Origin of the sequence: Streptomyces zagrosensis (assembly GCF_014203645.1) — a bacterium.
In the GTDB taxonomy this organism is placed as follows: domain Bacteria; phylum Actinomycetota; class Actinomycetes; order Streptomycetales; family Streptomycetaceae; genus Streptomyces; species Streptomyces zagrosensis.
On the sequence record NZ_JACHJL010000005.1, the window covers coordinates 1 to 57,671 of the forward strand.

Sequence of the window (57,671 nt, forward strand, 5' to 3'; positions counted from 1 at the left end):
GTGGGAGACGGGGTGTCAACAAATTTGGCGTTGACTTTTGGCACGCTGTTGAGTTCTCAAGGAACGGACGCTTCCTTCGGTCCCGTTTCACCGGGCCCTCCGGGCGCTTCCCTTCGGTGTTTCACACTCTATCAGGCTATTTCCCGCTCTCCGACCGCCGTATTTCGCAGCCACTTGTAGCGCGCGAAATTGCAATTCAGAGAATTGAACAAGATCTGATAGATGCCGCCTCCGAACGACACGCGGTTATCCGCGGTCCGTGTTCGTGGGCAGGGGTACGACAGTACAGCGCACACCCACACGAGGCAAATCGATTCGGATTGGCTCCGGGGGTGGTCGTCGCCGCACGACGACCACCCCCGGTGATCAGCGGGGTTCGTCTTCCGGGTGGGGAAGTGTCAGCCCGGCCCGATAGTCAACGCCGGACTCGGGAGCGAGTGGCTCGCCGGTGTCCGGGTCGGTGCAGTAGGCGTCGAAGACCTCGGCCTCGGTCAAGGGGCGTAGCCAGTGGTCGCGAAGCGCCCAGCCTCGCACGGTGTCGCGTTGGTCCTCCGCCGTCGTACGCAGGACGACGCCACCGGGTCTATTGGTGGCTAGGCCGGCAGCCAGCACAGTGCAGAAGACTTCTCTATCGGCTCTATCGACTTTCGCGGCGGCCGAGGTCTCCGTTGGTGTGCTGCCGGACTCTGCCCGGAAATGCAGCACGGCAATGAGCGAGGCTCCCTCGGCCGGGACGCTGCACACCAGGTGATGGCTGCCCGCACCCGCCGCGCGCAGCAGGGCCTGAACCGCGTGGTCCGCGCGGTCCAGCGCGGCGGAGGCGACGTCCTCGCCGCAGTCTGCGCACTCCCCCAATCCGACAAGCGCATCCGTGGCGCAGAGGTGCGTCGCGTGGTGTTCTTCCGCGTCGATCAACTGCGGGATGAGCTGGCTGAGCGGCTGGCCCTCGTATGGCAGGGCCGGGCCCGTCGCCGCCGCCTCGGCCGCGTAGCGCGCGCGGCTGATGGGCTGGTCGGGGTCGAGTCTGGCCTCGGCGCAGAACGCGCCGTAGACGATGGGTACGAAGAGGACGACGGTGGTGTGCCTGCCCTGCACGGCGCGGGCCCTGAGCAGACCCTCTGCCTGGCGCAGATAGGTGGGGTGGTCGGCGAAGGGGAATGAGGCATACCGCTGCATTGCAGCGAAGTCCGCCTCGTCGGCGAGGACGGCGATCACGCTGGGCGATTCGCGGCGCAGCGCCGCACGGATGGCTCGGCGCCCACCGCGGGCTGTTCTGCGCCGGGTGGTCCCGCCGGTTGCGCGCGGGCCACCTCGCGCGATGTGCTCACTGGGGCCGCGGGTGTCGCCACGCCCGGCCGGCTGCGGTCGCGGTCCCGCCGGCGATCGGCCATCGGGTCTGTGCTGTGCGTCGCCGGTGTGCCGACGGTCGCGCGGTGTGTGTGCCATGGCTCCCCCTGAGCGCTGTCGATCAATGTTCACTCACCGTAACCGGGGGGTCTGACAATGCCGTCGCTCGACCGTCGGCCTGCGGCTTTCAGGCGCCGGTGGGGCGTTCTCGGGCCAGCCGCTCGTAGAAGTGGAGCAGTTCGATGTTGTCCACCGAGCCGGGGTTGACTGCCTTGTCGAGGGCCACGCCCTGGAGAAGCCGTTTGACGGGGACCTCGATGCGCTTGCCGGTCAGGGTGTGGGGGACGGCCGGGATCTCGATGACCTCGTCGGGGACGTGGCGAGGTGAGAGCTGGGCGCGGATGGTCGTCTTGATCTTGTTGCGAAGTGTGTCGTCAAGCGTGGCGCCGGGGGCCAGGTGGACGAAGAGGGGCATCCAGTAGCCCCCGTCTGGTTCTTCTACGCCGATGACCAGCGATTCGCGGATCTCGGGGAGCCGTTCCACCGCCTCGTAGATGTCGGCGGAGCCCATGCGGACGCCCTGCCGGTTGAGGGTGGAGTCGGAGCGGCCGTGGATGACGACGCTGCCGCGCGAGGTGCGCGTGATCCAGTCGCCGTGCCGCCAGGCTCCGGGGAACATGTCGAAATAGCTGTCGTGATAGCGGCTTCCGTCCGGGTCGTTCCAGAAGTGGACGGGCATGGACGGCATGGGGCTGGCGATGACGAGCTCGCCAACCTCGTCGATCAGTGGCTTGCCCTGCGGGTCCCACGCCTGGAGGTCCGTGCCGAGGCCGGGCGCCTGGATCTCCCCGATGTAGACGGGAAGGGTGGCGACGGCGCCGGCGAAGCAGCTGCACACGTCGGTGCCACCGCTGACCGAGGCGATCCACATGTCGTCGGCGACCTCGTCGTGCAGCCAGCGGAAGCCGTCAGGCGGTAGCGGCGAGCCGGTGGTGGCGACGCATTTGACGCGGGAGAGGTCGAAGTCGCGCCCCGGGTGCACCTCGGCCTTGCGGCAGGCCATGACGTAGGCGGCGGAGGTCCCGTAGACAGTGGCGCCGGTCTGTTCGGCGACGCGCCATTGGGCGCCGGTGTCCGGGTAGCCAGGGCTGCCGTCGTAGAGCACGACGGTGACGCCCACGAGGAGGCCGGAGATCAGGAAGTTCCACATCATCCAGCCGGTGGAGGTGTACCAGAAGAAACGGTCCCCCGGGCCCAGGTCGTTGTGCAGGCCGAGCTGCTTGAGGTGCTCTACGAGGATGCCGCCCTGGGACTGGACGATGGCCTTGGGCAGCCCCGTCGTACCCGAGGAGTAGAGCACCCACAGCGGGTGGTCGAAGGGGACCGGCTCGAAGACCGGCTCGGTGGCGGCGGCGACAAGATCGTCCCAGAGCAGCGTGCCCGCCGGGGCGGGGGTGCCCAGTAGGGGGATATGGACGACAGCGCGCAGCGATGGCAGGTCGCGGCGCAGCTCGGCGACGGTCTCCGTGCGGTCGTGTTCCTTTCCTCCGTAGCGGTAGCCGTCGACGGTGAACAGGACGACCGGTTCGACCTGCTGGAAGCGGTCGAGGACGCTGCGGGCGCCGAAGTCGGGGGCGCAGGAGGTCCAGACGGCGCCAACGGCGGCGGTGGCCAGGAGGGCGATGGCCGCGTGCGGAATGTTGGACACATAGCCGCTGACCCGGTCGCCGGGGCGTACGCCGAGGCGGCGCAGTTCGGCGGCGAGCGAGCCCACCTGCTGGCGTAGCTCCGACCAGCTGATGGGGCTCGGTTCGTGGGTCTCATCGACGTACAAGAGTGCGGGCTCGTCGGCTCGGGCCGGGTCCTCTGCCGCGCGTAGTGCGTGCTCCGCATAGTTGAGGGTGGCGCCGGGGAACCAGCGCGCGCCGGGCATGGCGCTGTCGGCGAGCACGGTCTCGTACGGGGTGGTGAAGCGCACCTCGAACCACTCGGCTACCGCCTGCCAGAACTGCGGAAGCCGCTCCACTGACCAGCGGTGCAGGGCGGCGTAACTGGCGGCTGGGTCGTTGGGCGTCGCGGCGGGCGCCCCGTGGTGCTCGGCCGCCCACTTGTGGAAGCGGCTGACGTGCGCCTGCGCGATGCGGTCCTGGCTGGGCCGCCACAGGGGTTCCGGATGGGCTGCTGACGGCGGTGCTGTGGTCATCTCGGCTCCCGGACTCGGCGCGTGGTGTGCGTCCGCTCGCGTACGGGCACGGGCCCCGATGAGTGCCGGGGCGCGCGGGCATGACGCGGCTCAGCAGGACCATGCCATGTGATCGACATCCGCACCAGGGTGACCTCCCGGTTCCGGCATGAGCCGAAGGTCTCATTCCGCTCCCGGGTCGGGTCGGCAGGTGTACCCGGCCCAGCTGCCACTTTCTGGCTGACCGGCCCTGCATGTGGCATCTGCCGCCACGGCAGCCACGTACCGGAAGGGCCCCGTCGGTTTCCGGTACGGCCGGCGGCTCTCAGGGGTCTCGGGAAGGCTGCTCGGGGGTCTCGGGAAGGCTGCTCGGGGGCCGGCCAACGGCTGGCAGCGCCCGGGCCGAAGTCCGGTCGAATCTCGTCGCTGCGCGGCGGGGCTGTTTCGCGGGTGGTGGCTCACGGCCGGCGGACAGTGGCTGGTGGGCGCTGTCGGCGCGGGTGGGGAAGGGCCAGGTGAGGCCGTAGGTCACAGTTGAGGGGTGGGCTGGGGTGACAGTGGGTGAACTACAGCTGAACGGAGCATCTGGCCGGTCCTGTCAATGGCAGGGTGATCAGCATGGATGCGCGTGACCTGGTGCGGTCAGTGAAAGTGATCGGTTCGGCGCGGGGAATTCGGACGATCAGAGCCGCCTGGCGGCGGCATCGCACGGACGCGGCCGGGTTGCCGCGGCCGGGTGCCGAGCGAGCCCGGGTACCAGGTCTGGCCGAGGAGGCTGAGCCGCAGCCGGGTGGCGGCGTGGTGCGGTTTGCGCGCTCGTCACTGCGGGTGCGAGTGGCGGTGGGCGGCGCGGTGTTCTGCGGCTGGGACGGGGCCGGGCCCGAGCCGTCGTACGCGCTGGCCGGGTCGTGCCCCGAGGCCGATCCGCGGGCCACCCTCGAACCCGATACGGAGGGCGGCTGGCGCGTGGTGTCCGAGCGGGTGACGGTGACCGTGTCCCGACAGGGGGCGGTTGCGGTGCGCACGCCGGGCGGCGTGGTCCTGCGCCGTGATCTACCACCGCGTTGGTGGGAGCCGGCCGCGGCGGATGAGGCACAGGTGACACCGCCACGCTGGACACAGCGGTCCGAAGTGGCCGCGGACGCCCGGTACTTCGGCCTGGGCGGCCGGGCCGCTGGCCCTCGGCTACGGGACGGCGCGTACCGACTGTGGAACACCGACCCGGGGGGCGCCTTCGGGCCGGACGACGACCCGCTGTACCTGACCATGCCGGTGCAGCTGGTGGTGGCCGACGCGGGCACTCACCTGATGTTTCACGACAACACGTGGGACGGCGTGGTGACGCTGCGGGAGGGAGTGGAGGGCGCGGGCTCGGGGCACGATCGTCCCGGCGGTTGCCAGGTGCGGATGGCGGGCGGGCCGCTGCGCTACTGGGTGATCGCGGGCACTCCAGCGCGGGTGCTACAGAGTTGGGCACAGTTGACTGGTGCGCCCGCGCTGCCGCCGCGCTGGGCTCTTGGCTACCACCACGCCCGGTGGGGTTTCGGCACCGAAGACGAGGTGCGCCGGGTGGCCGCGGGCTATGTGGAGCGTGGGCTTCCGCTGTCGGCGCTGCACCTGGACATCGACCACTACGACGGCCACCGAGTGTTCACGGTGGACCGTGCGCGCTTCCCCGACCTGCCGAAACTTGCGTCCGACCTCGCTGATGACGGGGTACGGCTGGTGTCGATCATCGACCCTGGGGTGAAGGCCGAGCCGGGTAACCCGGTTTACGACAGCGGGGTCGAGGCGGACGCGTTCGTACGGGACGCGCGCGGGCGCGAGGTACGCGGCGAGGTATGGCCGGGCGAGACGGCCTTCCCCGACTTCACTGACCCGCAGGCGCGCAAGTGGTGGGCCGGGCTGTACGTGGAGCGGCTTGAGCAGGGCTTCGCCGGTGTGTGGCACGACATGAACGAGCCGGTGTCCTTTGCCGCGTTCGGCGACCCCACCTTGCCGCTGTCGGCACGGCATGCGCTGGAGGGGCGGGGCGGTGACCACCGTGAGGCGCACAACGTGTACGGCCTCACCATGGCCCGCGCCGGGTACGAGGGCTTGTGCGAACTGCGGCCCGAGCAGCGCCCGTTCCTGTTCTCACGCTCCGGCTGGGTCGGGATGCAGCGTTACGGGGGGACCTGGTCGGGCGATGTGACGACCGACTGGCCTGGGGTGCGGGCGTCGCTGGCACTGGTCCTTGGGCTAGGGCTGTGCGGGGTGCCGTACTCGGGGCCCGACGTCGGCGGCTTCACCGGCGCGCCGTCTGCGGAGCTATATCTGCGCTGGCTCCAACTCGCCGCGTACCTCCCGTTGTTCCGCACCCACGCGGCGATCACGGCGGGTCGGCGCGAGCCATGGGAGTTCGGGCCCGAGGTGCTGGAGCATGCGACGGCTGCGCTGCGCGAACGACAGCGACTGCTGCCGTACTTCCTCACCCTCGCGCATCTCGCGCAGCGTACCGGCGCCCCGTATGTGCGCCCCATGTGGTGGCGCTGGCCCCAGGACCGGGCGTTGCGGGACTGCGAAGACGCGTTCTTGCTCGGGGACTCCCTCCTTGTGGCGCCGATTTTTGACCCTGGCGTACGGCGGCGCATGGTGCGACTGCCACGCGGACGCTGGTACGACGCGGCGACCGGGCGGGCCCATGACGGGCCGGGGCAGGCCATGTTGGAGGCCCCGCTGTCGCGGGTGCCCGTACTGGTGCGGGCGGGGTCGGTGTTGCCAGTGGCGGATGAGCAGGGCGAGACGGAGCTTGAGGTGTGGGCTCCGATCGCCGGGCGCACCGGGGGCGGGGTGCTGATCACCGACACGGGTGATGGCTGGGAGGAGCCCACGGTGATGCACTTTACGACGCGGCTGCGGGGTAACCGGGTGGTCGTGGAGCGCGAGGGGCCAGAAGACATCAAGTACGTCATGCGGGTCCGTGGGGACGCGGTTGGCCTGGCGACCCCCTGAGCGCGGCATGGCGACCAGCGCATCGTGCTCCATCAGGCACGGCCAAGTAAGCGCCCGTTGATGTGTCACCGGGGTGTGATGTGTCACCGGGGTGCGGTGAGCGACCTTCTCGACACCGGGAAGTCGAAGTAGGTGTCAGGGAATGGCTCCGGCTTGTACGTGTAGTGCCACCACTCTTCGGGGAGGTTGGCGAACCCCGCCTGCTCCAGGGTGTTCTTCAGCAGGAGCCGGTGGTCGCGCTGCTCGCCCACTATGCGGGGGTCCAGCGTGTGCGACAGGGTGTCGAAGCAGTCGAACCCCGTTCCGGTGTCCACCGAGTTGTCCGGGAAACGCTCGCCCTTGGGGGCGTAACAGGGCACCAGTGGCTCACCGGGAACGTAGGGGCGGGTGGGCTTGGCGGGCAGCTTGACGATGGTCACATCGACCGTCGAGCCGCGGCTGTGGCCGGACTTCTCGGCGATGTACCCGTCCTCGAACAGCCGCGACTTGGCGACGCGCGGATAGAACTCCGCCTGCATGCGCTGGTTGTTGAGGTCCTTGGCCCAGCGTACGAAGTGATCGACCGCGCGCTGCGGCCGGTAGCAGTCGTACACCTTGAGCGAATAGCCTCTCCGCAGCAGCGTGCGCTGTGCCCGGTGCAGGGCCTTCGCCGCTGGTGCGGTGAGGATGCACACGGGCTGCCGGTAGCCGTCGATGGATTGGCCTACGAAGTTATGCGGCGTGAAGTACCGCATTTCCTGGATGATCGTGGGGGCGACATCCCGCAGCGCCACGAACCCCTTGGGCGCCTGCGGTGCGGGCGACGCCTGGACCGGCCGGGGCGCGGCGGCAAGGGCGGACAGGGCGGCGGTACACGCGGCGAGCGTGCGCAAAGCAGCACTGAAGCGAAACATGCTCCCTGGGTCTACCAGCTCTGCCGCCGCCGAGGGTAGGGCCTCGCGCACTTCCGACAGCCCCACTGCCATCCGTCACACCCGCCCACCGCATCGCGACCGAACCGCAGTTGCAGGCGCCGGCGCATCGCGGCTGGAACGCGGCTGACCGGCCGGACGGAGCCACCCCCGTGGACTCCGTCCAGCCGGTCTCGTTGGTGTGGACGCGGAGGGCCCATCGTTGGTTGCGTCCTCTACGGTGCGGGGACGGATGACCAGACGTTCGCTTCGCATGACGAATTCTGGCCTTACCAGGTCGCGTTGCATTGGTGCACCACAACACGGTGGGGGCACCTGACGGGGACGCACACCGACCTGGCCATTGGGGTGCGTAAGGGCGCACGGGTGGGCGGCAGGGAGCGTGACCATCGGCCGGGCGCGCGGGACGGGCGAGCGCCGCACGCTGACCGCCGGAAGGTGCCTGATGTGCAGGTGGTGCGCGGCGAGCGGGTTGGCGACACCGGTGCGGTCCACAACCTTGACGCTCCATCAGGGCAGGTGAACACTTCCGGTTGTCAGCCGGCGTCGCTCTACGCGGGTAGCTCCGGCCGCACGTCGGTGGGGCTCTCGCATGCCGTCGGTGGCCCGGTGCGCACCGGGTCGTCGCTTCTCGCGGGCGGGTGCCGACGCCGGGGCACGCTCGTCACGGACCCGGGCAATCGCCGGGCGCGCCTCTTCGGCACCGTGACCATGAGCGGTTAACCCTGCACGGAGGGCCGGGGCCGATGCCCCGGTGGAGGGCTGAGGAGCCGCAATGAACTATTCCCATGGCGATATCTTCGTCGGCGAGGTCATTGGTACCGCAATCCTGATTCTGTTCGGCGCCGGAGTGTGCGCCGCCGTCACGCTCAAACGCTCCAAAGCCATGTCCGCCGGATGGTTGGCCATCGCCTTCGGTTGGGGATTCGGCGTCATGGCCGGTGCGTACACCGCAGGTCCGCTCTCCGGCGGGCATCTCAATCCGGCGGTGACGGTCGGGATCGCGGTGGATACCGGCGAGTGGGGGGAGGTGTCGCTGTACATCGGTGGCCAACTCGTCGGCGCTCTGATCGGCGCGGGCCTGACCTATCTGGCGTACTACGCACAGTTCGCCGCCAACTCCGACAAGAAGAGTGCCCAGCCGACGCTGGGGATCTTTGCCACCATTCCGGAGGTCAGGCATCCGGTCGCCAATCTGCTCACCGAGATCATCGCGACGATCGGCCTGGTGCTGCCGCTGCTCGCCTTCGGGCTCGACGAGGGGATCGGCACCTCGGGGACCAAGACGCTGCTCGTCTCCTTCCTCGTGGTCGGCATCGGCCTCTCGCTCGGCGGACCCACCGGGTACGCCATCAACCCGGCCCGCGACCTCGCGCCTCGGGTGGCGCACGCGTTGCTGCCCATCCCGAACAAGGGCACGTCAGACTGGAGCTACGCATGGGTCCCGGTGGCGGGCCCGCTGATCGGCGCGGTGCTCTCCGGCCTCATCTTCAACGCAGCCTTTTGAATCAGGAGACGTCATGACGAACGGGACGACCCGTACGGAGCGCCATGTCGCCGCGATCGACCAAGGCACGACGTCGAGCCGCTGCATCATCTTTGACCACGGCGGTGCGATCGTCGCCGCCGACCAGCGAGAGCACCAGCAGATCTTCCCCAAGCCGGGCTGGGTGGAGCACGACGCCATGGAGTTGTGGACCACCACCCAGGCGGTGGTGGCGGGAGCGCTGGCCAAGGCGGGGCTGCGGGCCGATCAGCTCAGCGCGCTGGGCATCACCAACCAACGCGAGACGACGGTGCTGTGGGACCGCGCCACCGGGAAGCCGGTGCACCACGCGATCGTCTGGCAGGACACCCGTACCGCCGCGCTGTGTGCCGACCTCGGCGGCGCCGACGGCCAGGACCGCTTCCGCGAGATCACTGGGCTGCCGCTGGCCAGCTACTTCTCCGGGCCGAAGGCCGCCTGGTTGCTGGAGCACGTGCCGGGGCTGCGGCGCCGCGCCGAGCGGGGCGAGATCGCGTTCGGCACCATCGACTCCTGGCTGATCTGGAATCTGACCGGCGGCATCGACGGTGGCGTACACGTCACCGACGTCACCAACGCCGGACGGACCCTGCTGATGAACCTCGACACGCTCCAGTGGGACCCGTCGATCCTGTCCGCGATGGGCATCCCCGAGGCCATGCTCCCGGAGATTCGGCCATCCGCCGAGGTGTACGGGACGGCCGTGGGCCAGCTTGCCGGGGTGCCGGTCGCCTCGGCGCTCGGCGACCAGCAGGCAGCCGTGTTCGGGCAGACCTGCTACGGCGTGGGCGAGGCCAAGAACACCTATGGCACCGGCAGCTTCCTGCTGTTGAACACCGGCGAGCGGCCGGTCCCGTCCAAGAACGGGCTGCTGACCACCATGGGCTACCAACTCGGCGGCGAACGCCCGGTGTACTGCCTGGAGGGTTCGATCGCGATCACCGGCGCACTGGTCCAGTGGTTCCGCGATCAGCTCGGCATCATCCGCGACGCCGCCGAGATCGAGCCGCTGGCCGCGAGCGTGGACGACAACGGCGGGGCGTACATCGTCCCGGCCTTCTCCGGCCTGTACGCCCCGTACTGGCGCGCCGACGCGCGGGGCGTGATCACCGGGCTCACCCGCTACGTCACCAAGGCCCACCTGGCGCGCGCCGTTCTTGAGGCGACGAGTTGGCAGACCCGCGAGGTCGTCGATGCGATGTACGAGGACTCCGGGGTGCGGATCACCTCGCTGAAGGTGGACGGCGGCATGACCGCCAACGGGCTGCTGATGCAGCACCAGGCGGACGTTCTGGGTGTGCCCGTGATCCGTCCGGTGGTCGCCGAGACCACCTGTTTGGGCGCCGCGTACGCTGCGGGGCTCGCCACCGGCGTCTGGCAGGACCTGGACGAGCTGCGCGCGCATTGGAAGCGGGACAGCGAGTGGACCCCGCGGATGCCGGTGGAGGAGCGGGAGCGGGAGTACGCCAACTGGCATAAGGCGGTGGAACGCAGCTTGGGCTGGACGGATGACCGTGTGGCCACGGGCGGGTAGGGATGGCGTACGGCGCGGGCCGGCGCACGCCGTGCCGGCGCCGCCACAGGCGGCGGCCCGTACCCCAGACGGTGGGGTACGGGCCGCGCTGTGCTGCTGCGGTCCGGTCAGCCGCCGGCCGCCTGCCGCTGCTCGGCGGCGATCTTCATGGCGTGCTCGACAACCGAGATCAGCACTGTCTTGGTTGACTCGCGTTGGCGCACGTCACACAGCATGACGGGCACATCGGGGTCGAGATCGAGTGCGTCGCGCACGGTCTCCTCGGGGAACCTGGTCGCCCCGTCGAAGCAGTTCACCGCCACGGTGAAGGCGATGCCACGCCGCTCGAAGTAGTCCACTGCGGCGAAGCAGTCCTCAAGTCGCCGGGTGTCGGCGAGCACGACGGCGCCGAGCGCACCCGTTGCCAGCTCGTCCCACAGGAACCAAAATCGGTCCTGTCCTGGCGTGCCGAACAGATAGAGCACCAGGTCCTCGCGGAGCGTGATGCGCCCGAAGTCCATGGCTACGGTGGTGGTTGTCTTGGCCTCCACTCCCCCTATGTCATCTACTGGACGGCCAACTTCGCTGAGCAGTTCCTCGGTGCGCAGCGGTTTGATTTCGCTCACCGCGCCCACCAGGGTCGTCTTGCCGGCGCCAAAACCGCCCGCCACCAAGATCTTCAGCGTGACCGGGTCAACAACACTGGAACGGCCGCGGTCAGAGTGCCCGAAGACCATTGATCACCTCGCGCAGAATCCACTCATCCGGCAGTTCTGCCGGAGGTACGGGCCGGGACACGCGGACGAGCGCCGCGTGCAGCAGGTCGCCGATGAGTACACGGACCACCCCGACCGGTAGGTCGAGTTCGGCCGCTAACTCAGCGACGGACTGCGGGGTCTCCCGGCTCAGCTCGACGATGTCGAGATGCTCCGGAGAGAGGGTCTGATCGGCTACCGACCGACTTTTCAAGGTGTCGGCGATAACGACCGCTATCAGGTCGAGCTTTTCTTCGGTCAGGCTGCGGGTTCGACCTCGGGTCATGGCGTAGGGCCGGACCACCGGTCCCGCCGCGTCGTCGAACCAGCGGGCTGTGTCTTCCCCGTCTCCGCTCATGTCACCCCATCACCCACTGGACCGCGGAGCGGTGCCGAGGTGGGTGCCGACCCGCTTGACCAGCAGTGTCATTTCGTACGCCACCTGGCCGACATCGGAGTCGGCATCGGCGAGCACGGCCAGACAGCTACCGTCACCGGCTGCGGTCACGAACAGGAACGCGTCATCCAGCTCCACGATGGTCTGCCGGACCCGGCCGACCTCGAAGTGCCGGCCAACGCCCTTGGCGAGGCTGTGGAATCCGGAGGCGACAGCCGCCAGATGCTCGCCGTCCTCCCGCGTCAAGTCCCGTGACGCACCGGTCGGCAATCCATCGCCGGACAGCACGAGTGCCTTACGGATGCTTCCCACCCGCTCGACCAACTCATCGAGCAGCCAGCTCAGCTCGCTCGATGGCCTCGGCGCGGCGTTGAATGGTGCGGTCATCGACCGTCCCCCTCCCATGTCGTTCCTGGTGCTGTGCCCGCCGGGCCATTGGAGTCGGCGGAGGTGGTGTGCTGCTGCCGGCCGCGCTGCCAGCCGCGCTGGAGCGAGGCCATCTTGGCCCGCGCCATCTCGGCATCGCGCTGGGTATCCGACTCGTCCGGCTGCGGTTCCGGCTCCGCCTGGGGGGCGGGTTCTTTTTTGAGCTGCGGGGCGAGGCTGGCTTGCCTCACCCGGCGTGGAAGACCGCCGGCAGCGGTCGGCGGGGCAATCCTGGGCGCCGGCTGCACGGGGCGCTGCACCGTGAGCGTCGGGTCCGGGTCGGGCACCGGCTCGACGGATCGAGTCGGCTGACCTGTGCCTTGCCGCGCGTCGCGGCCCGATCGCGGGTTCTCCACCGGGCGTCCATGGTCCGACACCAGGACGGGGTGCCTGCGGCGGGGCAACACCAACGGCTCCTCCGAGTGCGGCTGGCCGTCAGCGGCCTGCTGGTGCTCGGATGCGGGCGTGCCGTCCTGCGTGGGGTGCGGCGCGCCGCGGCCGCGGAACCAACCGCCTTCCACGTCGTCGGGCTCTTCGTCGTCGAACGGGGTGATCGCTGCCTCCAGTTCGACCGGTCCGTCCAGCGGGTCGTTCTCCAAGGCGCGGGCGTGCTTGCCCTTGCGCCCGCCTGCTCCCTGACCGATGGCGGCCAGGCCGGTCTCGGAGGGGCGCAGCTTACGGGTGTCCTCGCCGGACGGCTCGTTGCCCTGCTCGCCCTCGCCCTCGGAGAGCAGCGTGGCGGGGATGAGTACGACCGCGGTGGTGCCGCCGTACGGGGAGGGCTGTAGTGAGACCCGCACGCCCTGCCGCTGGGCGAGGCGGCTGACGACGAACAGGCCCAGCCGGTCGGTGTCGGACAGTTCGAAGTCGCGGGTTTCCGCGAGCCGGAGGTTCGCCTCAAGCAGCGCGTCGGGTGCCATGCCCAGGCCCCGGTCGTGGATCTCCAGGGTGAAGCCGTTGGAGACTCGTTCGCCATGCACCTGTACGGCGGTGTGCGGCGGTGAGAAGACGGCCGCGTTCTCCAGGAGTTCCGCGATGAGGTGCGTGAGGTCGGCGACTGCTGGGCCGTTCACCGCGAGGCGCGGGAGTCGGCGTACCTCTATTCGCTCGTAGTCCTCGACCTCGGCGACCGCCGCGCGCACCACGTCCATCAACTGGATCGGCTTGCGCCACTGCCGGGAGGGTGCCGCGCCGGAGAGGATGACCAGGCCTTCGGCGTGCCGCCGCATGCGGGTGGTCATGTGGTCCAGGCGGAAGAGGTCGGCGAGCTCGTCGGTGTCCTCGGTGCGCCGCTCCATGGCGTCGAGCAAGGTGAGCTGGCGGTGCAGCAGAACCTGGTGGCGGCGGGCGAGGTTGACGAACACCTCGGAGACGCCGCGCCGCATGTCGGCCTGCTTGACCGCGGCTTCGACGGCCGCGCGCTGGAGGGTGTTGAGGGCCTGGCCCACCTGCCCCATCTCGTCGCCGCCGTATTCCAGACGTGGCGACTCGGCTTCCACGTCCACCTGCTCACCGGCGGCCAGCCTGCGCATGACGCTGGGCAGGCGCACGCCGGATACCTCGTGGGCGTCCTTACGGAGCCGCTGGAGGTCGCGGATGAGGGTGCGGCCGATGCGGATGGAGACGAACAGCGAGGCGAGCAGGGCGAGGAAGCCGAGCACACCGGCGCCGCCGGCGCGGAGCATGACCCGCATCGCCTCGGGGCGCACGGCGTCGTCCTCGTAGCGGTCGGTGTACTCCTTGCCGAGGCGGTTGTAGTCATCTAGCGAGGGGTTGACCGCCGCTTCCCAACGCTTGCGGTCCACGACCTCAAGGGTGCGGGCGGGGCCCGCGTTCTGGATGGCGTTCTCGGCGTTGTACAGCGCCTCGGGGGCGGCTGACGTACGCCGATAGTCCTGGATGATCTTTTGTTCCTTGACCGGCAGCACCGGGAGGTTCGTGGCGTAGATCAGGTCGCGCTCGGCGCGTAGGTCCGCCATCTTGCGCAGGTCGCGCCAGTTGATCTTCTTCGCCGTGACGCCAGCGGCGTACAGGGCGTCTTCACGAGCCAGCGCCTCACGTGCACGGATCATCGCGACAATGGCGCGGCCGTGCTTGTCGATGTCGGCGTTGGGCACGGTGTGTAGGGCGTAACGGAAGTTGTATACGCCGTCCACCAGGAAGTTGTACTTCTCGAACGCGCTGTCCCGGGTGATGGAGTTGTTCTCCACCTTGCCGCGTAGCTCGCCTAGGCCCTTGGTGCTGTCGAGGAACGTGGCCAGTTGATTCTCCGAGTCGGAGTTCATGCTGTCCCGCGTGTCCTCGCTGCTCGCATTGTCGCGCAGCTTGTCCAGGACCGTGTCCGTGTCGTGCTGCCGCTCGCGCAACTGGGCGAGGGCGCTGGAATTGCGATCTGCGAGATAGACGAGCGTCTGCCGACGCTCCTTCTGGATAGCCTGCACCGCGTCTTCTGCCGGCGCACCGACCTTGTCGATGACATCGGCCGCGTCCATCAGCTGGATGGCCTCACGACTGGTGATCACTGTAGCGAAGGCCCAGATTGCCGTCAGTGAGACGAGCGGCACCAGCAACAGCGCCACGATCTTCCGGCGGATCGACTTACCGCGAAAGCGCATGGCCTCCCTAACGTCAACCCCGCGGAGGCGGGGGATGTTCCGACAACAAGCGGCGCGAGCCTACTACTGCCGCGTGACCAACTCGAAGACGAGTCCAGCCGCTGACGAGACATCAGGTGCGCCCTTGATCACGGGTTGTCCGCTGTTGCCCCGACTTTTCAGCTAGCACCGTGGCGACCGCGCTCCCACGAATGACAGAACTCTGCCAGTCTTCCGTGGCTGGAAACGCACTCGCTCTAGGGAACCTTCGTTCATCGTCATACGTGATCCAAGGGGGGCCTGGGCGGAATACGGGCCGTTGTCCCTCTTTTCGGAGCACGTGATCCGGGCAGCCATGGGGAGGGGGGAGAGGTTGATGGAAAAGAATCGCGACATACCGCAAGAACGGCCTCAGTCCTTGTGGGCGGAGGAGCTCGCGCGCCGCCCTCGGTTGCCCGACCCGGTGCGTACGGCGGCCGTTCGCGCCGTCATCATCATCGCGTTCACGCTGGTCCAGGCGATGATGGCGGTCCTGTGCACCTTCGCTGAATCATGGTTCGCCTTCCCCATGGTGCTCAGCTCCATAGCGAGTACCGTGGTGGCTACTTGGGGAGTGCTCGACGTCTGGGTGACCCGTCAGGTGTGGAAGCAGCGCAATGGTGTGATCTCAGTGCCGAGCAGTTCCGCGCGCGAGTTGCGCCGGCTGCGGCGGTCCGAGCGACTGTCGGGCGTGTGAGCCCTTTCCTTCTCGCACTGTTCATTCTTCCGTTCCGCTTCGTCGGGCGCTGTGGCGAGCCACTGGGGAACGTCCGGCCTGGTCAGGTCCGCGTTATACGGGGGCGTGGCACGTGGCGGTGCGGCAGACCCAGTGCGGGCGAGCAGGCACGCGAAGGTCTGCGAGTTCGCCGCAGAGCGCAGGACCCGCCTCATGAGCGCCAGGCCGCTCGGGCCCGGGCACGGGCCTGGGCGGGGGCCGGACCCGCGCGAGCGCCACGGCCCGCGGGGCGGGCGATACGGCGGCCGAGGCACACGGGGGCGCGCTCGGACCGCCTCGATTCTTACGTGCCCCTACTTCACGACCGTCCCGCCCTTCAAACGGCCTTTTATCAGCCACATGACGCGGTTCCCGGGAGGCGGGTTCCCGTTGCATCGTTTTCCGACGAACTGCCCGTGATCGCCGTATAGCGGCGGGGGGTTCACAGCGGCCTTTGCGGGGCGGCGGGTGCGGCGTTGGCCGCACCGCCTGACGTAGCCGGAGCCGGCTTCTGCGGACCGGCTGGGAGGGGTTCGGGGGCCTCTGGTTCGGGACGGCGGAACATGCGGGTTGCGGTGATCTCGCCGTGTACCTGCTCCGCGCCGGCGTCCACTGCGGGCAGACCGGGGCGCAGATGTTCCTCGACGCTGATGTACTTCAGCCCGGCCCGCAGGTCGGCGTCGTTGCGCAACCGAATGACCAACGGGAACTCGGCGAGGGCCGTGGTGTCGAACAGACCTGTCGTGTAGAGGAGCTGCACACCGAGCGCGTCGGCGACTGCCCGCTGAAGTTCGAGGAGGTAGGTGGCGTTGGCGCGGCCGATGGGGTTGTCGAGGAACAGCGTGCCCGCGTGCCGGTGCTTGTCGCGGCCCCGGTCATTGCTGCGTAGCGCCGCCATCGTGCAGTACAGCGCGATGGCGGCGGTGAGCAACTGGCCGCCGGAGAACACATCGCCCATCTGCCCGACCGGCACCCGCTCGGCCCGCAAGACCGCGTCGGGCTTGAGGATCTCCACGGCCACGCCGCGCGGCTGGAGCGCCGCGTGCACGCCCCGCAGCAGCAGCGACATGCCGTCTCTGCGCAGGTCGGAGTTTTTGCGTACGGCCGCGCGCGTGGCCTCGTCGATGACCTCGCCGAGCTGCTCACTGAGCGCAGCCTGATCGGGGTCGTCGAAGCGGATGCGCAGGAATTCCTGCCCCGACCACTCCCCCAGGCCCTCCGGCAGCCGGGACAGCCGCTGAGCGGAACGCAGCGTCGCCAGGCAGGAGTCCACCAGCCCACGCAGCCGGTCGATGATGCTGTCCCGGTTGCGCTCAAGCTGTTCCAGCTCGTCGGTCAGTACCCGCAGCCGGGGCGCGAACGCCTCGGCCCAAGCCGCCGCGTGCTCCGGCAGCGCAGCCGCGGGTAGCTCCCTGATCTGCTGCCGGGCAGGAGTGCGCACCTGTTCGTAGCGGGTGGCGTTGGCATGCCGTACGAGGATGTCACTCGCCTCACGGACCGCCGCGTCGGCCGCCGACAGGTCGCCTGCGCAGCCGCGCAGCGAGCGGCGGGCCTCGGCTGCGGTCTGCCGGGCCTGCTCGAAGGTCCCTGGGAACGGCTCGGGCTCGGCGGTCTCCTCATCGACGCCACCGCGCGAATGCTCGCCGTCCTCGGCCGTGGAGCCTCGGATGAGGTCGCGCAGCAAGGCTCCGGTCTCCTCGAAGCCGCCTGCCGCGTCCTCCGCGGCCCGGTGGGCACGCAGCAACTCGGCGTGTGCCGTGCGGGCGCTTTCCAACGCATCCGTATGGGCGCTCAGTTCGCTCGTGGCGGTGCGCAACAGCTCCTTCGCTTGCTCGGCGTCGGCAGGAACGAGTCCCTCGGGCAGTTCGGTGTGTACGTCCCCGTCAGCCGGCGCGTGTCGCTCGGCCTCGCCGCGCAGCCTGCCGAGGTGTTCGCTGGCCGCCGATGCGCGGGACTCCAACATCTGCACCAGCGCTTCGGCGCGCGCGGCAGCCGCCTGGCGGGAGGGCCCATCGGCGCCGTCGGTGCCTTCAAGGAGCTGGGCGGCGCGGGTGCGGACCTTGTTGGTGAGACGCTCCAGGGCAGCGAGCCCGGCGCTCTCCTCGCTTTCCGCGCGAGCCTGTTCGGCACGCAGGTCAGCGCCCACGCCGACCTTCTCGTAGAGCTGTGACGCGGCCCGGTACGCCTCGCGCAGCGCGGGCAGCGATGCGGTGGGCTCAGCACTGCGCCGCGTACCGTCGGGGTCGTTGCCGGGATCGGACTCGCCCGCGCCCGGGGCCGAGTCGGCGTCCTTGGCCGCGGCGGCGGCGGTGGGGTCGTCGGCCCCAGCGATCTCCGCGCGCTCGGCGCGTAGGGCACGGGCCGTGCGGTGCGCGTCGTCGGCGGCGCGCTGGGCCGCACGCCGGTCCTCGTCGGCTGCGCGCGCCCGGTCCACGCAGGCGGCGGCCCGCTCGTCGGCCTCGGCTGCCTCGGCTGCCTCGGCTGCCAGTTCACGCAGCCTGGACTGCCAGTTCGCGCGTTCACGCAACCGAAAGGCGAGCCCGGCCAGCGCGTCGGCGACACGGCGGGCGCGCTGCGCCGCCTCCTGCCGCTCGTCGCGTACCCGGGCTGCCTCGGTGGCCAGCTCGTCGGCCTCGGCGCGCGCGGCGTGCGCCTGCGCGAGTTCTCGGCGCGCGGTCTCGGCCACCTCTTGCGCCGCGGTCATCGCCGCGGCGAGTTCGGCGAGGCGGCCGGGAGGGCAGCCGGTGCGCCACGAGGAGAGCCGGGCGGCCAAGGCCCGGTCGCCGGACAGTCGGGCGGCCAGCGTTCTGATGTCCTCGTCGCGAGCGATGGCGCGGGCTCGACGTGTCTGCCGTTCGTCGTCGGCTGCCCGTTCGTCGTGCATCGCGGGGTTAGGCGGTACGAGGAAGACGCTGCTGTCCTGCGCGCCCGGCCCGGGAGTGGGCGCGAGCAAGGCGGCGGCCGTGCCCACGGCGACGGCCGAGCGGGGCAGCAGCGAGGCCGATGCGAGCACATCGCGGGCGCGCGCGTGCGTGGCAGGGTCGGTGATGATGACGCCGTCCACCAGTTCGGGGCGCGCGGCGAGTACGGCGGAGTGGTCTGCGGGATCGACTGCCTGCGCGAGGTAACGCCAGCCGGGAAGCGCGGGGACGCCGTGTTCGCCGAGGTACTCGACGGCGGCGAGCACATCGGGGCCGGGTGGCAGCAGGCCGCCGTCGCCCAGGGCGCCCAGGATGCGCGCATCGTCGGCGGCGGCCGTCCGCAGCTCGAAGAGCTGGCGCTCGGCGGTGGCGACGCTGTCGTCGAGGAGTTCGCGCAGCGCGTCGGCGTTGCGGTCGAGTTCCACGGCGCTGAGCGGGGCGCTGTCGCGCGCGTGCGGTGCGCCATGGGCCTGGTCGCCGGTCCGGGCGGACCCGGCGGGCCGCGCGGCTGCGGTGGTGCTCGCGTCGAGGCCGGCACCGGCGTCGGTGGGCGCTCCGTTGGCGACGTCTTGTGCATGGGCCGATTCGGGTGTCCCGGGCGAGGCCGGGGCTGTGTCTGCTGGTGCGTCGGCGGCTGTGGGCGGCGCGGGCTCGGCTGGCTCGGCTGGCTTGGTTGACTTAGCGGGCTCGACGCGGTGGGGCGCTCTCGCGTCGGGGATGCGGGCTGTGGCGGACATGCCGTGCGCCGACGCAGCCGATGCGTCGTGCGTGCCCCGGGCGGTGGCCGCGCGCTGGACGTCCTGCTTGGGCTCGGGAGCCGATGCGGGGGCGGAGGCCGCGTCCGAGCCCGGTGCGGCGGCCGGTGTGCCGGGCTCGCCCGTCCCGGCGTTGTCGGCCGCTGCTGCGGTGGTGCCGCGGCCGGTTCGCGGGGCCGGCACGGTGGTTGTCGTCGTCTGGGGCAGACCGAGCAGTTCCACCAGGCGTTGCTCGGAGCCGAGCGACTCGGCGGCGCGGCGCTCCACGTCGTAGCTCGACTGGGCGGCGCGGGCGGCGTCCGCGGCGCGGGCCGCCGCGAGTTCGGCACGGCTGTGCTCCACGCTCGCCTCGCGCGCGCGGTCGGCGGTCGAAGTGGCGCTCTCGCGGGCGCTCTCCCACTGGGCCGCGACGGCCTTCTCGGCGTCGCTCGCGGTGAGCGCGGCGCGCGCCGGGTCGGCGTCGGGGGCGGAGTCGTCGAGCCAGCCGGCCCGTACCGCTTCGGCTGTCTCCTGCTCGACCTCGACCAGCCGCTGGCGCAGGTGCTCCGCCTCGCTACGGGCCCGCTGGGCCGCGGTCGCGGCCCCGGTGGCGTCCCGGTGCGCTGCTTCGCCCGTCTCCTGGAGCGCGGCCGACCGCTCTTCTTCCTCGGCCGCGACGCGCTCCCCCGTCTGGGCGGCGGCGTGCAGGGCCCGTACGAGGTCGGTGGCGGCCTTGGCGCGGGCGGCGAGCGCCGGCGCCGCGTCCCGTTCTGCCTCGCGGATCGCGGCGGCTACGCGCACCGAGCGGTCGGCGGCGGCGCGGTGCCGCAGGACGGTCTCCGCGGCCTGCCAGGCGGCGTGCAGCGTCCTGGCATCGGCCAGCTCTCGCCGCTGGGCCGCGGCGCCCTTCTCGGCCGCGGCCAGGGCCAACGAGGCGTGCCGGTAGGCGAGTTCCGAGGCGACCAGGGAGCTGCGACCGCGCTGGCGTTCGGCCTCGGTGACCGCGTGTGCGGCGGCGGTGACCTGCTGGGCGAGGTCGGCGGCGCGCTCGCGCTCGCTCGTGCCGCGGGCCATGAGCCGGTGGGCGAGGCCGCGCGTGCGCCGCTCGGCCCCGGCGTGGACGTCGCGGGCCCGCGCGCGGTCTTCGGCCGCCTCGCTGATCCGGGTCAGCAGGTCGAGCGAGCCGGCCGTGAAGTCCCGTTCCGCCGTCAGTTCGGCGCGCCGGCCCAGCTTGTGCGCGAAGCCGTGGACTAGGTCGGCCAGGCCATCGGTGTCTCGGGTGTCGGTGACGGCACGCAGCAGCAGGTCGGTGAAGTCGGAATCGTTCTTCACCGCGAACAGACCGGCGGCCTCGCCCTCGTCGGCGTTCATCTCGCGCTGGTAGCGGAAGAGTTCGGGGTCAAGGCCAAGGTCGCCGAGGTGTTCGTTCCAGCGCTCGTGGATCTCTTCCCAGGTCACTTCGAGATGCGGATAGACCTTGGTTGCTTCGGTGATGGCGTCGCGGAAGCCCTTCATGGTGCGGCGGCGGCCCCTGGCGCCGGAGCCGCCGGCGGTCTCGGGCCTGACGAGGCCCTCCACCAGGGGCCGCATCGCGGTGGACTCGGCGACCGGCAGCGAGTCCAGGCTGAGACCCGGTCCTGGTCGGAAGGAGTACCACGCCTCCGCGAACTTGCGTGGGTCGCCCGACACTTGGCGCCCTCGCCACTCGCTGACCTTGCCGACCACCACCGTTTCGCCGGTGACCGTGTGCTGCCATTCCAAGGCGACATGGCCGCAGTCGTCGGCCAGCAGGAACTTGCGCAGCACTCCGGAGCTGGCGCCGCCCAGGGTGTTGCGGTGTCCTGGCAACATCACGGAGAAGATCAACTTCAGCAGGACGGACTTGCCGCCGCCGTTTTCCAAGAAGAGCACGCCCGCGGGCGCCGGGCGGCGGGGCGGTCCGACCGGGTCCTCCTGGAAGAACTCCGCCTGGGCAGGCGCGGGGCTTGGCACCGGCTCGCCGACTCCGCGCAGGTCGAGCATGGTGTCGGCGTAGCGCGCACCGGCTGGCCCGATGGAGTAGAGGCGGACCCGGGACAGCTCGTACATGGCGGACTCTCGTGGTGTGGTGGGCGGAACAGTGGTGGAATGCGGCGCTGTTGGGGGCGTTGTCGGCGGCAGCGGTACGGCGCACCGGCGCGGGCGGGCCGCGCGTCCGTCAGCGGCGCCCGGATGCGGGCGGCACGGCGGGATGTGCCGTCAGCGGCATCCGTCCAGCGGCACCCGTCAGGGCGGATTGCAGGGGCCGCCGGCCAGGGCCGGTTGCCGAGCTGGCCGGTCAGGACGGGCCGCGTTGATCGGCGTAGAACGGCAGGCCCGCGTCGGCGACCAGGTCGAGGTCATGGTTCTCCAAAGGTGGCAGCAGGGTGGCGTTCCCGTCTCCTACAGGGACAACGCCCAGCTCCAGTAGTTCGGTCATGGCCGCGCTGCCCGCCATGTCGCGGACCTGGAGTTGGTAGCGGGCCGTGGTGCGGTACGCGCCGCCGGCGTCGTCGCCGGTGCGCTGGAGGAACCCGGAGTCAACGAGGAAGGCGACGGCCTTGCCGACGATGCCGGTGGTGGAGCCGGCGAGCCGTCTCGCGTCCTTGGTGGCGCCGGTGGCGCTGCGTCTGGCGTACACCCGCCAGGCCGCCTCCAGGCCGGGGGCGTCGGTGGCCGGATCGGTGTTCTCGCCTGCTTCCGCGGCCCGTTCCTCCAGGCGGCGGCATGCCTGGCGGACAAACCCGTCGATGCCGTTGACGGTGACACGGCCGATGTAGCCGTCGTCGGACAGGTCTTCCGGGCGCGGGAAGGCCATCGCGGCGACGGCGAGGTGGGCGAGCCCGTGCAGAAATCGGTCGGCCGAATCGGGCGCGGCACGCTTGGCGTAGTCGCCCATGCGCACGGCGAACACCGAGTCCTCGGCGGCGGTCACTGCCATGCCCGCGCGAGTGGACACCTCCAGGACGACGAGCCCGAGCCCGGCGGCGATGGCGTCGGTGAGGCGGGCGAAGGCGGGGTCATCGCGGTGGCGGCGCAGCAGTTCGCCGTACTCGATGTCGCGTGCGGGCAGCAGCTTGGGCTGGAGTCCGAAGGAGACCAGCCGTGCGGCGTCGGCCGCGTCGGCGGGTGTGACACCAGCGTTGGCGTGCGCGACGGTTCCGTGCGGCTGGCTGCTGCCGGCTGTGCTTCGGCCGGGGTCATCCGCCTCGGACGCGAGGTCTCGCTCCGGCTGCGCGCCGTCGTCGGTGCGGTACTCGGTCACGGTTGGTGCTCCTCGAAGTGAACGGGGTCCGCCGGTGAGGCGGGGTCAGCGCGGCGCCGCAAGCCCATGGGGTGTGGCCCCTCCGCAGCGTGCCAACACGACGCGCGATGCGCGGGGCGCCCATGGCTCAAGAAACTCAAGGGGTGCGGGGCGGCGCCGTGCCGAATCGGCGGCGTGGATATCCGGCGCAGCGGGTGGCCGCCGTGCGGCGGCGCACGGCGCAGCTCGATGCGCATCACACCCCCTCCGTACGGCCGGCGGCCATGCCCACCGCATCCAGGAGGGCGGTGCCGACGATGAGGTCGGCGCCACCGAACTCCTCGTCGTCGAGCTCCGTGCCGTCGTCCACGGCGAAGAGAAGGCGCTCTTCGCCCTGCCGGTAGGCCGTGCCGACCGGCGGGCTCGCCGCGTGTACGGCGAGCAGGGCGACCAGGTAGGGCAGCGCCGGGTCGCGGCGACGGGCCTCGGCGAGCAGCCCGGATAGCCGCCGCGGCGCGTCGGGCGGCAGTTCGAGGAGGTCCATGGCCGAGGCGAGTTGCTCCTCGCTGAAGCGGTTGTCGTCCGGCGTGGCGATGAGGTCGGGCTCGGGCATCTCGGCGCCCAGGTGCTCCCGTTCGAGCGGCGGCGTCAACAGCAGGTCCACCAGGTCCCCGACCCGCACGGCGGTGGGTGTGCGCAGTCCGGTGCCGCGGGCGAAGAACGCGTCGGTGACGCGGATGGCGCGCTCCACGGGCAGCGGCAGCAGCGGCGCGATGAGTTGGCCGTAGAGGTCGATGCCGGCGTGGGCGGTGGGCGGTGCGAACGCCTGTCGGTCCTGTTCCGCGCGGAACATCGGTCCCGCGTCGAGGAGTCGGGACTGCAACTGTGTGTGGCGCCGGATGCAGTCCTTGACGATGTCCACCAGCTCGGCGGCCTGCCGCTTGTGGTCGGGGCCGCGCTGGTCAACCGCCTCGTCTCGGGCCTTGCGAATGTTCGTCAAGATCGCGTTCTCATGGCGGTACCGGTCGGCGATGTGGTCGAGCGCCTCGGCGATCATGTCGGGGACGGCACGCAGCCAATCAACGGCCCGCACGTTACGCCGGGTGGCCTCCAGGGTCTTACGCAGCGCCTCCGCGTACTGCACGGTGCGGTAGCGGGCTTGTTCGGCGGCGAGTTGCGCGTCCGCGAGCCGGCCGCGGCTGATCAGCACCTCCAGCTTGACCTCGGCGGCGATCTGCGCGCTGGTGACATCCGTATCGAGGGCGCCGACCAGGACGTTCACCGCCTCGTCGGTGGTGCGCAGATAGACCGTGCCGCCCGGCCCGGGGACTTCCTCGATGAGCTTGAAGTCGTAGTCCCTGCGCACATAGGCGCCGTCCTGGCCGAACGTGCCGTACACCGCACGGAAGCCGCGATCCACGCTACCCACGTTGATCAGGTTCTCCAGGACCCAGCGCGCCACCCGCTCGTGCTCGGCAGCGGGCCGCGTGGGGGTCTGGGCTGCGACCCTGGGCAGCAACCTGGCCACTATCTGCTCATGGTCGGCGCCGGTGTCGAAGTCCATGGTCAGCGTGACCAGATCGATGGCGGCGAGCGCCACCTCCGCCATCGCGTATCCGCTGTACTCCCCCGCCAGGTTGGCCTTGCGCACATCGAGGTCGTGCAGCGGCGCGGTGCAGGCGAGCGCGCGCAGCCGCCGGGCCAGGCCCTCATCGGCGGCCGGGCCCGGGGCTGGCCTCGATGGGCCACTGAGCTGGGGCGTAGCAGCCCCCGGGGGTGGAGAAGTCACGTCGCACAGAGTAGGCGGTCGCACTGACAACGGACGAAACGGCACGGAGTGGCCGGTCAGTGGGTGGCGCCGCCCACAGCCCGTAGGTCCGGGGCGCCGACTACCGCCGTGGCCACGATCGCCCGCAGGGCCGCGGCGCCGCTGGCGGCCGGCAGCGCGGGGGCGGCGCGGTCGAGCACCTGCTCGGGCGCGTACGGGACGTGGACGAACCCGCCACGCAGGGTGGGGCGTTCGGTGGCGATGAGGTGCATGAGCCCGTAGAAGACGTGATTGCAGACGAAGGTGCCGGCGGTCTGCGACACGCTGGCCGGCACCCCGGCCTCGCGCGCGGCAGCCACACACGCCTTGACGGGCAGCGCGGCGAAGTAGCCGGCGGGGCCACCGGGGATGACGGGCTCGTCGATCGGCTGGGCGCCCGCGTTGTCTGGAATGCGCGCATCGTCCACGTTGATTGCCAGGCGTTCGACGGTGATATCCGTACGGCCGCCCGCCTGCCCTACGCACAGCACCACATCGGGGTCGGCCGCCTCGACGGCCGCGTGGAGCGCGTCCAGCGCGGCGCCGAAGACACAGGGGAGTTCGGCCGTGTGGAACTCCACGCCGGCCAGCGGCTCCTTAACGGCGAGTTGCACCGCCGTCCAGGAGGGATTGACCGGTTCACCACCGAATGGCTCGAACCCCGTCAGCAGCACCCTCCGTGGCCAGGCCGCGCCCTCTCCTACTGCCGACAGATCAGCGATACCCGTACCCGTACGAGCGATGTCGATGGGCGTCACGGTGCCGTTGCTCGCAGCGGGCGGGACGAGGCCGAGCGGTGCGGGGTGCGGCTCGTTCGCGGAAGGGGTCATGGGGCGTTGCCTCACTCATCAGGGCTCAGCAGGACGGGGGCGCGATGAACGCGCCGTGCTGCGGGTGGGGTGGGGGGCCTGGCAGGGGTGCGGGGGGGGCGCCCTGGTTTGGGGCGCGTACGGCTCTTTGCTATGGGTGGGACGCTGGGGCTGTCCCACCCATCAGAGTGCCGACGCGATCAGGATGCCTGCGCGACGACGGTGCGAACGGTGCGATCAAGGCGACGGGGGCCGGCCGGGCACCGGGGCCACTGGGAAGCGCCGGCTGGTCGTCCGCGGTACGCCCGTGGAGCGCTGGCGGGGCGTCCGCGGAGCGCTGACAGGTCAAAACGCCACCACGGACATGATCGCGATGTTGCATCCGAGCAGTATGACGGCGGTGGGCAGTTGGGCCTTGATCGGTCCGTACTGGTCTTTGAGCTCAAGCAGCGCGGCGGGCACGATGTTGAAGTTGGCGGCCATCGGCGTCACGAGGGTGCCGCAGAAGCCCGCCAGCATGCCGATGGCGAGGACCGCTGCTGCGTTGCCATCGGCCTGTTCGATGAGGACCGGCCAGCCGACCGCCGCGGTCATCACGGGGAACGCGGCGAACGCGTTGCCCATGATCACGGTGAACAGGAACATGCCGATGCAGTACACGGCCACGGCCAGATAGAGGGAGTCCTCCGGCAGCGCCTTGGTGGTGAGTTCGCCGACCTCCTCGCCAACGCCCGAAACGGAGAAGATGGTGCCAAGGGTGGCGAGCATCTGCGGCAGCAGCATCGCCCAGCCCATTGCCTCCAACATCGAGCGCCCGGCGTGCACGGGGGTGGCGATCCGCTTCTCGCGCAGCATCACCATGCCCACGACCAGCGCGGTGATGGCGCCGATACCCAGGCCCAGGATGGTTTCGCTGCCCTTTTGCAGCACGGGCTCGCCGCCGATGGACAGCTTCTTCACCCCGACTGCGCAGGCCATGGCGACCAGCGGGATGGTGAGGGCGGGCACAAAGAGCCGGTTGCCCAGGCGTGCGGCACTCGCCGCGCGCTCCGCGCCGGTGGTGGTGCGTACGGTGCCCCGCCCGGTGAAGCCGAAGCCCGCGAGGGCGGCCATCGCCAGCACGGCGGCGCCCAGCGGCTCGGCCGGGGCACGGTGGTCCACAACCCAGGAGCTGTAGACGAAGCCCGCGCCGATCAGTCCCCAAAACGCTGCGGTGCCCAACCGCTTGGGGTTGCTGCGGTCGGTGACCATCTGCGCGGCCATCACGAGGAAGATGGCCCCGACCAGCCAGTAGAACCACTCGGCCTTGATCACTTGACGGCCTCCGTGGCGGTCGGCTGGGTGGCGTTGGCGGTGAGCAGTTCGCGTTCCAGTTGGCGATCCAGGCGCAGCAGCCGCCAACCGTGCACGACAAAGGCACAGATCGCGGTCGGGATCGCCCACAGCGCCAGGTGCAGGGGTTCCAAATGGGTGTCGTAGGTCGTGTTCACGAAGCCGGTGATCAACAGGATCGAACCGACCGCGAGGAAGACGTCCTCACCGAAGAACAGGCCCACGTTGTCGGCGCTCGCGGAGAAGGAACGCACCTTCTCGCGGGCCTTGTCGGTCAGCGGTCCGTGGGCGCGTTCGGCGGCGCCCTCGGCCATCGGCGCCACCAGCGGGCGCACCGTCTGCGCGGGTCCGCAGACGCTGACCAGGCCGAGCGCCGCGGTGACCTGTCGCAGCAGGAGGTACAGGGCGAGGAAGCGCCCCGTGGTGAGCTTGGTGAACCGGGCGATCAGGCTGCGAGCCTGTTCCTGGAGGCCGTAGCGCTCCAGGAGGCCGATGACAGGCAGCGTGATGGCGAAGATCGTCACTGCCCGGCTTGAGGCGAAGCCGTCGCCGAAGGCGGCGAGCACCTCGCGCGGCGACAGGCCGCCGAGTAGGCCGGTAACGATGCCGGCCACCCCTACGACCAGCAGGGGGTTGCGTCGAGTGGCGAATCCGATCACCACCACGAGGACGCCAAGGAGAACGAGCATGCGTCCGCCTTCCGCGTGGGACCCCACGGGGCGTGAGGAGAATGAACCGGAGGTTAGGCGATTGTTCAACGATCCGACAAGAGGGCGATACGAGTTTGCTGTCTGTGCTTATGCAGTCGCACTTCAGCCGCACCCCCGCCACGCCCCCGTACGCCCATCGCGCCCAGCCCGCGCAAGGGCTCCCACGCCTCCCGCGCGCCCCTTCGGCCCCACACCTGGCCCCGCCGTGATCCCCTTTGCGCACACCCGCCGCACACCCGCCGTCCGTACGCGCGCCCCGCTCGCCTGCGCAGCCGCACCGTTCGGACGCCCGGGACGATGCGGGCCTGCCGGCACCCTCAGCCGTCTGCCATCTGCTGCGCGTACGCCCCCGAGAGCTGGCTGCGCGAGTCCGCGAGATAGTCGGCGAGCAGGCTCTCCGCCGCTGCGCCGTGCCCGGCCTGCAAGGCCTCCACGATCTGCCTGTTGCGGGTCAGGTAGGGCGCATGGAAGCGGCGCGGGTCGGCCATCACATGAAAGACCAGTCGGAGTTCGGCGAGCACGCCCCGCATCAGGTCGTTCATCCGCGGGCTACCCGCTAGGGCGACAATGCCCTGGTGGAAGCGGATGTTCGCGGTGGCCAGGTTCTGCCAGGCCCGCCCCTGGGCGGCCTCCTCACCTGCGACGACGGCCGCCTCTATGGCCCGGATCGCCTCGTCGGCCTCAGCACCGTAGGGGGGCTCGCCGAGGCTGCGTACGGCCGCGCCCTCCACCAGCTCGCGCACCCGGTAGATGTCGCCGAGGTCCTCGACCGTCACCACGCGTACGAAGACTCCGCGATTGAGCTCATGCACGAGCAGACGTTCGCGGGTCAGCAGCCGGAACGCCTCTCTGAGGGTGTTGCGCGAGATGCCCAGGGCTCCTTTGATGCTGTCCTCGGACAGCCTCGTGCCCGGCGGGAAGAACCCCTCGGCGACCCGGTCGCGCAACACATCAGCCACGCGCTCCGCGGTACTGGTGCGCCCAAGGAGCAGCCGGTCGGTCTCCAGGCTGGACACATCGGCCATCGCCGCGAGCCGTTCGTCTGCCCCGTTCGTACCGTCCGCACCCTTCACAGCGTTCGCCCCGTGCACAGCGTTTGCAGCATCTGTAGCGTCTGCCATGTTGCTCTCCCTCACCCCGTGCGGCCACCCGCGCCCCGGCCGTCTGTGATCTCTTCAGCACGCCGGTGTCGCGTTCGGCGCGACAGAAGTCAAGCCGAGAAGCGAAGGTGAAACAACATTCTCTTGTCGGATCGTTCAACAATCGTCTACGTTGAGCTATGGCCGGTCGGCCCGACTGCACATCAGCGGAGAGTTCTACGGATACGGGTCGGGCGGTCCTGCGATTGTGCGACACCTCGCGCGCCGTACCGGGCCGCCGATGCGCCGACCACCGGCCGCTGGGCCCGCCGCGTAGCCCCGGCACTTCGGCAATGCGCACGCTCGACACCATTGACACGCCCAACACAACACCGCACGCCTGACCGGCCCGCATGCCTGAACGGACGGACATGACCGACGACGTGGACAACCTGCCGATCGACCTCAACGCCGATCTCGGGGAAGGCTTCGGCCGCTGGCACCTGACGGACGATGACGCGCTCCTGTCCGTCGTCACCAGCGCCAACGTGGCCTGCGGCTTTCATGCCGGTGATCCATCGACCATGCGGCGGGTATGCGAGCTCGCCGCCGAGCGCGGCGTGGTGATCGGCGCCCAGGTCTCCTACCGCGACCTGGCCGGCTTCGGGCGGCGCGCCATGGACGTACCGTCGCGTGAGTTGGCCGATGAGATCGCGTACCAGATCGGCGCTTTGGACGTGTTCGCCCGCGCCGCCGGCGTCCGGGTCGCCTACGTCAAGCCGCACGGCGCGCTGTACAACCGTTGCGTGCACGACGCGGAGCAGGCGGGCGCCGTGGTCGCGGGCGTGCGTTCGGCGAGTGACACTCCCTTGCCTGTGCTGGGCCTTCCCGACTCGCTTTTGCACGAGGCGGCCACGGCTGCCGGGTTGCCCACCGTCGCCGAGGCGTTCGCCGACCGTGCGTACACGGCGCATGGCACGCTGGTGCCGCGCGGAACCCCCGGTGCGGTCATCGACGATTCGGACACCGTGGTCAAGCGATCGCTGGCCATCGCCCGCGACCACGCCGTCACCTCCATCGATGGTGAGCGCGTCGAGGTCCGTGCACGCTCGCTGTGCCTGCACGGTGACACTCCGAGCGCCGCCGCACTCGCCCGGCGGGTGCGGTCGGAACTGACGGGTGCCGGGGTCCGCTTCCAGGCGTTCGCATGACGGACCAGGCCATCACGACGCATGACCCGCGCCAACCAACAAGGCCAACAAACACAGCAGATACGGATGGTATGGAGGGGGCCGAAGGGGTGAACGAGGCCAACGAGGTCGCTCAAAGCGGCTCGTTCACCGTGCGCGGGCTACCGGTTGGCGATCACGCGCTGCTGCTTGAGGTCGGCTCCGACGAGGCGGTGGAGGCCCTACACGCCGAACTCCTGCGCCGGGTCGGCACTCCCGCCCTGCCCGCCGTACGCGAGATCGTGCCCGCGGCCCGCACCGTGCTACTCGACGGCCTCACCGACCCCGCACGCACCGCGGCCCGGCTCACCGAGTGGCACATCCCGGCGCTGACGCGCGATCAGGGTGCGGCCGTGGAGATCCCGGTCCGCTACGACGGCCCGGACCTGCGTGACGTCGCCAAGCTGTGGGGCGTCACGCCTGATGAGGTGGTACGCATCCACTCCGGCACCGAGTTCCGTGTGGCCTTTTGTGGGTTCGCGCCGGGCTTCGGCTATCTGACCGGGTTGCCCGACCGCTACCACGTACCGCGCCGCGCCACTCCCAGGACGAGGGTCCCGGTCGGCTCGCTGGCCCTCGCAGGGCCCTACACCGGCGTGTACCCGCGGTCATCGCCCGGCGGCTGGCAGCTCATCGGCACCTCAAATGCGGTGCTGTGGGACGCCGCCCGCGAGCCGGCAGCCCTCTTCGCACCGGGCACCCGCGTCCGCTTCGTCCCACAGGAGGAACCCCTCACACCCGGGCAGGGCGGCGCGGCTGCCCACGCGGAAGGCACCCCGGTCACCGAGGGCCTCCCCCGGCAAAGCGCGCGCAGCGCTGCGAACGAGGTGGCCCGATGACGGACAGCGCGCTCGTGGTGGTACGCGCCGGCGCACTGACCACCGTGCAAGACCTGGGTCGAGCCGGCCACGCGCACCTGGGCGTGCCGCGCTCCGGCGCGCTCGACGAGCCCGCACACCGGCTCGCCAACCGCCTGGTGGGCAACCCGGAAGACGCCGCGACGCTGGAGACGACGCTCACCGGCTGTGCCGTGCGGGTACGCCGCGCCACCACGGCCGCGGTCACCGGCGCGCCCTGCCCGGTCACCGTCGACGGCCGGCCCGCCCCGTGGGGCGCGCCTATCCGGCTCCCGGCAGGGGCGGTCCTTGAGGCCGGTGCCGCTTCCCATGGGGTGCGCGGCTATCTGGCCTTCGGCGGCGGGATCGACGCCGATCGCGTACTGGGCAGCCGCTCCACCGACGTGCTCTCCGGGCTCGGCCCCGATCCGCTGGCGGGCGGCGCCGTGCTGCGGCTCGGCACGCCCCACGGGCCTGCACCCTGCGTGGATACGGCGCCCGGTGCGGGCCCGGTGCGGGAGTTGGTGCTGCCCTTGGTGCTCGGTCCGCGCGATGACTGGTTCACGGCCCGCGCGCTGCACACGCTCGGCCGCGGCGCGTACACCGTCTCGCCCGCGAGCAACAGGATCGGGCTACGCGTCGAAGGGCCGGCGCTGGAGCGGGCCCGGGAGGGTGAGCTGCCCAGCGAGGGCATGGTGCTGGGCGCGCTACAAGTCCCGCCCGATGGGCGCCCCGTACTCTTTTTGCACGACCACCCCACGACCGGCGGCTACCCCGTCATCGGCGTCGTGCCCGAACATCGTCTGGCCGCGGCGGCGCAGGCGGCGCCGGGCACGCCGCTGCGCTTCGTCCCACGGCCGGCACGCTCGCGCGCCGGCCGCTGAGGCAGCACCGGTCTCACCCCGAGCGGGCCGCACGGAAGGTCCGGTGGAAGGCGCGTCAGGTGGCCGACGCAGGTCGGGCCAAGGGGCGATGCTCCGGGCAGAGCCGGGGCGCCGGCGGGCTTCGGCAACCAGCCGAGGTCACCGGTTACGGGTGGTACCGGCAGCGATGAGGACACCGGACAGCTCCTGGCGGGCTGCACAGGCGGGCCCGACACGAGCCACGGGCCCCGGCGCGGTCAGCCCTGCGGCAGGCTCGCCGCCAACCCATCGAGCAGGAAGTCCACGCCGCGGGTGACGTGCGCGGTCCAGTCGCCCTGCGTCGGGAAACGGGCGGCGAGCGTAGGGTATCGGCCCTGGTGCTCGCTGAGGTGTCCGCAGACGGTGGAGCGCGCCCCCGCATCGTCGCGTTGCCGCCAAACGGACTGCGAAGACACGGACCCGGACACGTAGAGGGTGACGGTCGAGGCCGCAGCCGTCAGGTCAACGCCGCTGAGCCAGGCCCCCACCAGCGCCGCGTACACGAATGCCGAGCACGCCAAGGCGTGCGGGCCCACCAGCGGTCGGCTGATCGCCAGTGGCGCGGCCCATGGGTGCGCAAGCAGGACCCGACGCGGCCCATGGGCGCGCGAGCAGGACCCGACGAAGCCGTCATGAGAGCGGCGACGTCCGGACGCCAGGATTCGCCGTGTGCGAATGGCAGCTGGAGCTCCGCGAACACCGCCTACACCGCGAGGTCCAACACATCGTCCTTGGTGGCCATGTGCCAGTACGGGCTGGTGGCATGGGCGCCTAGCCGGTCGGCGAGCTCACGCATGCCCAACTGCCCGGCAAGGGCACCACTTTCCGGCGCCGCCTCCGAACCTGGCACCGCCTCCGAACCTTTTTAAACACCTCTAAGGATTTGTCGACAAGGAAACTCCGGGCAATGCTGAGTCGCGGATGGGGGACCGAGTCGCTGAGGCGGCTCGGTCCCCAGGGGGCATCCACAGGGAGGATGGAACACCCCGAGCGAGGGCGTCAGGACCCCACGTGTGGTGCCGGGGCACCCACGGCGGCGGGCAACGACCCCACCACGCACCGGCCTTCGCCGCTCCCAGGCGGCGGGCCGAGGGGGCGAACCATCAACACCGATGGGCTCCGCGCTGAGTCTGCGCGGAGCCCACTCGGCTGCCTGCACCCACCCATCGGGCTCCGTGCCGGACCGCTCCAGCGCGCGGCCCGGCACGGCCGGGGGCGCACCGTTCAGCTCTTCGCCCTCCCAAAGCCCCCGCCACCCGGTGTGTGGACCACCAGCACATCGCCCGGCTGCGCCCGCACCACATCGCAGCCATGCAGCGTCTGCACCGAACCATCGGCGCGCTTCAGGAGGTTGGCACCGAGCGCGCCAGGCTCGCCGCCGGCCATGCCATAGGGGGGCACCCTGCGGTGGCCCGTGAGCAGCGCGATCGTCATCGGTTCGAGGCAGCGAATGCGCCGGGTCACTCCGCAGCCACCGTGCCAACGCCCGCGCCCGCCACTCCCCCGCCGCACCTCAAAGGCGTCCACCCGCACCGGGTATCGCCATTCGAGTACCTCGGGGTCGGTCAGGCGGGAGTTGGTCATATGGGTCTGTACGGCGTCGGCGCCGTCGAAGCCGTCTCCCGCGCCGGAGCCGCTGGCCACCGTCTCGTAAGCCTGCACGCGGTCGTTGCCGAAGGTGACGTTGTTCATCGTCCCTGACCCCTCGGCCTGCACACCAAGCGCCGCGTACAGCGCACCGGTGATCGCCTGTGAGGTTTCCACATTGCCCGCGACGGTGGCCGCCGGATACCCCGGCGCCAACATCGAGCCTGGGGGAATACGCACGTCAAGGGGCGTGAGACAGCCGCTGTTGAGCGGAATGTCCTGGGCGATGAGGGTGCGGAAGACGTAGAGCACCGCCGCCATGACGACCGAACTGGGTGTGTTCGTGTTGTCGGACTGCTGTGGCGAGGTGCCGCGGAAGTCCAGGACGGCGCTGCGCGTGAGGTGGTCCACGCGCAGGGCGACCTGGATGACGGCGCCGCTGTCGGTCTCGTAGCGGTACGAGCCGTCGTTGAGGCCCGCGATGATGCCGCGTACCGACTCCTCGGCGTTGTCCTGGACGTGCTGCATGTAGGCGTGGACGACATCGAGCCCGAACTGGTCGATCATGCGGCGCAGTTCCTGGATGCCCTTCTCGTTGGCGGCGATCTGCGCTCGTAGATCGGCGAGGTTGGTGTCCGGGGCGCGGGACGGGTAGCGGGCCGATGTGAGCAACTGGCGGGTCTCGCGCTCACGCAGCGCGCCCTCGCGCACCAGCAGCCAGTTGTCGAAGAGAACGCCCTTCTCCTCGACGTTGCGGCTGAAGGCGGGCATCGAACCGGGGGTGCTGCCACCGATGTCGGCGTGGTGGCCGCGCGTGGCGACCACGAACAGCAGCCGCTCGCCCGCTGCGTCGAAGGTCCGTGCGCCGAAGGTCCGTGCATCGAAGACCGGTGTGACGACGGTGATATCGGGGAGATGGGTGCCACCGTGGTAAGGGTCGTTGATCGCGTAGACGTCGCCTGGCTGCATCGTGCCGGAGTTACGCCGCAGCACCTCCTTGATGGACTCGCCCATGGACCCCAGGTGCACCGGCATGTGCGGAGCGTTGGCGATCAGGTTGCCGTCGGTGTCGAAGAGGGCGCAGGAGAAGTCGAGCCGTTCCTTGATGTTGACCGAGTGTGCGGTGTTCTCCAGGCGCACCCCCATCTGCTCCGCGATGGCCATGAAAAGGCTGTTGAACACCTCAAGCAACACCGGGTCGGCCTGAGTGCCAACGACGGCGGTGCGGGGCCGTGGGCGCACCCGAGTGAGGAGCAGATGCCCCCGCTCGCCTACGGCGGCTTGCCAGTCGGGCTCGACGACGGTGGTGGCGTCGTCCTCGGCGACGATGGCGGGGCCGGTAACCACATCGCCAAGGCGCAGCGCGTTCCGCTGGTGGAGCGGGGCCGTCCGCCACCGGCCGCCGATGAACATTCGCACGGCATCGCGCGCCCCGGCCCGGTGCCGCGCCGCTATGCCGGCCTCTGCCGGGCCGCCGGGCGCCGGCGTGGTCATGGTGTCTGTGGTGTCTGTGGTGCCCGCGGTCTCTGTGGTGCCCGCGGTGCCCACGGCCTCGACCGACACCGCCTCCGCGATGAGCGGCTTGTCCATGGTGAAGGCGTAGCGCGTGCGGTGCGCCCGGGCGAACTCCTCCGTCATCGCGCGGGCGTCGGCCAGCGGCACGGGGATGGTCGAGTCGGTTCCCGCGTACCGCAGATGCACGTGGGCCACGGTGGCGATGGACTCATCGGGGACCCCCTCAGTGGCGAGTTCCGCGCGGGTTCGCTGGGCCAACTGTTCGCTCGCCGCACGCACGGTGGCCTGGCCTTCCTCGTCTGCGATGGCCACCTCGACGGCCATCTCTCGCATCGCGGTGACGTCGGCGACGCCGATGCCGTACGCGGAGAGCACGCCGGCCAGCGGGGGGACGATGACCGTGCCGATGCCGAGTTCGTCGGCGACGGCGCAGGCGTGTTGGCCGCCCGCGCCACCGAAGCTGGTCAGCGCATACCGGGTGGCGTCGTAGCCCCGCTGTACGGAGATCTTCTTGACTGCGGTCGCCATGTTGAGCACCGCGATGTCGAGGAAGCCGGCCGCGACCTCATCGGGGCCGCGCCGATCGCCGGTCGCTGCGGTGATCTCCTCGGCAAGTGCGGTAAACCCCTCGCGTACGGCCGCGGCGTCCAACGGCTGATCGGCGTGCGGGCCGAACACCGCGGGGAAGTGGGCGGGCTGCACGCGGCCGAGCATCACGTTGGCGTCAGTGACGGTCAAGGGGCCGCCGTGCCGGTAGCAGGCGGGCCCGGGGACGGCGCCGGCGGAGTCGGGCCCCACGCGGTAGCGCTGGCCGTCGAAGCGCAGTACCGATCCACCACCCGCGGCAACGGTGTGGATGTTCATCATCGGGGCGCGCATCCGCACCCCGGCGACCTCGGTGCCGTAGACCCGCTCGAACTCGCCCGCGTAGTGCGACACATCGGTCGATGTGCCGCCCATATCGAAGCCGATGACGCGGTCATGCCCGGCCTCGGCGGCCGACCGTGCCATGCCCACCACGCCCCCGGCGGGCCCGGAGAGCACCGCGTCCTTGCCGCGGAAGTGCGCCGCTTCCCGCAACCCACCGTTGGACTGCATGAACAACAGCCGGACGCCGCGCAGTTCCGCCGCCACCTCATCGACGTAGCGGCGCAGGATCGGCGAGAGATAGGCATCGACCACCGTCGTGTCGCCGCGCGGCACCAGCTTCATCAGCGGGCTGACCTCGTGCGAACAGCTCACCTGGGTGAAGCCCACGCCCCGGGCGGCAGTGCCCACGGCCCGTTCATGCCGGGTGTGCCGGTAGCCATGGGTAAGGACGACGGCTGCGGAGCGCAGCCCGGCACGGTGTGCGGCGCGCAGTTCCTCGCGCACGGCATCCAGATCCAATGGACGCACCACATCACCCCGGGCGCCCAGCCGCTCGGGGACCTCGATGACGCGTGCGTAGAGCGCCTCGGGCAGCACGATCCGGCGGTCGAAGATACGCGGCCGGTTTTGGTACGCGATGCGCAGCGCGTCCCTGAATCCCGCGGTGACGACGAGGACCGTGGGTTCGCCCGAGCGTTCAAGGAGGGCGTTGGTGGCGACGGTGGTGCCCATTTTGACGACGGCGATCCGCTCGGTAGGAATCGGATCGCCGGGGGCGAGGCCGAGCAGGAGCCGGATACCGGCGACGGCGGCGTCCTGCCGCCGGTCGGGGTGGTGCGACAGCAGCTTGCGGGTCACCACTCGGCCGTCCGGTCGAACGCCGACGACATCCGTGAAGGTGCCGCCCCGGTCGATCCAGAACTCCCAGCGTCCCGTCGTCGTCACCCTCCCATTGTCGCAGCGGGCCGCCGCTGGCGCTGGTGGCTGGTGCCGCTGCGGGCCATGCGGGGGATGGGGCAGAGCGGTGGGGCAGCAGCCCCCTGGCCGGTACGGGGCCGGGCGAGGCCAGGCGGCATGGCCCGTTCCCCGCCCGGCGGCAGCGCAACCGGCCGGTCCCCGCTCAGCCGGCCTGCGCCCAGCCCGCCCCCGCGCTGGCGTCGGGCGACGGCTCCGCCACACGGGGCCGGCTCAGCTCCTCGGCCAGCGGGGCCCCGTCACCCGGCGGCACCGGCTCCGCCGTGCGTAGGACCATGTCGTGCGGTGGCTTCGCTGCCTCGCCCTGGGCAGCCGCTATGGAGTGCGCCGGCTGGCTTGAGGCGGCATCGGCGTCGGCCGCCACGCGAGCCACCGGTGCCGCGTCGTGCGCGGCCAAGAACGCGGCGACCGCGCTGGGCCAGCCGAAACCTTCGGCACGCGCACGGGCCGCGGCACGGCGGGCCGGTTCGGGGCGGGCCAGCACCCGTTCGACGGCGTCCGCGAACGCCGGGCCATCGTCCTGGGCGGTCTCGCCCGCCGGGCCCACGATGGCGGGCAGCGCCGATGACGCACTGACCACCACGGGCGTGCCGCAGGCCAGCGCCTCAAGCGCGGCCAGACCAAACGTCTCAGCAGGTCCAGGGGCCAGCACCACATCAGCGCTGGCCTGCCACGCGGCCAACTCCGTGCGGCTGGCGACATGGCCAAGGAAGGTCACCGGCAGCCCCTCGGCGCGGGCACGTGCAGTGAGCCGGGGCCGCAGCGGTCCGTCCCCTGCGATCACGAGCTGGGCACCGATACCGCGCCGACGCAGTTCGGCGACCGTATCCAGGGCGCGCCCCGGCCGCTTCTCGGGCGACAGCCGTGAGCACATCACCACCAAGGTGGTCGCCCCGCTGACCTGTCCGGCCCGCAATGCGGCGCTGTACCAGGCGGGGTGACACCGTTCGAGGTCCACGCCAAGTGGGGCGCGTACGAGATTGGTCACGCCGAGCCGTAGAAACTCGCGCGCCGCCCACTCGGTGGTGCATACCACCCGCGAATAGGCCAGCGCGGTGCGGCTGTTCAGCCGATCGGCGGCATAGCGAGCGGCGGCCGGCGGCACACCCCAGGTACGCAGCACGGCGTCGGCACTCTCGTGGGAGACCATGACCGCGGGGACGCGGGCTTGTCTGGCCCACTCCCCCGTCCATCGCAGCGTGGTGCGGTCGGAGACCTCAAGCCGGTCCGGAGCGAGGCGTTCCAGCAGGCGGGCCACCGTACGACGGCCGGTCAGTACGCGATAGCCACCGGTGCCGGGGAGTTCGTGACCGGGGACGGTGATCACGCGCCCCTGTGCGGTGACGTCGTCGGACGACCGCTCGCCGGGGACGATCAGAACGGGTTCATGACCGGCGGCCCGGTACCCGGTCCCCAACTCGCGCAGCGCCGTGCGCAGCCCTCCCGAGGTCGGGGTGATGAAGTTGGCGAGCCGGACGATGCGCAGCGATCCACTCATGCCGCCCTGCCCTCCGTGACGCGTCCGGCCCGCTCGGCCAGTACCTCCGCGTAGTGGTCGAGCAGCAGATCGCCCACCACCTGCCAGGTGCGACCTTCCACGGCGGCACGGCCTGCCCGGCCCAGGTCCGCGCGCAGCCGCGGCGATTCGGCAAGCAGCGCGACCGCGTCGAGTACGGCGGTCGAGTCGCCGGGCGACACGAGCAGCCCGGTGCGTCCGTGCGCGATGAGGTCGAGGGGCCCTCCGACCGCGGGAGCGATCACCGGCACGCCGCTGGCCTGCGCCTCCTGCACGGTCTGGCAGAACGTCTCCTGCGGCCCGGTATGCGCGAACACATCCAGCGAGGCGAAGATGCGAGCCAGCTCCTCCCCAGTACGACGGCCGAGGAACTGCGCCCCGGGGAGCGCCGAGCGCAGCCCGGAGGCGCTGGGCCCGTCACCGACGACGACCAGCTTGACGTCTGGCCGGGCGTTGACCGGGGCGAGCAGCTCCACGCACTTCTCGGGGGCGAGCCTGCCGACGTAGCCGACGATGAGTTCCCCGCCGGGTGCGAGGGTGCGGCGCAGCTCAAGGTCACGGGCCGCGGGGCGGAAGCGTTCGGTGTCCACGCCCCGTGGCCACAGCGCGACCCGGGGCACCCCGTGCTCGGTGAGGTCCCGGGCGGCGGCGGTGGAGGGGGCAAGGGTCCGGTCGGCGGCGGCGTGCACGGCGCGGATGCGCCGCCAGGCGGTGCCCTCGCCGGTGCCCAGATAGGTGCGGGCGTAGCCGCCGATGTCGGTCTGGTAGACGGCGACGGCGGGGATGTGCAGCCGGGCGGCGGCGGCCATGCCTCGCACGCCGAGGATGAAGGGGCTGGCCAGGTGGACGACGTCGGTGCGGTGTGCGGTGAGTGTGGCGGCGACTCGGCGGCTGGGCAGGGCGACGCGTACCTGCGGATAGCCGGGCAGGGGCAGGGAGGGTACGCGGACGACGGGATAGGGGTGGGTCCCGTCGCTGTCGGCCGGACAGTCCTGCGCTCCGGCGGGGGCGAGGACGAGGGGATCGTGACCGCGTCGGGCGAGATGCTGGGCGGTCTGTAGGGCGCAGTGGGAGACGCCGTTGATGTCTGGCGGAAAGGATTCGGTGACGATGGCGACACGCATACCGGTGTTGTCGGCGCACGGAACGTGACGCGGGCCACGTGGATCTTTCCGGCCAGGGAACGTCCCATGAGCGTTCGCCGCTGGTGAGGGCATGTTCTGCCCTGCCGGGCGGGTCTGTCCGGAAAACGCCCCGCCACAAGGCGGCCTCTTTGCGGGCCGCGGTCATGTGGCTGCCTGGCCCTCTGGCCGCCTGGCTGTCTGACTATCTGGCTATCTGCCCATCCCGGCGGCCACCCGTACCCCGCGCCTTCGCGCATGCGCCGCAGCCTTCGCACCACGTAAGCCCCTTCGGGCTGGGCTGGGCTGGGCTGGGCTAAGGGATCGAGCCCTCGCCCTGCGCGCGCCCGCTCACAAGGACGCCGTGTCCGGATCGATCCGGCTGCGTACGGCGGTTTGGACCTCGGCCTCCTCGGCCGGATCGGCGGCGAGGCTACGCAGCCGATCCACGACGCGGGAGTCGGCCGTGGCGGCGTGCCGGGCGGCGAGTTCGCGGGTGGATTCCTCGCAGTCCCACAAGCACTCCACCGCGAACCCGGCCGGGAACGACGGATCGGTCGCGGCCAGCGCGCGCGCTGACCTGCCGCGTAGCTGGGAGGACGACGTCTCGCGGTAGATGTGCCGTAGCACCGGCGCGGCGCAGGCGATGGTCAGCCGACCCGCCCCGTCCACGAGGTCCCAGAGCACGGGCGCATCGGGCCCCTCGGTGCGCACCACCCGGCGCAAGGTGCTGAGCACTGGCGTCGCGTCGTGCTGGCCACCCCTGCGGGCGAGCAGCGATGCGGCGGCGGAGCCGAGCCCGTCCTCGCGGTGGGCCCAGCTTCTGGCCCTGGCCAGCGAGGCATTGCTGCGCATGCGCTCGAAGGCGCCGATGGCGGCTTCCGCCACCAGGGCGGAGGGGGCCTCGGCTGCGGCCTCGATGAGCCTGAGCGCCTCGGGGGCGTGCTGTTCGGCGAGGTAGCGCAGGGCCGTGGCGCGCGCCGCATCGGGCCCCTCAGTGGCCGCGGCGATGATCGCGGGACGGTCCTCGGGTCCAGCGACTGCGGTCAGGCAGCGGGTAGCGGGCCCAAACCGATGCTGGGTGGGGTGCTGGTCGAGGCCCTGCTGCGCCCAGTCCAACACCTCTCGTACGCTCCAGCCCGGCCGCGGCCCGGTCGGCCGAAGCTGCCGCTGCCAGCGGTCGAAGCAGCCGTTCTCCAGGGCCGCGCGCACCCGGGCGGCGTTGCCCGGCTCCGAGTCGTCCTCGGCCCACAGCCGCCAGGGGCGTGGCTCGAACGCGTCGCGGGCCGTGGTCGCGAGCTGCGCCTCCCCCTCGGCTGTGTGGGGGAAGCGGGCGAGCACCAGACTGCTGAGGGCGCGCAGCCCGCTGTCGTCGTCTCGCAGCGCCAGTTCGTCGAGCGCCCACTGCCAGTTACCGCCCGTGGCGGCGTACCGACGCAGGAGGTGCAACGCGTCATCGCGACCGTATGAGGCGAGATGACCGAGGACGGCGAGGGTGAGCCCGGTGCGCTCCTCAGCGGTGTCGAGGAGGTCGTCGGGATGGAAGAGGTGTTGTTCGATCTCTTCAAGTCCGCCGTCGAGCTCCATGCAGAGCCGGGCGTAGTAAAGGGAGCGGTTCTCCACCTGCCAGTCACGGCGGGGGTCGCGCAACACGCACTGGTACAGCGCGGCAAGCGCCTCGGCCCGCGGCGCCGCAAGGGCATGCAGGGTCCCGTCGCCACGGCCTCGCTGGAGGAGGCCGAGCAGGGAGCCGCTGGGCGCTATGTCTGGATCGAACATGAGGTCAGCATCCGGGGCGGGGGGTTCGACTGGCAACGGGATTTCCTTCGTCCGGCATTCTTGCCGATGCTTGCCGGCGCTTGCCGGTGTTCGCCGGTGTTCGCAGCCGGTATGCCCGATGAACAGCAGCAGGCCCCGGCAAGGATGCCCATCCCGAGCGCCGCAGCCTACCTGGAAGAAAGGATTCCGCAGAGCTCGCACTCGGTCTCCACATGGAAGGCCGGTGGCATATGTCAGGAGCACCACCGTATCGGGTATTGCCAAACCTCTTACGGACCGTCGCAGCCTGTGCAACAGTCGTAACCGGCCCTTCCGTCTAACTGGTCGCGCCGCGCCTGTATCGGAGTACGTCCCATGCCGTCCCCCCTCTTCGCGGACCGCCCAGCTCCGCAGCCGCCTGAGCGCGGCGCACGCAGCGCTCTCGACGCGCTGATCTCGCAAACCCGGAGACTGCGCGGCGGCGTTGACGCCGTACGGCGCGAGTCCGGCGTCGAGGACGAGCACAGTGAAGATCCGCACGCTCGCTGGCAGCGCGTCCTGTGCGAGTTAGCCGTCCACCACCTCGATGACCTCGGCGAGCATCTGGGCCAACTCCGCGAGGGGCTGCCCGTCGATCCCGAGGAAGCGGCCCCGCCGCGGGAGCGGGTGCCGGCTGCGCCGCCGGAACCGGAGCGGCGCTCGCTGCTGAGCCGGGTCGGCAGCGCCGAGTGGAACCTGCTCACCGACGAGGTGACCTGGTCTGCCGAGTTGTACGAGATCTTCGGCAGGCGCCCGGCCGATGGCGGCCTTTCCTTGGACGAACTGCCTTCCTGGGTGCACTGCGATGACCAGGCGACACTGACCGCGATGGTCACCGACTGCCTGGTGGACGGCAAGCCGATCAACGGCGAGTTTCGCATCGCGGGGCCGGGCGACCGCGAGCGCACGGTGCACATGGTGGGCGAGCCCGTGCTCGAAGCAGACGGCAGCACCGGTTCCATGTGGGCCGTGCTGCGCGATGTCAGCGAGCTGCGCCGCAGCCAGCAGGCGCTGCACGAAACTCGTGACTCCCTACAGCGCCAACGACACATCGCGCAAACCGAGCACCGGCTCGCGGTCGAGTTACAAGAAGCCGTACTGCCACCATGGCGCAGTTCCCTCCAGCTCCCGCACCCTGAGGGCAACACGGCACTTGATCTCGCCGCCCACTACCTCCCCTCCGCCATCAGCGCGTTGATCGGCGGCGACTGGTACGACGCGCTCCATCTGCCCGATGGGCGCACCTTGCTCAGCGTCGGCGACCTGACCGGCCATGGCGTGGCCGCCACCTCCGGCATGGCCACCATGCTCGGCGCACTGCGCGGCATGGCCGTCGCCGGGGTCGAGCCAGGCCCGCTGATGGGGTTCCTCAACCAGATGCTCGACGCCTCGGCCCAACCCGCACTCGGCAGCGCCGTATGCGGCCTCTACGACTCCCGTACGCGCACCCTCACTTGGTCTCAAGCAGGCCACCCCGCCCCGCTGATCTTCCGCGGCGGGACGGGGTGGGCGTTGCGCCCCCCGGAGGGCGTGTTGCTCGGCGCCACCTCGGGCGCGACCTACACCCAGCGAACGGAGGTGCTGGAGCCGGGCGATGTGCTCGTGCTGCATACCGATGGACTCGCGCCGCGCAGCACACAAGCCAGTGTCGAGGCAGGAGCCGAGCGACTGCTGTCACTGGCTCCACGGTTCTCCGTGGCCCGCACCGCGCAGGAGTGCGTACGAACCATTGTCGAGGCGTTCGGCGACGAACAGCGCGAGGACGATGCGTGCGTCCTCATTGCACGGATCGGTTCCCACCCCTCACCGGCCCACCGCTGACCAGCGCAGTACCCACGGCGGTTGCTCGACGTACACCATGCCCGACGTACGCATGCGTAACGTACGGCCAGCACCTCAACGGCCGTGTCTCCCATGCGTGCGCGCTGCCCCGGAGTCCGTTGCTTTGCAACATCAACAGCTTCGCAACACAACCAGCTGTGCCAGGCAACCAGCTGTGCCAGGCAAAAAACGTCGCACAGCAAACAGCGTTGCGACACAAACAACCCCACGACACAAGCGGCGCTGCTGGGCCGGCCGTCAGACCAGGGTGCTGTGGCCCTGTCCGCCGTTGCCGCCGTACTGCGGCATCACTTCCTGGATCTGTTCTCGTAGATCCTTGATGTCGGTACGGCTCGTGTACCGGCCGGTGAGTCGGTACATCTCACGCAACCGGTCCCAGGTGCGGTGCGACGAGGTCTCACCGATGGTGGCCAGGGCAAGTCGTGCGTAGTTGTCGCCCTGTTCCGGCTCGTCATCGATGAAGCAGGCGGAGGCCAACGAGAGGTGGTCGAAGATCTGCGACCGCTCCCGGCCCTCGACCCGCAGCCGCAGCGCCTCCTTCGCATGGCGCTGGGCGGTCACCGCCGCCTTGGGGTCGTGCTCCGCGAGCGTGCGGTACGCCAACGCCTGCATGCCGTGCAGGTCGGCCTCGTCGAACATCTGCATCCAACTCGGCGGCGGCACATCGCCCTTATCCGATGCGAAAAGCTCCTCGGCCTCGCCCAGCGTGCGCCGCATGGCCTGCCCGCGGCCCATCGACGCCTGCGCCCATGCCTCGATGGTGTGCAGCATGGCGCGGGTGCGCGGGAGGGCTTCTTCGCCCGAACCGGACGAGGCGAGCTTCATCAAGTCGAGCGCATCGCCCGGGCGGCCCAGATGCACCATCTGCCGGGCCGCACGGGACATCGCCTCGCCGGCCCGGGGGCGGTCGCCACCCTCGCGTGCGGCGTGCGCGGCGATCACGAAGTATTTCTGGGCGGTGGGTTCCAGGCCCACATCGTGTGACATCCACCCGGCGAGCACCGCCAGGTTCGCCGCCACCCCCCACAACCTGCGCTGGAGATGGGGCGGGTGGCGATAGGCAAGCATGCCCCCCACCTCGTTGAGCTGGCCCACTACCGCTTTACGCTGCAACCCGCCGCCGCGGGACGCGTCCCAGGCCCGGAAGATGTCAACGGAGTTTTCCAGCGCTTCGATCTCGGCTGAGCCCACGGGGGCCGCCTCATAGCGATCGAAGCTGGCGTAGTCGGCGGCGAGTGGAGGGTCGAGACGGGGGGCGGTGGATGCCAGGGCGGGATCGGCGTGCAGCCAGTCGTACATGGCGCTGCTGAGCACGGAACCCGCGGCGAGCGCGGTTCCTGCACCCACCAGGCTGCGTCGGTTGAACATGAGGTCCATTCCCGTGAATTCGGTGAGGACCGCGGCCGTACGCCCGGGCGCCCAGGACAGAACGTCGTGAGCCTGCCCTTTCCCCACGCGTCCGTGGCGGCCGAATCCGAGGTCCTCGATGGTCACGACACGACCGAGTCGCTCGGTGAACAGGGCAGCCAACACCTTTGGCACGGGATCGCGTGGTGTCTCACCGGTCTCGATCCACCGCCGCACTCGCGAGGTGTCGGTCGCCAGTTGCGGATGGCCCAGGGCCCCCGCTTGCCGGTTCACGAGTCTCGCGAGTTCCCCCTTGGACCAGCCGGCAAGGCCGAACAGGTCCGCAAGACGGCTATTGGGTTCCCTCGTCACGTCAAGCCCCCAGGTTCCTCGGCTGAGTTGACAGTAACGGCCGAGGTAGGGGGTAGCGAGCATTCGCCAGGGTTCGCCAGGGTCCGCCACATGGTGTGCCACCCGCGCGCGGGTGTCCGGTAGGAACGCGCCACCCTCCCCTGGCTTTCGAGTTCAGGTTACGCAAAGCATCCGCCAGTTCAGATCACCGTTATCGCACCTGGTGATGGCACGCAGTTCGGGACAACACAGCAGGTGAAGTGACAGCTCCGGAGCTGTCACGGCCTACGGGGTTGTCACCGCAGCAGCCTGTTACCCAGCGCTGTCAGGCAGTGATGGGGCCCACACCCTGGGCCCCACCCGGTACGAGCTTGCGGACCTTGCCCGAAACAGGGGACCCGGCCCGGCAGGCGGATCGCATTCCCCAGGGTGCGGCCACCTTCCGGGCCTGGGCGCACGCACTTGCCGGCACACGAAGGGATCTGTTTCGCCCATGTACACAGCATCGTCCCCCGTGTCCGCCCCTCTTCGGCCGCACCGTCCGCACGGCGGCGGTGCGCCCTATCTCGATCCCAGCCATGGCGGGCGGGCGCGGCGCGCTGAGGGCATCGTGCCCCAGCCGTTGAGCGGAAGGCTCGACTTGTCCGGCCCACAGGGGGCACGGCTGCGTACGGCCATCGCGGCCGTGCACCGGGTGTGTCCCGAGTTCAACCCCGTTCAGGTGCTGCGTCGCGGCGGGCGCTCGGTGCTGCTGGTGGGCACGACGGGGCGCAGCACGGCGGTCGCCAAGTGCCTCCTCGACCATTCGCCGGCGTGGGCGGAACGGTTCCGGCACGAAATAGCGGCATATCGGGCCTTCGTACGACACCGCCCGCCGGTGCGCGTACCTCGGCTCATCGCCGCCGACCCGGACAGCTGCACCCTGGTCATCGAGCGCATGCCGGGACGGGTGGCGACCTTTCACCGGCACTCGGCCGAGCCGCCGCCGCGCGCGGACCTGCGTAGCGCCCTCGCCGCCATCTACCGAGTCAACTCCTGGCGGCCACCGTCCGGCTTGTTCGACGCGCCCATCGACTACCCCGCGCGGCTCTCTCGCTATCACGAGCTGGGTCTGCTCACCGACCGGGACATGGGCGACCTACAAAAGCTCTTGCACGGCATCGCGCAGGCCCAGGGGCGGCAGGGCCAGGGGCAGTTCTGTCATGGCGAGGCGGTGCTCTCGAACATTCTGTTCGCCCCGTCCGGGGCGGCGTTGATCGACTGGGACCACGCGGGGTGGTACCTCCCCGGTTATGACCTGGCAACGCTGTGGGTGGTGGTCGGGTCCGACGCCGCGATGGCCAGGCGGCAGATCGCCCAGTTGGCGCAGAACGCGGGGTGCGATGCGCGGGACGCGTTCTTGGTGAACCTGATGCTCGTACTGACCCGGGAGATCCGGACGTACGAGACGGCCGTGCAGCGCACCATGCACGCCCCCACCCCGGCGGCCCCCGGCGAGCCGGGCGCGGGCGCGGGTGAACAGCAGCGGCTGCTGCTGCGACGGCTGCACGATGACTGCGGGCTGGCCCGGCGGGCTGTACGAGCCGCGGTCGGTACCCGCTGACCGGGTCGCCGGCACGGTCAGCGCACCTGTCACGGGATAGTGGCGGGGGGGGGGGGGGGGGGGGGGGGGGGCCCCCGCCGGGGGGGCCCCGCCCCCCCCCCCCCCCCCCCCCGCCCCGCCCGGCCCGCGGCCCGCCCCCCCCCCCCCCCCCCCCCCCCCCCACCCCCCCGGGCCGACTCCCCCGCCCACCCCGCCCGGCGCTCGCCCCCCCCCCCCCCCGGCCGGGCGGGGGGGGCCCCCCCCCCCGCGCCCCCCCCCCCCCCCACGGCTCGGGCCCCTACCCAGTCACCCGCGACACGACCTATGAGGTGCGAACACCGCAGCGCGCTTGGCAAGTTGGAACTTTCGTGCGGACCTGATTGACGGGACGTCCGACAGCAGTTACCTCTAGGTGGGCTCAGCCCCGCACGCCCGATCGCACACGTGCGCCCCCAGCGCGCGCCTGCTACGGCTCAGCTTGAGGAGGCTGCATTGCGAGGTTTCACCCGAGGACGATCGAGAACGCAAGGCCGCGCCGGCGGTAGGCGAAGGCCGTCACCGCGTACGGCAGGAGCCGTAGCGTCGATCGCCCTGCTGTTCCCACTGTTGTCATCAGCTCCGTCCGCCACCGCCGAGCAGCCGCACAGCAGCAGCCTGCGGCAGGCGTTCACGGACGCGTCGGAGCGCTACCGGGTGCCGCACAGCGTGCTGCTCGGTGTCTCGTACCTAGAATCCCGCTGGGACGGCCACCACGGTGCGCCCAGCGTGAGCGGCGGCTACGGCCCCATGCACCTGACCGACGCGTCCACGGCCCTGGCCCAGGCACCGCATCACTCACACGGCGCGCAAGACCCTCGCGGTGACACCGCGCGAGCCCCCAAGCGGGTCACATCCGCGCCACCGAGGCAGCCGGCGCCCGATGACCTGCCGGCACGCCTGCGCACCCTGGAGCGTGCGCAGCGGCTCACCGGCATCCCGGCGCAGGATCTGCGCAAGAGCGCCACGGCCAATGTGTACGGCGGCGCGGCCCTGCTCGCCGCCGCGCAGAAACGTCTCGGCCTGCCGCTGAGCAAGGACCCGGCCCAGTGGTACGCGGCGGTCGCCGACTATGCGGGTGCCTCCGATGCGGCGACGGCCACGGTGTTCGCGGGCGAGGTGTACGAGGTGATCCGCTCGGGGGTCAGCCGTACCACCGACTCGGGCCAGCGGCTTCGAATCGACCCGCACCCGGGTCTGCGGCCCGCCACCGGGCAGGTGCGGCGGCTCAAGCTGCCCGCCGCTGACCGGGCGCCCGGCGTCGAGTGCCCGCGCGGCGTCGCCTGCGAGTCCATCCCCGCCCCGTACCAGGAACTCGCGGACGGTGACTACGGCAACCATGACAAGGCCGACCGCCCGGCGTCCCAGCAGATCGACTACATCCTGGTGCATGACACCGAGGGGTACTGGGACACCGCGATCAAGCTGGTGCAGGACCCCGAGTACGTGTCGTGGCACTACACCCTGCGGGCCTCGGACGGCCATATCGCGCAGCATGTGCCGACCAAGGACGTCGGGTGGCACGCGGGCAACTGGTACGTCAACGCCAAGTCGGTGGGCCTGGAGCACGAGGGCTTCTTGACGGCGCCCGACGCCTGGTACACGGAGGCGATGTACCGCTCGTCGGCGCGGCTGGTGAGCTACCTGGCACGCAGGTACGACATTCCGCTGGACCGGCAGCACATCCTGGGCCACGACAACATTCCCGGCACCGTCCCCTCAACGATCAAGGGCATGCACACCGACCCCGGGCCGTACTGGGACTGGGCGCACTACTTCCAGCTGCTGGGCGCACCGCTCACCCGCACGGCGGGCCCGGGCGGTGGCCTGGTCACCATCCGGCCCGACTATGACCGGCACCAACCGGTCTACACCGGCTGCGACAAGCCGGATCAGGCGTGCCCACCGCACGGCTCGGGCGCGGTGCGGCTGCATACCGCGCCCCGCGCGGACGCTCCCCTGGTCCAGGACATCGGGTTGCGCCCGGATGGCTCGCCGTCCACAACCGGGGTCAACGACACCGGCGCCCGGGCCTCGACCGGGCAGCAGTACGCGGTGGCGGGACGGGCGAGCGGCTGGACGGCCATCTGGTACCTGGGGCAAAAGGCGTGGTTCCACAACCCTGCACAGCGACCCACTGCCGTGCCCGCCAGGGGCCTGGTGGTGACGCCGAGGCCCGGCGCAAGCGAGGTCCCGGTGTATGGCAGGGCGTATCCGGAGCCGGAGGCGTACCCGCAGGGCGTGCCCGTACAGGCCGTGTCGCCGCTGCCGTACACGCTGAAGCAAGGCCAGCGTTACGCGGTGGGGTTGCGCACCCGCGGGGAGTATCTGTGGGCCGCGACCTTCGATCCAGCCGGCCACAAGGTGGTGCGCGGCAAGGACACGTACTACCAAATCCAGTTCGGGCACCGGGTGGCCTTCGTACGGGCGGCCGATGTGACGGTGCGGCCCACGGGCCGGTAGCGCGACGACATCCCGCACCACGATCAGCGGCCACCACGGCTGGAGGACGACGAAAGGCCCCTGCCGCACCTACCGGGCGTCGGGGGCCTGCTCAGCGCTGGCGCGCCGCGCTGTCGCCGATCAGCGGTGCTGCGGGCGTGTGCCGTCGCGAAGGCGCCTGGCTCAGGTCTGTTGGAAAAGCTCTGCCGGCAGCGGCTTCAGCAGCCGATACAGGTCGTCGGTGATGGGCCGGTCCCAGCTTGCGATGGTGACCAGCACGCCGTCGTTGCGGTCAAATTGCACGCAGGAGACCCGGCTCTCGGAGAGCTTGATGCGCCGCACGATCAGCAGGTTGTCCTCGTGCATCACGGGGCTGTCCTCGGAGCTGACCGTCTCGACGGGTTCGTCGTGGCCGAGTGCGTCAAGGAGCTGCGTCACCTCGAACGGCACACCCTCCCCCACCTCGCGGACGGGCGAGCCCGCCGGCAGGTTCCCGATGATCATCGCGGGCCCGCGCCCACCGAACAGGTCGTACCGCAAGAACACGCCCTGGCAGCTACCGTCCGGCGCGGGCAGCAGCCCGGCACCGAGGTCACCGGGCCAGTCTCCTGGGTCCATGGCGAGGACATCGAAGTCCGGACCTGTAGGCGTAGCGGCGCTGCGGCGGCGGAGAAACGACATGCGCACATGGTACGTGCCCGCGGAGACGTCGCGCGGCGCATGGGGGAGCTGATGGGCTCGACCCGCTGGCCGGGGTTTTCCACCAGGCAGCGAAATCGCCGCCCGGATTTCACCACTCATCATGAGGAAGGGCCGCGATGTGCATAGGGGGGTCGGGCCTGGCAAGGCGAGAGGGGCGGGACGGCGCGGGCGGCCTTGCCGAGATGTTCCGGCTTGGCCGTCCACGGTCCGACCTGAAGGCCGCCGGCAGGAAGGCGGCAGCCTGGTCAGGTGAGGTCGAACTCGCCATCTCTGGCGCCGAGTACGAAGGCGCGCCACTCGGCCGGGGTGAAGATCAGCGCAGGTCCTTCCGGGCTTCGGCCGTCGCGCATCGCGATGTAGCCCTCGACAAAGGCGATTTGCACATCGCCCGTCCCCTGGCTGCTCGACTGCCAATGCGCGGCGCTCAGGTCGAGTTGCGGCTTCTTACCGCCCGCCAGTGTCTGTTCAGTGGTGCTGTCGGCCACGTCCGTGCTCCTCCCGGTTCGTCGTCCGGGGTCAGACTATCCATCGACCCCGGTCCGGAACAGGCCGCTACGGAAGATGCTCGGCCCGTGACCGGGGGAACGCGCGTACGCACGTACGAGATGCGGAAGAGGGGCAGTGAGGCAGCGCTCAAACAGCGAGGCGGACGTGACATCGCCGGCCTGTGGGTGCTGCCCCGAGCCTGCCCCTTGTCTCCCGCGCCGGCGCTCCTTTTCCTGGCCGTGCGCCCCCTCGTGGCCCGTGCGTCCAGGCTGCTCCTGTCAAGGTTCGAGCCGGCGAGCAGGCGGCGTCCCGTGGGCTATCGCCCGGCCGCTACCGGTGGCGCGCACACCGAACGCAGGCTGCGGGCCAGCGCCAGGGTGTGCACCGGGTCCAGCGCCTGTTCTTGGCGGGTGCGTACGCCCGCGGTCAGCAGCACCACATCGCACAGCGGCGCCGTGCGGGCGGGCTCAGAGGTGGCGATGGCGCGGACCAGGCCGCCGTTGACGCGGTTGATCTCTGCGCGGACCGCGGCCAGGTCGGTGGGCTCGGTCGGGGCCTGTGACGGGTCGGCCTGCCACCGGCGGTGCAGGGCACGTTGGACGAGCTTGTTCGCCTCGATCTGGTCCCGGAAGATTCCCACCGTCGCCTTCGGGTCGGCGCCCACCTCGCGCGCCTGCCGCGCGACGGCCTTCAGCACCTGCCGTTCGCGCTCGGGGTCGTCGATCGGGCTTTCGGTACCCCACTTCGCCGCTGCGACCAGGTCCGCCGTCAGCAGTCGGCGCGCGGACAGCTCGGCCAGCGGGCGCAGTTGGGCCCCGTGGCCGTGCACGGGCACCACATGCCGCGCGGTGCCCGCGTCGTGGGCGGAGGCCACCGTGCCCGGCGCGCTCGCCGTTGGCTGCGCCGGGCCTGGCGCGGCCAACGCGCCGCTGGTCGCAGTGGCGAGCGCGATCGTGGCGAAGGCGGTGATCAGCATGCGGCGGCCGGAGTTCGTCAGACGCAAGGCGTCCTTCGGGTGTCCTTTTCGTGGCAGTGATGGTGACGGCGGTAGCGATGGAGACACGGCGGGTCAGTCGTCGCGCGGGGTTTGGGCCCGGTGCAGGGCGGCGGCCTGGCGGTAGACGGCGACCGCCTCCTCGTTGCGGCCGAGCCGCTCCAGGCACTGCGCCTCGTCGTTGCGGCTGGCGAGGGTGTCGGGATGGTCATCGCCAAGGACCCGGGCCCGGGCGGTGGCGACCTGGTGATAGGCCGTCAACGCGTCCGGCCAGCGATCGAGCCATCCCAGGCACACCGCCACCTCGCGGCGGCTGACCAGGGTGTCGGGGTGGTCGTGGCCCAGTACACGTTCCCGGACGGCGCATACGTCCCTGGCCTCGGCCAGCGCCTCTTCCCAGCGCCCGAGGCGGCCGAGGTTGACGCCCAGGCCGTGCCGGGCCCGCAGCGTCTCCGGGTCGGCGCCGCCGTGCACCCGCGTCCGGTCAGCGGCCAACTCCCGGTAGAGCGCCAGCGCCTCCTGGCTGCGACCGAGCCGGCCCAGGCTGATGCCCACCTCGTAACGGGACGCGAGGGTGTCAGGGTGGTCAGCGCCCAGCGCCTGTTCGCGTGCGGTGGCCACCTCGCGGTAGGTGCGCAAGGCCTCGTCCCAGCGGCCGAGTTGGCCGAGTGCGTACGCCACCTCGTACCGCGTGACGAGCGTGTCCGGGTGCAGTGCACCGAGCACCCTGCCGCGGGCGGCGGCCACCTCGTACGCCATCCGGTACGACTCGTCCAAGCGGCCAAGGCGGCTGAGGTTGAAGGCCAGGTTGTGCCGGCAGCGCAGGGTGTCGGGGTGATCAGTGCCTATGACACGCTCCCGGATGGCCAGCACGGTGACGTAGACCTGGTGCGCCTCCAGGTGGCGGCCGAGTTGGCCCAGGACGTACGCGGTCTCTTGACGGGCGGCGAGGGTGTCGGGGTGATCCGGGCCGAGCACCCGTTCTCGGCCGCCGGCCACCTGGGCGTACTCACGCAGCGCGTCGGCCGGGCGGCCGAGCCGCCCCAGCGTGAAGGCGATCTCGTAGCGGGACGCGAGGGTGTCGGGATGGTCGGGGCCGAGCGCCTGCTCCCGCTCGGCGGCCACCGCGCGGTGCACCTCGCCCGCCTCCTCCCAGCGGCCGAGTCGGGCGAAGCTGAGGCCGGCATGGTGGCGAATGGCCAGCCGGTCGAGCAGCCCCGGCGACGGAGTGGGGCGCTTGGCTTCGACGCTGGGTGCCGCCTGTGGCGGGCTGGCCAGGGGGCCCGTCCAGGAGCCGGTGAGCCCGGCGGAGCGGTCCACCGCCTCCAGGGGCAACGCACCGCTGCCCGTCGCCTTGGAGCCGGTGGTCATGTGCCGGGCCCAGCCCGGCAGCCGGGGCTGGCCGCCCGCGAGGGGGGCGCCCACGCCGGGTGACTGGCCTCCGTCGCCGCTCGCGGCCGGCGCGCCGATGCCGATTCCGGTGCCGTCCGGGGCAGCGTTGCGATCGGCTGCCTGGAGCGTGTGGGCTCCCGGCTCCCGTCCCCGCGTGATGCGCGAGGCGAGCGCGGCGGCATCGTCCGGGCGCTCCCCCGGGTCCTTGGCCAAGAGGTCGAGTACGACGTCCGCGAAGGATGGAGGCAGCTCTGGGCGGTGGCTGCGCAGCGGCTCCGGCGGGGTGTCGCGGTGGCCGACCAGTACCGCCCACGCGTCCTCGTGGTCGAAGGGCGGGGCCCCGGTGGCCAGTTCGTAGAGCACGCACCCGAGTGAGTACAGGTCGCTGCGGTGGTCCACGACGCCGCCGGAGATCTGCTCGGGCGACATGTAGTGCGGGGTACCCATGGCGACACCGGTTCCCGTGAGCCGGGATGTGAGGCCGATGTCGTCGCCGAGTCTGGCGATGCCGAAGTCGCAGATCTTCACCGTGCCGTCGGTCAGCCGCATGATGTTGGCGGGCTTGAGGTCGCGGTGCACGACGCCCTGCCGGTGGGTGTAGGCCAACGCCGCGCTGACCTGTGCGGCGATCTCCACGGTGTCCGCCACGGGCAGCGGGTGCGGCTGGCTGTCATCGAGGAGTTGGCTCAGGTTGCGTCCTTCGAGCAGTTCCATCACGAGGTAGAGGATGCCGTCGTACTCGCCGAAGTCGTGCACCACGGTCACTCCGCGGTGCTGGAGCGAGGCGGCGACCTGTGCCTCGCGACGGAAACGTTCGCGCAGGACCCGCAGGTACGAGGCGTCGTGCTGGGGGCCTATCGGCTTGAGGCACTTGACGGCGACGAGACGGCCTAGGGATGCGTCACGGGCGCGCCACACCTCGCCCATGCCCCCTCGCCCGATGATGTCGAGAAGCTGGTACCGGCCCTGGATCAGCCTGGTCTCCGCCATCGAATCCGCCATCGACTGCCGCCGCCCCCGTCGTGTCTCGCTGTGATCTCCCCAGCCCGTCCAGTATGGCCGCCGGGTCGAGCGGCATGAAGGCGAGGAAAGGACGGCGCGCTTCGGCGCTGGGCCCGTGCACGGGCCGGGCTTTCGGCGAGGCAGCGCGTATCGTCAGACCCAAAGCCGTGTCATACGGGCCAACGAGCGAATGGAGAAGCCATGCCAGGCTTGGTGAGTCGCATCAAGGCGTTTGCCCGCAGCCCCCAGGGGCGCAGGTTGGTGGCACAGGGTAGGAGCGCGGCGTCCGACCCCAGGAAGCGGTCACAGGCCATGCAACTCTTGCGCCGGCTACGGGGGCGGCGCTAAGGGCGGAGCGCAGCAGGCGCCAAGGAGGGGGCGGGCGCTGAAGCCGGGGCTCAGGGCGGACCCGGGGCTGGAAGGGTTGCCACCGGGCAGGCGCTGAGGCCGCTGGGACGGCGCGATGGGGTGGTGGAGTACCGCGGAACCTTCGCGTTCTCCACACACCCCTTCCGCATGGAGGGAACTCGCTGAGCCGCATCTCGCACCGGAACCGCTGAGCTGTGTTTTACGGTGCAATTGCCGAGCGGCGCCCGGCACCCGTGTGTGCGGCCTCGACGGCGCGGGGTCGGCCCTCATCTTCAGGCCGTCCTGGTACCGGCGATGGGGCCGGGCAGCGCAAGGGCTTCGACGCTCTCGGGGGCCGCGGCCCCCGCCATCAGCCCGGCCCCCTTCAACGTGTCCTCGACCTCGGACCATCCCCAGACCGCAAGGCCGATCAAGGCGCTGAGCACCAGCACCGCGATCACGCAGCCGTCGATCCACTTCGAGCTCGCTGCGTCGGGGGGCCCGATATCGGTCGCGTCCGTTTCCATGCAGCTCACCATAGCCAACGGCCGCCACCCGTCCATGAGTTGTCGTACTCAAGGTCGCTGAGTATCCGCTCACGGCAGAGCGAGCCTGGCGGGCAGCGTGCCCGCGCTCGGTGTTGTCACCCGATGCGGCCCCAGAGGCCGTACATGCAAGCCTCGCTCGGATCTGCGTCGCGGGAGTGGCCGCCGGGGTGCCATTGGTTGGTGGCCACGATGCCGGGAGGCAGCACGGTGACGCCGGCCTGATCCATGAGCGCGTGCAATTCGTCTCGGCTGCGCATATGGGAGGGGATACCGAATTTCTGGTACACGTCCTGCATCGTTTGGACCTTGGTGTGTGCGAAGTCGTACGTGCCATGCGAGAGGACGACCAGCGAACCGGGCGTCAAAGCCGCGGTGTACTCGGTGAGCAGGGCGGGGATGTCCACGTCGGTGATGTAAGGCACGACCGCGGCGAGGAGCACGGCGACCGGGCAGGTGAAGTCAATGGTCTCGCGAACGACAGAGGACTCCAGCACGAGTTGCGGGTCGCGAATGTCCGCGACCAGGTAGCCGAGGCTCCCCCGCCCGGCGCCGGCCCCGTGTTCCTCCAGGTGGGCCACGACCTCTGGGGAGTGGTCAACGTAGGCCACGTTGACCGTGTCCACGGCCTGGGCGACGTCGTGCACATTGCGCTCCATGGGCCGCCCCGCCCCGAGATCCAGGATCTGCGTGATGCCGTGCTGGCGCACGGCCGCCTCGGCCGCTGCCAGGACGAAGGCGCGGTTGTGTTGGGCGAGCAGACGTGCAGAGGGGACGGCGGTGAGTAGTGTCCGCGCCAGCTCCTGGTCACGCTCGTGGAGGTTCTTCGCGGAGGACTGGAGCACTCCGGCGTAGACGTTGGGGACCTGCATACCCGGCCGACGGTCATCGGTCATGGGTTCCTCCGTAAGGGGTGGGTGTAAGTCAAGGGGCGGTTATTCGCGGTTCCAGTCATCACGCGAAGCCTTGAGTAGCGCGCGCGTCTCTGTCTTCGATGCGGCCATGCCCACGGTGCGGTCCCACAGTTCGGTGTAGTACGTGACGGTGCGCGGGTCGTCCACGAGCTCGCCGCGATCGCCGCGAGGGAACACCAGGGCGTCGGGCAAGACGTCCGGCCGTAGACGGTAATACGTGTGGTCCCCGGCCAGTGCGGCAGGCGGTGGGTCCTGGGTGCTGCGGGCGAGTTGGATCGTCACGCCCGGTCGGGTGCTCAACTCGATCAGGTGGTCGAGCTGCGCCCGCATGACCGCGGGGCTGCCGACCGTCCAGCGCAACCCGGCCTCGGCGATCACCATCCACAGCCGGCCTTTGGTACGCGCCAGGACGGCCAGGCGGTCTGGAGTGAGGTCGTCCAGCAGGCGCGGCGCGCCGCGCAAGGGGCCGGCGGCCAGGGCGGCAGCGTAGTCCGCGGTGCGGAGCAGCACCGGCACCAGCGTGGCGTACTCCCGGATCTGTTCGGCCGCGCTTTCCAGGGCGAGCAGGTCAGCAACCCATCCGGAGGCCACGGGGTGGGTGTCCCACCAGTTGGCCTCCGTAGCCCGGTCCACCATCTCCAGCAGGTCGGCGATGGCCGCATCAGTGAGCTGCTCCAGTATCGGGCGTTGTGCAATGGCCGCCTGGTAGTGCTGCAACAGGGTCTTGATCACGGGCAGTTTGGGCTTGCTGACCGCGCCTTCGATGCGGCGGACGGTCATCGTGGTCATGCGCAGCACTTGGGCGACCTCGTCGAGGGAGAGGTCCGCCGCTTCCCTGAGCCGTCGCATACGTGCGGCGATCACTCGGCGCAAGGCGGCCGGCGCGGGCCCGGCGCGGCGGGGCCCGGAGTCGGAGTCGGACGACGGCACGAGTCCTCCCATCTCTCGTGGGGAGCTGATCTGTGGATCATCGTAGTCACTCGTTCTTGAGTCTGGACAAAATGTGAATTCACAAAAAGTTCTATTGCTAAATGCGTTTTTACATGTGACGGTGGAAGCTCACACCACCTTCGCGAGCCGTCCTGCGGGCCGACTACCGGTCCCCCGGCAGCGTGCCGCACCCCGGAGGAAACCCGTGCCGACTTCCTGGAGCTCCAGCCAGCTGCGCCTGCGGGCTTCAGCCGGCGGCGGCATCGGCGCAGCTTCCGGGGATCAAGAGCCCTTGGCGCTGCGTGACCAGGCCACGATCGACTGGGTCGAACGCACCTTGCCCGACAGCGATACGAAGGAGTGGCGGCGCGAGCACGCCGCCCCCCTGCCGGTCGGCGTGCACTGGGACGTCGCCGTCCTGCCGGCCGCACTGTGGGACGGCATCCAGGCGCGTCTTGCCGCCGCCGTGCGCAAGAGACCGGTCATCGCCGACACGATCCGCGAGGAGGTCTACCTCCCCGTCCCGGTGGGGACCGCGACGACCTCCGGCATCCGGATACTGCGCGCCGGAGCCTGGCTGCTGGTCCAGCACCCCCGGCATGGCGGCGCGCGGGCCCGGTGGCTGAGTTACCCGACCGCCGACTCCGTCTTGACGGACACCAGCGCCCTGGTCAACGCCATCCACGGCTACCGCGCGGTGCTGCCCTAGTCACGCATGACCGAGTTGGCCCCGCCCCACGCGGGACCGTCATGCCCGCCACCACACGCCACTGGCCGGCTCCGCTGGCCAGACACGACCAGGAAGCATTCATGGACGTCTGCCGGGAAGGCAGTGCTGAAGTAGACGCGCGGTTGGCCATATCCATTGCCCCGGACCCGGGCGCCGGGGCCCCGCGCCTTGCGCGCCACCTGAAGGACGCGCTCACCCAGCGGCTGCCCCTCACCTACGTATGCCTGTATGTCGCGCACGCCCCAGCAGCTCGCCCCGAAGGCGACGTCAGCGCCTTCGGCTCCGACCCCGTGCCGACGTACCTCATGCACGTTCGCTGGTGCCCTCATCCAGACCTGCCCGGCCGCCCACAGATGATGGCGACCGCTTGCTGTGCGGTGTGGCTGGTCACCGGCACCGCCGGGGGCCAGACACTGACCTGTTGGGTCCCCCACCAGGACACCTGGGAACGCTTACGGCGAACCGCCACGCTCGCGGACGGCCCGCCGTGCCGGGCCGCTGACGATGAACGGCCTCTCCTGGCGTGAGGAAGAGTTGCGCACGCCGTGGTGTTGCGCCCTTCCTCACCGAGGCCAGCCCGGCAGCCGCCCGGCTCACGCGACAGTCTCGCTGGGATTCTGAACAGCGCGGTGGTGGCGGTGGCCACCGCCACCACCGCGAGCCGACCTGGACGCCGCCCAACGCGCACGCGATCGGCGCGCTGAAGCCGGACCTGATCATTGACCAGTTCTACAAGGACAAGACCGCGCCGCAGAAGACCATTACGCCGGTCGCCTACTACAACCCGTCCGACAGCGGCGCCCTTTGGTACGAGCAGCTCGACAAGATCGCCGAAGCCGCCAACCGGCGGGAAGCGCTCACCACCGCCGAGTCGCCAATGCCGCACCCGGCTGAAGCCGGTGCAGGAGAAGTACGCCCAGCAGATCTCCAAGTCAACCCGGGCCCCGTTCAGCGGTGGCCAAAACGGCGCCTGCTTCCTCTTCTTCCTCGACTCCCCGATGCTGACCGTGCTGCGCGACCTGGGCCTGACCATCGGGGCGAAAATCCGAAGCTGTAGTCAACGGGCCACGGTAAGGCGGCGGTTGCTGCCGCCCCCAGGTCCGTACGAGTGCCTCAGCGCGCACCAGGCTGGCGACATTCGCGGGGCCCGTAGTGCCGCCACACGGCGGGCGAGCGCGCCCCGAGCCCTGCGGGGCAGCCGGGGCCGCAGACCTCGGGGGCCAGCCGGCTGTCAGTCAGCTGCGCCCAGGCATCGGCTACAGACAGCGTGCGCCAGACCTCCCCGCCTGGCGCACGCCGCTCATAGCTTAGTCATCGCGCAGTACCGGCGCGACGTGGCACCGTACCGGAAGGCCAACCGGGATACGCCGGAAAGTGTCGTGAGCCGCTGTGCTTGCACCCGACGGCGAGCGGCGGGGTCGTGCTCAGCAACGCATCGGACAACGGCACCGACTTCGGGGCGAGCGTACGTTCCCGGGAACCGGCGGAGGCGTGGCGGGAGGCCTCGGTGCCCAGGATGGAGCGAATCCGGTTGACGAGCCGCATGGCCAGCAGCGAATGCCCGCCCAGGGCGAAGAAGTCATCGTCGGTGGTGGCCTGCGGGGGCGCGGTGGCCTGCCGGACGAAGC

Annotated in this window: 41 protein-coding genes and 1 pseudogene; 13 read left to right on the plus strand and 29 right to left on the minus strand. The window is 70.7% G+C overall.

Features of this window, described 5'->3' with window-relative positions; translation table 11 throughout:
- Nucleotides 1-366: 366 nt before the first annotated feature.
- Nucleotides 367-1,446, minus strand: a complete 1,080-nt coding sequence (locus FHS42_RS11290; RefSeq protein ID WP_246494565.1) for a DUF8829 domain-containing protein — start codon at nucleotides 1,444-1,446, stop codon at nucleotides 367-369.
- A gap of 88 nt (nucleotides 1,447-1,534) precedes the next feature.
- On the minus strand, nucleotides 1,535-3,550 hold the full coding sequence (locus tag FHS42_RS11295; RefSeq protein ID WP_184571689.1) for an acetoacetate--CoA ligase: 2,016 nt from the start codon (nucleotides 3,548-3,550) through the stop codon (nucleotides 1,535-1,537).
- 597 nt (nucleotides 3,551-4,147) lie between these two features.
- Here FHS42_RS11295 and FHS42_RS11300 point away from each other — a divergent pair.
- Nucleotides 4,148-6,523: a glycoside hydrolase family 31 protein gene (locus tag FHS42_RS11300; RefSeq protein ID WP_184571691.1), complete on the plus strand. Its 2,376-nt coding sequence runs from the start codon at nucleotides 4,148-4,150 to the stop codon at nucleotides 6,521-6,523.
- A gap of 83 nt (nucleotides 6,524-6,606) precedes the next feature.
- On the opposite strand, the gene FHS42_RS11305 is transcribed toward FHS42_RS11300, so the two are convergent.
- The gene (locus FHS42_RS11305) at nucleotides 6,607-7,416 is read right to left on the minus strand and encodes a M15 family metallopeptidase (RefSeq protein WP_184571693.1); all 810 of its coding nucleotides are present in this window, start codon (nucleotides 7,414-7,416) and stop codon (nucleotides 6,607-6,609) included.
- 793 nt (nucleotides 7,417-8,209) lie between these two features.
- Between FHS42_RS11305 and FHS42_RS11310 the strand changes: the two genes are divergently transcribed.
- Nucleotides 8,210-8,941 carry an MIP/aquaporin family protein gene (locus FHS42_RS11310; RefSeq protein ID WP_184571695.1) on the plus strand — a complete coding sequence of 244 codons (732 nt, stop codon included), beginning with the start codon at nucleotides 8,210-8,212 and terminating at the stop codon, nucleotides 8,939-8,941.
- Between the two features lie 13 nt (nucleotides 8,942-8,954).
- A complete protein-coding gene (gene glpK, locus FHS42_RS11315; protein ID WP_184571697.1) occupies nucleotides 8,955-10,493 on the plus strand; it encodes a glycerol kinase GlpK in 1,539 nt (512 codons plus the stop codon).
- 107 nt (nucleotides 10,494-10,600) lie between these two features.
- Here the strand turns inward: glpK and FHS42_RS11320 are convergent, their stop codons facing one another.
- From FHS42_RS11320 to FHS42_RS11335, 4 genes are read right to left on the minus strand one after another with little or no spacing between them, the layout of a single operon-like run.
- Nucleotides 10,601-11,209: a GTP-binding protein gene (locus FHS42_RS11320; RefSeq protein WP_184571699.1), complete on the minus strand. Its 609-nt coding sequence runs from the start codon at nucleotides 11,207-11,209 to the stop codon at nucleotides 10,601-10,603.
- Complete coding sequence (locus tag FHS42_RS11325; RefSeq protein WP_184571702.1) at nucleotides 11,190-11,585, minus strand: DUF742 domain-containing protein; 396 nt, start codon at nucleotides 11,583-11,585, stop codon at nucleotides 11,190-11,192. The genes FHS42_RS11320 and FHS42_RS11325 overlap by 20 nt, the downstream gene beginning before the upstream one ends.
- 9 nt (nucleotides 11,586-11,594) lie before the next feature.
- Entirely contained in the window at nucleotides 11,595-12,011 is a 417-nt protein-coding gene (locus FHS42_RS11330; RefSeq protein WP_184571703.1) for a roadblock/LC7 domain-containing protein, read from the minus strand.
- Complete coding sequence (locus tag FHS42_RS11335; protein ID WP_184571705.1) at nucleotides 12,008-14,665, minus strand: nitrate- and nitrite sensing domain-containing protein; 2,658 nt, start codon at nucleotides 14,663-14,665, stop codon at nucleotides 12,008-12,010. The genes FHS42_RS11330 and FHS42_RS11335 overlap by 4 nt, the downstream gene beginning before the upstream one ends.
- 355 nt (nucleotides 14,666-15,020) lie before the next feature.
- Between FHS42_RS11335 and FHS42_RS11340 the strand changes: the two genes are divergently transcribed.
- On the plus strand, nucleotides 15,021-15,380 hold the full coding sequence (locus FHS42_RS11340; protein WP_184571707.1) for a hypothetical protein: 360 nt from the start codon (nucleotides 15,021-15,023) through the stop codon (nucleotides 15,378-15,380).
- 460 nt (nucleotides 15,381-15,840) lie between these two features.
- On the opposite strand, the gene FHS42_RS11345 is transcribed toward FHS42_RS11340, so the two are convergent.
- The 7 genes from FHS42_RS11345 to FHS42_RS11375 all read right to left on the minus strand — a co-directional run bounded on the left by FHS42_RS11345 (nucleotide 15,841) and on the right by FHS42_RS11375 (nucleotide 27,998).
- A complete protein-coding gene (locus FHS42_RS11345) occupies nucleotides 15,841-21,141 on the minus strand; it encodes a hypothetical protein (RefSeq protein ID WP_184571709.1) in 5,301 nt (1,766 codons plus the stop codon).
- A 229-nt stretch (nucleotides 21,142-21,370) separates the two neighbouring features.
- Nucleotides 21,371-22,336, minus strand: a complete 966-nt coding sequence (locus FHS42_RS11350; protein WP_184571711.1) for a hypothetical protein — start codon at nucleotides 22,334-22,336, stop codon at nucleotides 21,371-21,373.
- A gap of 235 nt (nucleotides 22,337-22,571) precedes the next feature.
- Nucleotides 22,572-24,104, minus strand: coding sequence for a hypothetical protein (locus tag FHS42_RS11355; protein ID WP_184571713.1), 1,533 nt, complete (start codon nucleotides 24,102-24,104; stop codon nucleotides 22,572-22,574).
- A 56-nt stretch (nucleotides 24,105-24,160) separates the two neighbouring features.
- A complete protein-coding gene (pcp, locus tag FHS42_RS11360) occupies nucleotides 24,161-24,952 on the minus strand; it encodes a pyroglutamyl-peptidase I (RefSeq protein ID WP_184571714.1) in 792 nt (263 codons plus the stop codon).
- Between the two features lie 324 nt (nucleotides 24,953-25,276).
- Nucleotides 25,277-26,245, minus strand: a complete 969-nt coding sequence (locus FHS42_RS11365; protein ID WP_184571716.1) for a DUF979 domain-containing protein — start codon at nucleotides 26,243-26,245, stop codon at nucleotides 25,277-25,279.
- Nucleotides 26,242-26,952, minus strand: coding sequence for a DUF969 domain-containing protein (locus tag FHS42_RS11370; RefSeq protein WP_184571718.1), 711 nt, complete (start codon nucleotides 26,950-26,952; stop codon nucleotides 26,242-26,244). The genes FHS42_RS11365 and FHS42_RS11370 overlap by 4 nt, the downstream gene beginning before the upstream one ends.
- A gap of 338 nt (nucleotides 26,953-27,290) precedes the next feature.
- The gene (locus FHS42_RS11375) at nucleotides 27,291-27,998 is read right to left on the minus strand and encodes a GntR family transcriptional regulator (RefSeq protein ID WP_184572355.1); all 708 of its coding nucleotides are present in this window, start codon (nucleotides 27,996-27,998) and stop codon (nucleotides 27,291-27,293) included.
- Nucleotides 27,999-28,483: 485 nt separating this feature from the next.
- Between FHS42_RS11375 and FHS42_RS11380 the strand changes: the two genes are divergently transcribed.
- From FHS42_RS11380 to FHS42_RS11390, 3 genes are all read left to right on the plus strand, one after another.
- On the plus strand, nucleotides 28,484-29,263 hold the full coding sequence (locus FHS42_RS11380) for a LamB/YcsF family protein (RefSeq protein ID WP_184571720.1): 780 nt from the start codon (nucleotides 28,484-28,486) through the stop codon (nucleotides 29,261-29,263).
- Between the two features lie 71 nt (nucleotides 29,264-29,334).
- Entirely contained in the window at nucleotides 29,335-30,120 is a 786-nt protein-coding gene (gene pxpB, locus FHS42_RS11385) for a 5-oxoprolinase subunit PxpB (RefSeq protein WP_184571729.1), read from the plus strand.
- A complete protein-coding gene (locus FHS42_RS11390) occupies nucleotides 30,117-31,001 on the plus strand; it encodes a 5-oxoprolinase subunit C family protein (protein ID WP_184571731.1) in 885 nt (294 codons plus the stop codon). Before pxpB ends, FHS42_RS11390 begins: the two co-directional genes overlap by 4 nt.
- A 236-nt stretch (nucleotides 31,002-31,237) precedes the next feature.
- Here FHS42_RS11390 and FHS42_RS36920 read toward each other — a convergent pair whose 3' ends face one another.
- The 6 genes from FHS42_RS36920 to FHS42_RS11420 all read right to left on the minus strand — a co-directional run bounded on the left by FHS42_RS36920 (nucleotide 31,238) and on the right by FHS42_RS11420 (nucleotide 40,382).
- Entirely contained in the window at nucleotides 31,238-31,768 is a 531-nt protein-coding gene (locus FHS42_RS36920) for a TetR/AcrR family transcriptional regulator C-terminal domain-containing protein (RefSeq protein WP_184572356.1), read from the minus strand.
- Nucleotides 31,723-31,869, minus strand: coding sequence for a hypothetical protein (locus FHS42_RS11400; RefSeq protein ID WP_184571733.1), 147 nt, complete (start codon nucleotides 31,867-31,869; stop codon nucleotides 31,723-31,725). The genes FHS42_RS36920 and FHS42_RS11400 overlap by 46 nt, the downstream gene beginning before the upstream one ends.
- Before the next feature lie 374 nt (nucleotides 31,870-32,243).
- A complete protein-coding gene (locus tag FHS42_RS11405) occupies nucleotides 32,244-35,936 on the minus strand; it encodes a hydantoinase B/oxoprolinase family protein (protein ID WP_184571735.1) in 3,693 nt (1,230 codons plus the stop codon).
- Between the two features lie 175 nt (nucleotides 35,937-36,111).
- Nucleotides 36,112-37,464, minus strand: coding sequence for a glycosyltransferase (locus FHS42_RS11410; RefSeq protein ID WP_184571737.1), 1,353 nt, complete (start codon nucleotides 37,462-37,464; stop codon nucleotides 36,112-36,114).
- Nucleotides 37,461-38,606, minus strand: coding sequence for a glycosyltransferase family 4 protein (locus FHS42_RS11415; RefSeq protein ID WP_184571739.1), 1,146 nt, complete (start codon nucleotides 38,604-38,606; stop codon nucleotides 37,461-37,463). Before FHS42_RS11415 ends, FHS42_RS11410 begins: the two co-directional genes overlap by 4 nt.
- A 348-nt stretch (nucleotides 38,607-38,954) precedes the next feature.
- A complete protein-coding gene (locus FHS42_RS11420; protein ID WP_184571740.1) occupies nucleotides 38,955-40,382 on the minus strand; it encodes a HEAT repeat domain-containing protein in 1,428 nt (475 codons plus the stop codon).
- A 354-nt stretch (nucleotides 40,383-40,736) separates the two neighbouring features.
- Between FHS42_RS11420 and FHS42_RS11425 the strand changes: the two genes are divergently transcribed.
- Nucleotides 40,737-42,221, plus strand: coding sequence for a PP2C family protein-serine/threonine phosphatase (locus FHS42_RS11425; protein ID WP_184571742.1), 1,485 nt, complete (start codon nucleotides 40,737-40,739; stop codon nucleotides 42,219-42,221).
- A gap of 258 nt (nucleotides 42,222-42,479) precedes the next feature.
- Here FHS42_RS11425 and FHS42_RS11430 read toward each other — a convergent pair whose 3' ends face one another.
- Nucleotides 42,480-43,961 (minus strand): DNA-binding protein NsdB, encoded by a 1,482-nt coding sequence (locus FHS42_RS11430; RefSeq protein ID WP_184571744.1) that lies wholly within the window; start codon nucleotides 43,959-43,961, stop codon nucleotides 42,480-42,482.
- Between the two features lie 472 nt (nucleotides 43,962-44,433).
- On the opposite strand from FHS42_RS11430, the gene FHS42_RS11435 reads away from it, so the two are divergent.
- Together FHS42_RS11435 and FHS42_RS11440 are read left to right on the plus strand one after the other, a co-directional pair.
- Nucleotides 44,434-45,543 carry an aminoglycoside phosphotransferase family protein gene (locus FHS42_RS11435; RefSeq protein WP_184571746.1) on the plus strand — a complete coding sequence of 370 codons (1,110 nt, stop codon included), beginning with the start codon at nucleotides 44,434-44,436 and terminating at the stop codon, nucleotides 45,541-45,543.
- A 585-nt stretch (nucleotides 45,544-46,128) separates the two neighbouring features.
- Nucleotides 46,129-48,021 (plus strand): N-acetylmuramoyl-L-alanine amidase, encoded by a 1,893-nt coding sequence (locus FHS42_RS11440; protein ID WP_246494567.1) that lies wholly within the window; start codon nucleotides 46,129-46,131, stop codon nucleotides 48,019-48,021.
- 162 nt (nucleotides 48,022-48,183) lie between these two features.
- On the opposite strand, the gene FHS42_RS11445 is transcribed toward FHS42_RS11440, so the two are convergent.
- The 7 genes from FHS42_RS11445 to FHS42_RS11475 all read right to left on the minus strand — a co-directional run bounded on the left by FHS42_RS11445 (nucleotide 48,184) and on the right by FHS42_RS11475 (nucleotide 55,313).
- Nucleotides 48,184-48,681: a hypothetical protein gene (locus FHS42_RS11445; protein WP_184571750.1), complete on the minus strand. Its 498-nt coding sequence runs from the start codon at nucleotides 48,679-48,681 to the stop codon at nucleotides 48,184-48,186.
- Between the two features lie 266 nt (nucleotides 48,682-48,947).
- Nucleotides 48,948-49,187: a DUF397 domain-containing protein gene (locus FHS42_RS11450; protein WP_184571752.1), complete on the minus strand. Its 240-nt coding sequence runs from the start codon at nucleotides 49,185-49,187 to the stop codon at nucleotides 48,948-48,950.
- 317 nt (nucleotides 49,188-49,504) lie between these two features.
- Complete coding sequence (aroQ, locus tag FHS42_RS11455) at nucleotides 49,505-50,191, minus strand: gamma subclass chorismate mutase AroQ (protein ID WP_246494569.1); 687 nt, start codon at nucleotides 50,189-50,191, stop codon at nucleotides 49,505-49,507.
- 66 nt (nucleotides 50,192-50,257) lie between these two features.
- Nucleotides 50,258-52,564: a serine/threonine-protein kinase gene (locus FHS42_RS11460; protein ID WP_184571754.1), complete on the minus strand. Its 2,307-nt coding sequence runs from the start codon at nucleotides 52,562-52,564 to the stop codon at nucleotides 50,258-50,260.
- A 653-nt stretch (nucleotides 52,565-53,217) separates the two neighbouring features.
- Nucleotides 53,218-53,451, minus strand: coding sequence for a hypothetical protein (locus FHS42_RS11465; protein WP_184571756.1), 234 nt, complete (start codon nucleotides 53,449-53,451; stop codon nucleotides 53,218-53,220).
- A gap of 116 nt (nucleotides 53,452-53,567) precedes the next feature.
- Complete coding sequence (locus FHS42_RS11470; protein WP_184571758.1) at nucleotides 53,568-54,365, minus strand: SAM-dependent methyltransferase; 798 nt, start codon at nucleotides 54,363-54,365, stop codon at nucleotides 53,568-53,570.
- 39 nt (nucleotides 54,366-54,404) lie between these two features.
- Nucleotides 54,405-55,313, minus strand: a complete 909-nt coding sequence (locus FHS42_RS11475; RefSeq protein ID WP_184571760.1) for a helix-turn-helix domain-containing protein — start codon at nucleotides 55,311-55,313, stop codon at nucleotides 54,405-54,407.
- A 205-nt stretch (nucleotides 55,314-55,518) separates the two neighbouring features.
- Here FHS42_RS11475 and FHS42_RS11480 point away from each other — a divergent pair, with 205 nt between their 5' ends.
- The 3 genes from FHS42_RS11480 to FHS42_RS11490 all read left to right on the plus strand — a co-directional run bounded on the left by FHS42_RS11480 (nucleotide 55,519) and on the right by FHS42_RS11490 (nucleotide 57,100).
- Nucleotides 55,519-56,022 carry a hypothetical protein gene (locus FHS42_RS11480; protein WP_184571762.1) on the plus strand — a complete coding sequence of 168 codons (504 nt, stop codon included), beginning with the start codon at nucleotides 55,519-55,521 and terminating at the stop codon, nucleotides 56,020-56,022.
- Between the two features lie 101 nt (nucleotides 56,023-56,123).
- Entirely contained in the window at nucleotides 56,124-56,570 is a 447-nt protein-coding gene (locus tag FHS42_RS11485) for a hypothetical protein (RefSeq protein ID WP_184571764.1), read from the plus strand.
- Complete coding sequence (locus tag FHS42_RS11490; RefSeq protein ID WP_184571766.1) at nucleotides 56,567-57,100, plus strand: TroA family protein; 534 nt, start codon at nucleotides 56,567-56,569, stop codon at nucleotides 57,098-57,100. The genes FHS42_RS11485 and FHS42_RS11490 overlap by 4 nt, the downstream gene beginning before the upstream one ends.
- Nucleotides 57,101-57,546: 446 nt before the next feature.
- Here the strand turns inward: FHS42_RS11490 and FHS42_RS39375 are convergent.
- Nucleotides 57,547-57,636: pseudogene (locus FHS42_RS39375) on the minus strand (phosphopantetheine-binding protein); the annotation flags it as partial.
- Nucleotides 57,637-57,671: the final 35 nt, after the last annotated feature.

Excerpts from the sequence above, each read along its gene's own strand:
- FHS42_RS11410 (WP_184571737.1), bottom strand. The coding sequence starts at position 37,464 with ATGAGTGGATCGCTGCGCATCGTCCGGCTCGCCAACTTCATCACCCCG.
- FHS42_RS11325 (WP_184571702.1), bottom strand. The coding sequence starts at position 11,585 with ATGAGCGGAGACGGGGAAGACACAGCCCGCTGGTTCGACGACGCGGCG.
- FHS42_RS11310 (WP_184571695.1), top strand. The coding sequence starts at position 8,210 with ATGAACTATTCCCATGGCGATATCTTCGTCGGCGAGGTCATTGGTACC.
- FHS42_RS11460 (WP_184571754.1), bottom strand. The coding sequence starts at position 52,564 with ATGGCGGAGACCAGGCTGATCCAGGGCCGGTACCAGCTTCTCGACATC.
- FHS42_RS11445 (WP_184571750.1), bottom strand. The coding sequence starts at position 48,681 with ATGTCGTTTCTCCGCCGCCGCAGCGCCGCTACGCCTACAGGTCCGGAC.
- glpK (WP_184571697.1), top strand. The coding sequence starts at position 8,955 with ATGACGAACGGGACGACCCGTACGGAGCGCCATGTCGCCGCGATCGAC.
- FHS42_RS11305 (WP_184571693.1), bottom strand. The coding sequence starts at position 7,416 with ATGTTTCGCTTCAGTGCTGCTTTGCGCACGCTCGCCGCGTGTACCGCC.
- FHS42_RS11390 (WP_184571731.1), top strand. The coding sequence starts at position 30,117 with ATGACGGACAGCGCGCTCGTGGTGGTACGCGCCGGCGCACTGACCACC.
- FHS42_RS11420 (WP_184571740.1), bottom strand. The coding sequence starts at position 40,382 with ATGTTCGATCCAGACATAGCGCCCAGCGGCTCCCTGCTCGGCCTCCTC.
- FHS42_RS11295 (WP_184571689.1), bottom strand. The coding sequence starts at position 3,550 with ATGACCACAGCACCGCCGTCAGCAGCCCATCCGGAACCCCTGTGGCGG.
- FHS42_RS11330 (WP_184571703.1), bottom strand. The coding sequence starts at position 12,011 with ATGACCGCACCATTCAACGCCGCGCCGAGGCCATCGAGCGAGCTGAGC.
- FHS42_RS11435 (WP_184571746.1), top strand. The coding sequence starts at position 44,434 with ATGTACACAGCATCGTCCCCCGTGTCCGCCCCTCTTCGGCCGCACCGT.
- FHS42_RS11375 (WP_184572355.1), bottom strand. The coding sequence starts at position 27,998 with ATGGCCGATGTGTCCAGCCTGGAGACCGACCGGCTGCTCCTTGGGCGC.
- FHS42_RS11370 (WP_184571718.1), bottom strand. The coding sequence starts at position 26,952 with ATGCTCGTTCTCCTTGGCGTCCTCGTGGTGGTGATCGGATTCGCCACT.
- FHS42_RS11300 (WP_184571691.1), top strand. The coding sequence starts at position 4,148 with ATGGATGCGCGTGACCTGGTGCGGTCAGTGAAAGTGATCGGTTCGGCG.
- FHS42_RS11290 (WP_246494565.1), bottom strand. The coding sequence starts at position 1,446 with ATGGCACACACACCGCGCGACCGTCGGCACACCGGCGACGCACAGCAC.
- FHS42_RS11465 (WP_184571756.1), bottom strand. The coding sequence starts at position 53,451 with ATGGAAACGGACGCGACCGATATCGGGCCCCCCGACGCAGCGAGCTCG.
- FHS42_RS11485 (WP_184571764.1), top strand. The coding sequence starts at position 56,124 with ATGGACGTCTGCCGGGAAGGCAGTGCTGAAGTAGACGCGCGGTTGGCC.
- pxpB (WP_184571729.1), top strand. The coding sequence starts at position 29,335 with ATGGAGGGGGCCGAAGGGGTGAACGAGGCCAACGAGGTCGCTCAAAGC.
- FHS42_RS11340 (WP_184571707.1), top strand. The coding sequence starts at position 15,021 with ATGGAAAAGAATCGCGACATACCGCAAGAACGGCCTCAGTCCTTGTGG.
- FHS42_RS11335 (WP_184571705.1), bottom strand. The coding sequence starts at position 14,665 with ATGCGCTTTCGCGGTAAGTCGATCCGCCGGAAGATCGTGGCGCTGTTG.
- FHS42_RS11345 (WP_184571709.1), bottom strand. The coding sequence starts at position 21,141 with ATGTACGAGCTGTCCCGGGTCCGCCTCTACTCCATCGGGCCAGCCGGT.
- FHS42_RS11380 (WP_184571720.1), top strand. The coding sequence starts at position 28,484 with ATGACCGACGACGTGGACAACCTGCCGATCGACCTCAACGCCGATCTC.
- FHS42_RS11320 (WP_184571699.1), bottom strand. The coding sequence starts at position 11,209 with ATGGTCTTCGGGCACTCTGACCGCGGCCGTTCCAGTGTTGTTGACCCG.
- FHS42_RS11415 (WP_184571739.1), bottom strand. The coding sequence starts at position 38,606 with ATGCGTGTCGCCATCGTCACCGAATCCTTTCCGCCAGACATCAACGGC.
- pcp (WP_184571714.1), bottom strand. The coding sequence starts at position 24,952 with ATGACCCCTTCCGCGAACGAGCCGCACCCCGCACCGCTCGGCCTCGTC.
- FHS42_RS11470 (WP_184571758.1), bottom strand. The coding sequence starts at position 54,365 with ATGACCGATGACCGTCGGCCGGGTATGCAGGTCCCCAACGTCTACGCC.
- FHS42_RS11425 (WP_184571742.1), top strand. The coding sequence starts at position 40,737 with ATGCCGTCCCCCCTCTTCGCGGACCGCCCAGCTCCGCAGCCGCCTGAG.